The 57,671-nt window shown below is 72.1% G+C and carries 46 protein-coding genes (1 of these 46 cut by a window edge); 18 read left to right on the plus strand and 28 right to left on the minus strand.

What is annotated here, in order from left to right:
* Positions 1-205: 205 nt before the first annotated feature.
* The 5 genes from ACTWPW_RS25295 to ACTWPW_RS25315 form a co-directional block, all read right to left on the minus strand.
* Complete coding sequence (locus ACTWPW_RS25295) at positions 206-517, minus strand: EthD family reductase (protein WP_443170083.1); 312 nt, start codon at positions 515-517, stop codon at positions 206-208.
* A 132-nt stretch (positions 518-649) separates the two neighbouring features.
* The gene (locus tag ACTWPW_RS25300) at positions 650-787 is read right to left on the minus strand and encodes a hypothetical protein (protein WP_443170084.1); all 138 of its coding nucleotides are present in this window, start codon (positions 785-787) and stop codon (positions 650-652) included.
* Between the two features lie 98 nt (positions 788-885).
* On the minus strand, positions 886-2,217 hold the full coding sequence (locus tag ACTWPW_RS25305) for an SLC13 family permease (protein WP_375111571.1): 1,332 nt from the start codon (positions 2,215-2,217) through the stop codon (positions 886-888).
* A gap of 25 nt (positions 2,218-2,242) precedes the next feature.
* The gene (locus tag ACTWPW_RS25310) at positions 2,243-5,125 is read right to left on the minus strand and encodes an FAD-binding and (Fe-S)-binding domain-containing protein (RefSeq protein WP_443170085.1); all 2,883 of its coding nucleotides are present in this window, start codon (positions 5,123-5,125) and stop codon (positions 2,243-2,245) included.
* Positions 5,122-6,261: a pyridoxal-phosphate-dependent aminotransferase family protein gene (locus ACTWPW_RS25315; protein WP_443170086.1), complete on the minus strand. Its 1,140-nt coding sequence runs from the start codon at positions 6,259-6,261 to the stop codon at positions 5,122-5,124. Before ACTWPW_RS25315 ends, ACTWPW_RS25310 begins: the two co-directional genes overlap by 4 nt.
* An 88-nt stretch (positions 6,262-6,349) precedes the next feature.
* On the opposite strand from ACTWPW_RS25315, the gene ACTWPW_RS25320 reads away from it, so the two are divergent.
* Positions 6,350-7,060, plus strand: coding sequence for an IclR family transcriptional regulator (locus ACTWPW_RS25320; RefSeq protein ID WP_443170087.1), 711 nt, complete (start codon positions 6,350-6,352; stop codon positions 7,058-7,060).
* Positions 7,061-7,135: 75 nt separating this feature from the next.
* On the opposite strand, the gene ACTWPW_RS25325 is transcribed toward ACTWPW_RS25320, so the two are convergent.
* Positions 7,136-7,681 (minus strand): hypothetical protein, encoded by a 546-nt coding sequence (locus tag ACTWPW_RS25325; RefSeq protein ID WP_443170088.1) that lies wholly within the window; start codon positions 7,679-7,681, stop codon positions 7,136-7,138.
* A 181-nt stretch (positions 7,682-7,862) separates the two neighbouring features.
* Here ACTWPW_RS25325 and ACTWPW_RS25330 point away from each other — a divergent pair, with 181 nt between their 5' ends.
* Positions 7,863-9,197: an MFS transporter gene (locus tag ACTWPW_RS25330; RefSeq protein WP_375111566.1), complete on the plus strand. Its 1,335-nt coding sequence runs from the start codon at positions 7,863-7,865 to the stop codon at positions 9,195-9,197.
* On the opposite strand, the gene ACTWPW_RS25335 is transcribed toward ACTWPW_RS25330, so the two are convergent.
* From ACTWPW_RS25335 to ACTWPW_RS25365, 7 genes are all read right to left on the minus strand, one after another.
* A complete protein-coding gene (locus tag ACTWPW_RS25335; protein WP_375111565.1) occupies positions 9,194-9,853 on the minus strand; it encodes a GntR family transcriptional regulator in 660 nt (219 codons plus the stop codon). The genes ACTWPW_RS25330 and ACTWPW_RS25335 overlap by 4 nt on opposite strands.
* Before the next feature lie 43 nt (positions 9,854-9,896).
* Positions 9,897-10,664, minus strand: a complete 768-nt coding sequence (locus tag ACTWPW_RS25340) for a fumarylacetoacetate hydrolase family protein (protein WP_375111564.1) — start codon at positions 10,662-10,664, stop codon at positions 9,897-9,899.
* Between the two features lie 8 nt (positions 10,665-10,672).
* Entirely contained in the window at positions 10,673-11,686 is a 1,014-nt protein-coding gene (locus ACTWPW_RS25345; RefSeq protein WP_443170089.1) for an ABC transporter substrate-binding protein, read from the minus strand.
* 31 nt (positions 11,687-11,717) lie between these two features.
* Positions 11,718-12,575 carry an ABC transporter permease gene (locus tag ACTWPW_RS25350; protein ID WP_443170090.1) on the minus strand — a complete coding sequence of 286 codons (858 nt, stop codon included), beginning with the start codon at positions 12,573-12,575 and terminating at the stop codon, positions 11,718-11,720.
* Complete coding sequence (locus tag ACTWPW_RS25355; protein ID WP_443170091.1) at positions 12,572-13,426, minus strand: ABC transporter permease; 855 nt, start codon at positions 13,424-13,426, stop codon at positions 12,572-12,574. The genes ACTWPW_RS25350 and ACTWPW_RS25355 overlap by 4 nt, the downstream gene beginning before the upstream one ends.
* On the minus strand, positions 13,423-14,214 hold the full coding sequence (locus ACTWPW_RS25360; protein ID WP_443170092.1) for an ABC transporter ATP-binding protein: 792 nt from the start codon (positions 14,212-14,214) through the stop codon (positions 13,423-13,425). Before ACTWPW_RS25360 ends, ACTWPW_RS25355 begins: the two co-directional genes overlap by 4 nt.
* A gap of 65 nt (positions 14,215-14,279) precedes the next feature.
* The gene (locus tag ACTWPW_RS25365; RefSeq protein WP_443170093.1) at positions 14,280-15,167 is read right to left on the minus strand and encodes an alpha/beta fold hydrolase; all 888 of its coding nucleotides are present in this window, start codon (positions 15,165-15,167) and stop codon (positions 14,280-14,282) included.
* Positions 15,168-15,249: 82 nt separating this feature from the next.
* Between ACTWPW_RS25365 and ACTWPW_RS25370 the strand changes: the two genes are divergently transcribed.
* The 7 genes from ACTWPW_RS25370 (at position 15,250) to ACTWPW_RS25400 (ending at position 27,167) form a co-directional block, all read left to right on the plus strand.
* Positions 15,250-18,612: a BTAD domain-containing putative transcriptional regulator gene (locus tag ACTWPW_RS25370; RefSeq protein WP_443170094.1), complete on the plus strand. Its 3,363-nt coding sequence runs from the start codon at positions 15,250-15,252 to the stop codon at positions 18,610-18,612.
* A 330-nt stretch (positions 18,613-18,942) separates the two neighbouring features.
* Entirely contained in the window at positions 18,943-21,306 is a 2,364-nt protein-coding gene (locus ACTWPW_RS25375; protein ID WP_443170095.1) for a beta-xylosidase/alpha-l-arabinosidase, read from the plus strand.
* Positions 21,303-22,289, plus strand: a complete 987-nt coding sequence (locus tag ACTWPW_RS25380) for an ABC transporter permease (protein WP_375111557.1) — start codon at positions 21,303-21,305, stop codon at positions 22,287-22,289. The genes ACTWPW_RS25375 and ACTWPW_RS25380 overlap by 4 nt, the downstream gene beginning before the upstream one ends.
* Positions 22,286-23,164, plus strand: a complete 879-nt coding sequence (locus ACTWPW_RS25385; protein ID WP_364123694.1) for a carbohydrate ABC transporter permease — start codon at positions 22,286-22,288, stop codon at positions 23,162-23,164. The genes ACTWPW_RS25380 and ACTWPW_RS25385 overlap by 4 nt, the downstream gene beginning before the upstream one ends.
* Before the next feature lie 51 nt (positions 23,165-23,215).
* On the plus strand, positions 23,216-24,859 hold the full coding sequence (locus tag ACTWPW_RS25390; RefSeq protein ID WP_375111556.1) for an ABC transporter substrate-binding protein: 1,644 nt from the start codon (positions 23,216-23,218) through the stop codon (positions 24,857-24,859).
* A 66-nt stretch (positions 24,860-24,925) separates the two neighbouring features.
* A complete protein-coding gene (locus ACTWPW_RS25395; protein ID WP_443170096.1) occupies positions 24,926-26,440 on the plus strand; it encodes a GH39 family glycosyl hydrolase in 1,515 nt (504 codons plus the stop codon).
* Between the two features lie 37 nt (positions 26,441-26,477).
* Positions 26,478-27,167, plus strand: a complete 690-nt coding sequence (locus ACTWPW_RS25400) for a DUF624 domain-containing protein (RefSeq protein WP_443170097.1) — start codon at positions 26,478-26,480, stop codon at positions 27,165-27,167.
* Here ACTWPW_RS25400 and ACTWPW_RS25405 read toward each other — a convergent pair.
* The 3 genes from ACTWPW_RS25405 to ACTWPW_RS25415 all read right to left on the minus strand — a co-directional run bounded on the left by ACTWPW_RS25405 (position 27,161) and on the right by ACTWPW_RS25415 (position 30,728).
* Positions 27,161-29,203 carry an alpha-glucuronidase gene (locus tag ACTWPW_RS25405; protein ID WP_443170098.1) on the minus strand — a complete coding sequence of 681 codons (2,043 nt, stop codon included), beginning with the start codon at positions 29,201-29,203 and terminating at the stop codon, positions 27,161-27,163. The genes ACTWPW_RS25400 and ACTWPW_RS25405 overlap by 7 nt on opposite strands.
* 185 nt (positions 29,204-29,388) lie before the next feature.
* On the minus strand, positions 29,389-30,003 hold the full coding sequence (locus tag ACTWPW_RS25410) for a hypothetical protein (protein WP_375111552.1): 615 nt from the start codon (positions 30,001-30,003) through the stop codon (positions 29,389-29,391).
* Positions 30,004-30,095: 92 nt separating this feature from the next.
* Positions 30,096-30,728, minus strand: a complete 633-nt coding sequence (locus ACTWPW_RS25415) for a VC0807 family protein (protein ID WP_443170099.1) — start codon at positions 30,726-30,728, stop codon at positions 30,096-30,098.
* A 268-nt stretch (positions 30,729-30,996) separates the two neighbouring features.
* Between ACTWPW_RS25415 and ACTWPW_RS25420 the strand changes: the two genes are divergently transcribed.
* Positions 30,997-32,016 (plus strand): LacI family DNA-binding transcriptional regulator, encoded by a 1,020-nt coding sequence (locus ACTWPW_RS25420; RefSeq protein WP_443170100.1) that lies wholly within the window; start codon positions 30,997-30,999, stop codon positions 32,014-32,016.
* A 157-nt stretch (positions 32,017-32,173) separates the two neighbouring features.
* On the opposite strand, the gene ACTWPW_RS25425 is transcribed toward ACTWPW_RS25420, so the two are convergent.
* Complete coding sequence (locus ACTWPW_RS25425; RefSeq protein WP_443170101.1) at positions 32,174-34,090, minus strand: primary-amine oxidase; 1,917 nt, start codon at positions 34,088-34,090, stop codon at positions 32,174-32,176.
* A 186-nt stretch (positions 34,091-34,276) separates the two neighbouring features.
* Between ACTWPW_RS25425 and ACTWPW_RS25430 the strand changes: the two genes are divergently transcribed.
* Complete coding sequence (locus ACTWPW_RS25430; protein ID WP_443170102.1) at positions 34,277-38,827, plus strand: glycoside hydrolase family 2 TIM barrel-domain containing protein; 4,551 nt, start codon at positions 34,277-34,279, stop codon at positions 38,825-38,827.
* Between the two features lie 54 nt (positions 38,828-38,881).
* On the opposite strand, the gene ACTWPW_RS25435 is transcribed toward ACTWPW_RS25430, so the two are convergent.
* From ACTWPW_RS25435 to ACTWPW_RS25445, 3 genes are read right to left on the minus strand one after another with little or no spacing between them, the layout of a single operon-like run.
* Positions 38,882-40,156 carry a cytochrome P450 gene (locus ACTWPW_RS25435; RefSeq protein ID WP_375111547.1) on the minus strand — a complete coding sequence of 425 codons (1,275 nt, stop codon included), beginning with the start codon at positions 40,154-40,156 and terminating at the stop codon, positions 38,882-38,884.
* A 1-nt stretch (position 40,157) separates the two neighbouring features.
* The gene (locus tag ACTWPW_RS25440) at positions 40,158-40,358 is read right to left on the minus strand and encodes a ferredoxin (RefSeq protein WP_375111546.1); all 201 of its coding nucleotides are present in this window, start codon (positions 40,356-40,358) and stop codon (positions 40,158-40,160) included.
* Entirely contained in the window at positions 40,355-40,972 is a 618-nt protein-coding gene (locus ACTWPW_RS25445; RefSeq protein WP_443170103.1) for a TetR family transcriptional regulator, read from the minus strand. The genes ACTWPW_RS25440 and ACTWPW_RS25445 overlap by 4 nt, the downstream gene beginning before the upstream one ends.
* Before the next feature lie 158 nt (positions 40,973-41,130).
* Here ACTWPW_RS25445 and ACTWPW_RS25450 point away from each other — a divergent pair, with 158 nt between their 5' ends.
* Together ACTWPW_RS25450 and ACTWPW_RS25455 are read left to right on the plus strand one after the other, a co-directional pair.
* Positions 41,131-42,024 (plus strand): hypothetical protein, encoded by an 894-nt coding sequence (locus ACTWPW_RS25450; RefSeq protein ID WP_375111545.1) that lies wholly within the window; start codon positions 41,131-41,133, stop codon positions 42,022-42,024.
* Positions 42,025-42,256: 232 nt separating this feature from the next.
* Entirely contained in the window at positions 42,257-43,021 is a 765-nt protein-coding gene (locus tag ACTWPW_RS25455) for a class I SAM-dependent methyltransferase (protein ID WP_443170104.1), read from the plus strand.
* Between the two features lie 165 nt (positions 43,022-43,186).
* Here ACTWPW_RS25455 and ACTWPW_RS25460 read toward each other — a convergent pair whose 3' ends face one another.
* Entirely contained in the window at positions 43,187-45,919 is a 2,733-nt protein-coding gene (locus tag ACTWPW_RS25460) for an AAA family ATPase (RefSeq protein WP_443170105.1), read from the minus strand.
* 109 nt (positions 45,920-46,028) lie between these two features.
* On the opposite strand from ACTWPW_RS25460, the gene ACTWPW_RS25465 reads away from it, so the two are divergent.
* Together ACTWPW_RS25465 and ACTWPW_RS25470 are read left to right on the plus strand one after the other, a co-directional pair.
* Positions 46,029-46,448, plus strand: a complete 420-nt coding sequence (locus tag ACTWPW_RS25465) for a hypothetical protein (RefSeq protein ID WP_443170106.1) — start codon at positions 46,029-46,031, stop codon at positions 46,446-46,448.
* A 64-nt stretch (positions 46,449-46,512) separates the two neighbouring features.
* Positions 46,513-47,007 (plus strand): hypothetical protein, encoded by a 495-nt coding sequence (locus ACTWPW_RS25470; RefSeq protein WP_443170107.1) that lies wholly within the window; start codon positions 46,513-46,515, stop codon positions 47,005-47,007.
* A 139-nt stretch (positions 47,008-47,146) separates the two neighbouring features.
* Here ACTWPW_RS25470 and ACTWPW_RS25475 read toward each other — a convergent pair whose 3' ends face one another.
* From ACTWPW_RS25475 to ACTWPW_RS25505, 7 genes are all read right to left on the minus strand, one after another.
* Positions 47,147-48,418 carry an ABC transporter permease gene (locus tag ACTWPW_RS25475; RefSeq protein ID WP_443170108.1) on the minus strand — a complete coding sequence of 424 codons (1,272 nt, stop codon included), beginning with the start codon at positions 48,416-48,418 and terminating at the stop codon, positions 47,147-47,149.
* A 1-nt stretch (position 48,419) separates the two neighbouring features.
* Positions 48,420-49,124, minus strand: a complete 705-nt coding sequence (locus tag ACTWPW_RS25480; RefSeq protein ID WP_443170109.1) for an ABC transporter ATP-binding protein — start codon at positions 49,122-49,124, stop codon at positions 48,420-48,422.
* A complete protein-coding gene (locus tag ACTWPW_RS25485; RefSeq protein WP_443170110.1) occupies positions 49,121-50,173 on the minus strand; it encodes a peptidoglycan-binding protein in 1,053 nt (350 codons plus the stop codon). The genes ACTWPW_RS25480 and ACTWPW_RS25485 overlap by 4 nt, the downstream gene beginning before the upstream one ends.
* The gene (locus ACTWPW_RS25490) at positions 50,173-50,709 is read right to left on the minus strand and encodes a hypothetical protein (protein ID WP_375111539.1); all 537 of its coding nucleotides are present in this window, start codon (positions 50,707-50,709) and stop codon (positions 50,173-50,175) included. Before ACTWPW_RS25490 ends, ACTWPW_RS25485 begins: the two co-directional genes overlap by 1 nt.
* Positions 50,710-50,818: 109 nt before the next feature.
* Positions 50,819-52,036 (minus strand): sensor histidine kinase, encoded by a 1,218-nt coding sequence (locus tag ACTWPW_RS25495; RefSeq protein ID WP_443170111.1) that lies wholly within the window; start codon positions 52,034-52,036, stop codon positions 50,819-50,821.
* 16 nt (positions 52,037-52,052) lie between these two features.
* On the minus strand, positions 52,053-52,706 hold the full coding sequence (locus tag ACTWPW_RS25500; protein ID WP_443170112.1) for a response regulator transcription factor: 654 nt from the start codon (positions 52,704-52,706) through the stop codon (positions 52,053-52,055).
* Positions 52,707-52,804: 98 nt separating this feature from the next.
* A complete protein-coding gene (locus ACTWPW_RS25505; RefSeq protein ID WP_443170113.1) occupies positions 52,805-53,797 on the minus strand; it encodes a serine hydrolase domain-containing protein in 993 nt (330 codons plus the stop codon).
* A gap of 216 nt (positions 53,798-54,013) precedes the next feature.
* On the opposite strand from ACTWPW_RS25505, the gene ACTWPW_RS25510 reads away from it, so the two are divergent.
* The 3 genes from ACTWPW_RS25510 to ACTWPW_RS25520 all read left to right on the plus strand — a co-directional run.
* On the plus strand, positions 54,014-54,799 hold the full coding sequence (locus tag ACTWPW_RS25510) for an ABC transporter ATP-binding protein (RefSeq protein ID WP_375111535.1): 786 nt from the start codon (positions 54,014-54,016) through the stop codon (positions 54,797-54,799).
* 3 nt (positions 54,800-54,802) lie between these two features.
* Positions 54,803-57,373, plus strand: a complete 2,571-nt coding sequence (locus tag ACTWPW_RS25515) for an FtsX-like permease family protein (protein WP_443170114.1) — start codon at positions 54,803-54,805, stop codon at positions 57,371-57,373.
* 102 nt (positions 57,374-57,475) lie between these two features.
* Positions 57,476-57,671: the 5' portion of an MFS transporter gene (locus ACTWPW_RS25520; RefSeq protein WP_443170115.1), read on the plus strand. Its footprint extends 1,286 nt past the window's final position; the window shows 196 of its 1,482 coding nt (coding positions 1-196); the start codon lies at positions 57,476-57,478; its stop codon lies off the right edge, out of view.

A 57,671-nucleotide genomic window follows, 5' to 3' on the forward strand; every position in this document is an offset into this window, starting at 1 on the left:
GTGCCAAGCAATTGCCGTCCGACAATTGTCCGAGCATTTTCCATCGGCCTTTGGACAATCGAATGCCCAGGTCAGCGGCGGGGGGAAATGGTGGCCGTGGTGCCGGAATTCAGTGACGGCCGGGCCGTGGCCGATGAAAGCCTCGCGTACACCGTGGGCGGATCGCGGCGCGTATGGAATGAGCCGTGCGACCCGCCCCGCGTCGTCAGAGGACCGCGCCGGCCGGCCCGGTGAGCATGGTGACGCCGGCTCCGGCGAAGTTCGCCAGGTCGGCGACGGCGGCCTTGCCTTCCTCGCCGGCCATGGCCGTGTTGAACGCCTGCTGATCGTCGAAGGTCAGCACGGCGACGAGGTGGTACGCCGGCTGCGCGCCCTGCGCCGGAGCGGGCCGCATGACCGTGTACGCCCGCAGCCCGGGCAGCCGGGCCGCGAGCGGCGCGTGCGTCTCGTCGTAGTGCTTGTCGAAGGCCGCGGTGCTCTCGGGGTGGTGGTAGAGCACGATGAGCTGGAAAGCCACTGTCCGCCTCCATGGTCGGGGATGTGCCCTTCGATGAAACCCCCGCCGGCGCCCGCGCGAAAGGGCCCTGGTGGCGGCCGTTTCAGAGCACGATCTTCACCTTCGTGCCCCAGCCGGTGTAGCGGGTGTCGGTCACGGGGCGGAACGTCTCCTCGACCTTCTTGCCGTCCTGGTCGACCCCGCGGTGGCGGTGGCGTGGGCCTGGGCGCCGCCGGTGAGCGCGGCGGCCAGGACCACCGGGACGGTGGCGGCGACGAGACGTTTCCTCAAGGGGGTTCCTCCGCGATCGGCGAATGCAGGGGAATCCTGGCGGTTCGCGATCACGGAATGATCTCGGGGGCCGAGCGCTCCCGCGCCACCGTCCCCGGTCAGCCGAGCCAGCCGGGCACCACCAGGACGGCCCAGGCCGCCAGCGGCCCCACCAGCACGATCACACCCCCGTACGCCAGCAGCCTGCGGTAGAAGTCGTCCCGCGGCATGCCCCGGACGTTGGCCACCAGCAGCGCGCCCGTCGTGGAGAACGGGCTGACGTCCACGATCGCCGACGACACCGACAGCGCCGCGATCATCGCGATCGGCCCCAGCGTGCCCTGCGACAGCAGCGGCACGGCCAGCGGCACCAGCGCGCCCAGGATGCCCACGGTGGAGGCGAAGGCCGACACGACGCCGCCGACGTAACAGATGAGCAGCGCCACCAGCAGCGGGATGCCGATCGCGGCCACCGCCGAGCCGACGTAGTCGACGGTGCCGATCTCCTGCAGGACGCCCACGTACGTGACGACGCCGCAGATCAGCAGCACGGTCGGCCAGGCCACCTTCTCCACGGCGCCCTTGTTGGTCTTGGGGGAGGTGAGGGAGAGGATGACCGCGACGGTGACGGCCGTCAGGCCCACGTCCAGCTTGAACACCAGCACGGCCAGGCAGAGCGCGACGATGCCGGTCAGCGTCAGCGCCTGGTGCGCGGTGAGCCGCAGGCTCCCGCCGGTCACGGTGTCGCGGGCGACGGCGGTGCCCACCCCGCCACCGGTCCCGCCCTCGGACGGGCCGGGCTCCTCATCGAGGGGGTCGGGGGTGGCGGAGCCGATGGCGCCCCGGCGCACGAGGCCGAGGCCGCCGAAGACGAAGAAGACGGCCACGGCCGCGGCGGCGTTGAAGGCGAAGCTCGACAGGAACAGCACCAGGTTGTCGCTCGGCAGGTTCGAGTCCCTGGTGACGCCGTTCACGATCCCGCCGAGCACGCTGATCGGCGAGAACGCGCCCGCCTGCGTCCCGTGCGCCACCATGAGCCCGATCAGCATCGGATGGATCCGGTAGTCGGCCGCGAACCCGAACGCGATCGGCGCCAGGATCGCCGCCACCGCCGGCGCGGGCGCGCCCACGGCCGTCAGCAGCGCCGAGATGACGAACACGACCGGCGGGATGGCGGCCAGCCGGCCTCGTACGAGATGCACGGCGGCCCGTACGAGCCAGTCCACCGTGCCGTTGTTGGTGGCGATCGCGAACAGGAGCGTCACCCCGACGAGGATCACGAACAGGCTGCCGGGGAAGGCGCCGAGGATGTCGTCGGTGCTCATGCCGGCGGCCAGCGTGCCGACCAGGAAGGCGCCGACGAGGGCCAGCGCCCCGAGGTTCACGGGGAAGATGGTGGCCACGACGAACATGGCGATGAGGGCGAGAATGGACAGGAGCTCTGCGGACACTGCTTACTCCGATCTCCCCCGAACGTCAGTGCAGGCCGGCCGCCCGATGGACGAGCTCGACCGGGTGGCGGGCGCGGCGTCCCGCGCCGTGGGCGATCTGCTGGCGGCACGAGACCCCCGTGGCCGCGAGCAGCGTGTCGGGTGAGGACGCGGCGATCGCCGGGAAGAGCCGGAGGCCGCCGATCTTCATGGACAGGTCGTAGTGCTCGGCCTCGAAGCCGAACGATCCGGCCATGCCGCAGCAGCCGGCGTCGATCTCCGTCACCTCCGCTCCCGGGATCCTGGACAGCAGCGCCCGCGTGGCGGCGGTGCCGGTGACGGCCTTCTCGTGGCAGTGGCCGTGCAGGAGGATCTCGCGCCCGCGCAGCGCGTCGCCCAGCACGAGCGAGCCGTCGTCGATCGCCTCCGCCAGCAGTTCGGGGATGAGCCGGGCGCGGGCCGCCACCGCCGCCACGCGCGGATCGCCGGGGAGCAGGGCGGCGTACTCGTCCTTGAGGGTCAGCAGGCAGGACGGCTCCAGGCCGACGATCGGCGCGTCGGAGGCGGCCAGGCGGGTGACCATCGCCTCGGCCATCGTCCGGGCCCGATCGAGCAGGCCCTTGGAGATGCTGGAGCGGCCGCAGCAGCCCTCGGCCGCCAGGCGTACCCGGTAGCCGGCGCGCTCCAGCAGCTCGACGGCGGCGCGGCCGATGGCCGGCTCGCTGTAGGTGGTGAAGGAGTCGGCCAGCAGGATGACCTCTTTGCCCGAAGTGCCCGAAGTGCCGGAGGTGTCGGCGGTGCCGGCGGGTTGGGGGCGGCGGGCGTGCCAGCGGAGCAGGTGGTCGCGGTGGAAGCGGGGGAGCGGGCGGCGCCGGCTCAGGCCGAGCGGGCCGCGCAGGGCGCCGGCCAGCCAGTTCGACAGCGGCGCGGTGGCCGAGCCGAGCCGGTTGAGCGTCCTGATCGCCCCGAACAGCCGCGCGCGCACCGGCACGCCGTGGAGCTCCTGGTACTGGTGGAGGAACTCGCTCTTCAGCGCCGCCATGTCCACCCCGAGCGGGCACTCGGACTGGCACGCCTTGCACTCCAGGCAGAGGTCCAGGATGCCGTGCAGCCGCTCGTCGCCCAGCGCCCGCCGGGGGTCGGGCGAGGACAGCGCCTTGACCAGGGCGTTGGCCCGGCCGCGGGTGGAGTGCTCCTCCTCGCGGGTGGCCATGTACGACGGGCACATGACGCCCGTGTCGTCCTTGCGGCACACGCCCACGTTCATGCACCGGTCGGCCGCGGCGTGCATGCCGCCGTCGAACGTCAAGGCCGTGGCCAGCGGGCGCGGCTCGGGCATCGCCGGGTCGCGCAGGTGGTCGGTCATCGGCGGCGCGTCCACGATCTTGCCCGGGTTCAGCCGGCCGTGCGGGTCGAAGACCTGCTTGACCTGCCGCATCGCCTCGTAGACGGCGTCGCCGAACAGCTGCCGGTTGAACTCGGAGCGGGCCAGCCCGTCGCCGTGCTCGCTGGAGTTCACGCCGCCGTGCCGGGCGGCCAGCTGGGCGATCTCCTCGGCCACTGCCCGCATGGTGCCGATCTCGCCGGGCGCGCGCAGGTCCACGAACGGGCGGATGTGCAGGCAGCCGACCGAGCAGTGGCCGTAGAAGCCGGCGCTCAGCCCGTGGCGCTCGAGGATCCCCGCGAACTCCTCGACGTACGGCAGCAGCCGCTCCGGCGGCACGGCCGTGTCCTCGACGAACGCCAGCGGCCTGCGGCTGCCCACGCTGGAGGCCATCAGCAGCCCGAGCCCCGCCTTGCGGACCTTGAGCACGGCCGCCTGCTGCTGCGCGGTGACCGCCCTGAGCGTGTGGTAGCCGTGGCCGTTGGACTTCCAGGTGGCGGCCAGCTTGTCCACGCGGTCGGCGACCTCGGCCGGGGTGTCGCCGAAGAACTCCACGAACAGCAGCGCCGCCGGATCGCCCTCCAGGATGTCGCCGAGCCCCGCGTAGTCCACTCGCCGCCTGGACAGGTCGAGGATGGCCTTGTCCAGGAGCTCGACCGAGGCGGCGTCGAAGGAGAGGGCGTCGGCGGTGGCGGCGATGGCCGCCGGGGTGGAGGTGAAGTGCCCGACGGCGATGGCTTTCGCCCGCGGCAGGTCCACCAGGCCCACCGTGGCCTCGGTCACCACGGCCAGGGTGCCTTCCGAGCCGACGATCAGCTTGGTCAGGTCCGGCCTGGTCAAGTCCGGCCTGGTCAGTTCCGGCCTGGTCGAGGCAGCCTCGGTCAAGGCGGACTCGGTCCAGGCAGGCTCGGTCAGGCCGGCGGCGGCGTCGAGGCGGTAGCCGCCCGAGTGGCGCCAGAAGCGCGGGAAGCCCGACAGGTCGAGCCCGCTCAGGATGCCGGCGACCGCCTCGGTCAGGCGGGCGTCGGTGGCCAGGTCGGGCATGGTGGCGTCGGCGAGCACCACCCGCAGTGCCTGGACATGGTCGATCGTGGAGCCGTACAGGACGGAGTGGCTGCCGGCCGAGTTGTTGCCGATCATGCCGCCGATCGTGGCCCGGTTGCTGGTGGAGGTGTCGGGCCCGAACATCAGCCCGTGCTTGCGGGCCGCGCGGTTGAGCTGGTCCTGCACCACGCCGGGCTGCACCCGGGCGGTCCGGCCGTCGATCTCCAGGATGCGGTTCATGTGCCGGGAGAAGTCCACGATCACGGCCGCGCCCACCGTCTGCCCGGCCAGGCTGGTGCCCGCCCCGCGCGGCAGCACCGGCACGCCCAGCTCGCCGCAGGCCGCCACCAGGGCCTGCACGTCGTCGGCGTGGCGGGGGAAGGCGACGGCGAGCGGCTCGATGGCGTACATGCTGGCGTCGGAGGAGTAGAGGTGCCTGGTGTAGGGGTCGTCCCGGACGTCGCCGGCGAGGAGCGGGGCCAGCGTGCGGGCCAGGCTCATCGACCGCCCTCCAGATAGGCCAGCGCCGCCCGCGTGCCGCCCTCCTTGATCGGCACCCCGGCCGCGCTCAGCCCCATCTCGACCCCGCTCAGCGTGCCCGCGAGCATCAGATCGTTGAAATGGCCGAGATGCCCGATCCGGAAGATTTTGCCCGCGAGCCGCCCGAGCCCGGTGCCGAGCGACATGTCGTAGCGCTCCAGGATCAGCCGCCTGACCGCGTCGGCGTCGTGCCCGTCGGGCATCATCACGGCCGTGAGCGAGCTGGAGTGCTCGCGCTCGTCGGCGCAGAGCACCTCCAGCCCCCAGCCGCGCACGGCCCGCCGGGTCGCCTCGGCGTGCCGGTCGTGCCGGGCGAAGACCGCGTCCAGGCCCTCCTCCTCCAGTATGAGGAGCGCCTCGCGCAGGCCGTACAGCAGGTTGGTGGGCGGCGTGTACGGGAAGAAGCCCTGCCGGTTGGCCGCGATGATCGGCTCCCAGTCCCAGTACGACCGGGGCAGCCGCCCCCGGTGCGCCAGCGCCTTCTCGCTGACCGCGTTGAACCCCATGCCGGGCGGCAGCATCAGCCCCTTCTGCGAGCACCCGACGGTCACGTCCACGCCCCACTCGTCGTGGCGGTAGTCCATCGAGCCCAGCGACGAGATCGTGTCGACCAGCAGCAGCGCCGGATGCCGGGCCCGGTCGATGACCGCCCGGAGCTCGGGGATCCGGCTGCGCACGCCGGTCGAGGTCTCGTTGTGCACCACCATGACGGCGGCGACGCCGGGGGTGAGGTGCTCGGCCAGCACGTCGGGGTCGGCGCCGTGCCGCCAGTCGCCCGGGATCAGGTCCACGACCAGCCCCAGCCGGGCGGCCATCTCGCACCACAGCGAGGAGAAGTGCCCGGTCTCGAACACCACCACCCGTTCTCCCGGCGACAGCGTGTTGACCAGCGCCGCCTCCCAGGCTCCCGTGCCCGACGACGGGTAGACGACCACCGGGCCGGTCGTCCTGAAGACGGTCTTCAGCCGTTCGAGCAGCTCGCCCGCCAGCCGGGCGAACTCCGGCCCCCGGTGGTCGATCGTGGGCTGCGCGATGGCGCGCAGCACCCGGTCGGGGACGTTGGTCGGCCCGGGGATCTGCAGGAAGTGCCGGCCCACTCTCTCTCCACCTCCGTGCCATCACACGGCACGGCGTGCCGCTGTGCGGTTCATTAACATTAAAATCGGCCCGCAGAGGAGTCAATGCATGCAGAACGTGATCACCGCTCTCCGAGTGCTCGAAGAGGTCGCCGCCCGCCAGCCCATCGGCGTCGGCGAGCTGGCCCGCGGGCTCGGTCTGCCGAAGAGCACGGTGCAGCGCTCGCTGAGGACGCTGCACGAGGCGGGCTGGATCAGGCCGGCCGGGGGCGAGGTCACGCGCTGGCAGGTGACCAGCAAGGCGTTACAGGTCGCGCGCGGGACCGAGCTGGGGCTGCGCGACGCGGCCATGCCGGTCATGGAGGAGCTGCGCCAGCGCACCGGGGAGACGATCCACCTGATGGTGCCCGAGGGCGACGCGGTCGTGCTGATCGAGCGGCTGGAGACCGACAAGCCGCTGCGCATCGTGCTGCCGCTGGGCATCCGGCTGCCGCTGCACGCCTCGGCCAACGGCAAGGCCGTGCTCGCCCACCTGCACCGCCCCGCCGGTGAGCTGCCGGGTTACACCGACACCACGATCACCGACCCGGGCGCCCTGCGGGCCGAGCTGGAGGCGGTGCTCGCCCGCGGGTACGCCGACAACCGGGGCGAGTGGCGCTCCGACATCGCCGCCGTCGCCGCCGCCGTCCTGGGCCCCGACGGGCCGGTCGCCAGCCTCAGCGTCTCCACCCCGGCCAGCCGCATGCCGGAGGAGCTCCGCGCCGAATACGGCAAGCTCGTCACCCAGGCGGCCAGGGCCCTGGGCGAGTCGCTCGGCTGAGGCAGGCATTTCGGCTGCGGCGACGGGAAGTGGTCGAGGCCGTCGCGCGGTCCCCGGCCAAGGCCCGGCGTCACCTCAACCGGTGGGGGACGGGCTCGGCGGCGGGCTGATCGGCCTGGTGGGCGACGGCGGCGCGGGCGCCGGCGTAACGGGGCCCGCCGGGGCGGACGGCAGGTTGGCGAAATGGTCGGTCCGCGTCTTGACCGGCACCGACACGCGAATGGCGTCGGCGTCCTTGAAGATGAACGTCATGGGCACCGTGTTGGCGCGCACGCCGCTGACCGTGCCGATGGGCTGGTTGCCGGTGCCGACCGGCTGGTTCGGCGGCAGCGTGACCGGGCCGGCGAGCTGCACCGAGCCGCCGCCGTCGACGGTGATCCGCTCCAGCTGGACGGGCCGGGCGGAGTCGTTGACCAGCACCGCGAAGAGCGCCTCGGGAGTGCCGGCGGCGGGCGGGTCCGCGTTGCCGCGCAGGAGGAAGGCGTTGCGCAGGCTCACGCCCGCCACGTCGGCGTTGGCCCCGTCGTTCTGCGGGACCCGGTTGGCCTTGTCGAAGCCGTAGTTCGTGCAGCCGGTGGCGGCCAGGGCCACGACGATCGCGGCGGTGACGATGGGACGCATCGCGGTCCTCCTCTCGGACAGTAGTCCTCCCGCTACCCCCGAACCGCGCCCGCAACCAGGCAGGATCGCAACCTCCGGCAGGTGCGGGAAAGCCGGGATCCCCGCCATTTCCGGCTGGTGACCATCGATGATGCATCATGTACCGTCACCGTTAACGCGTGACCTACCCCAGGAGCGGTAGATGGTTGAGCAGCAAGGACTCGACGCGACAGGTCAGCAGAAGAGACGGCAACTGGTCCGGGCGGTGATCGCCTCCGCCGTAGGGACCTCGATCGAGTGGTACGACTTCTTCCTCTACGGCTTCGCCGCCAGCACCATCTTCGCGGAGCTGTTCTTCCCGACCAACGACCCGACGACCGGACTCCTGCTCGCCCTCGGCACCTATTTCGGCGGCTTCGCCGCCCGCCCCATCGGCGCGGCGATCTTCGGCCACTACGGCGACCGCATCGGACGCAAGGCCACCCTGATCATCACCCTCCTGACCATGGGCATCGCGACCGCTCTCGTGGGCCTGGTGCCCACCTACGAGCAGATCGGGATCTGGGGCGGCATCCTGCTCACCCTCCTGCGCCTGCTGCAGGGCATCAGCGTCGGCGGCGAATGGGGCGGCTCCGTCCTGCTGGCCACCGAGTGGGGCAAGACGCGCGGCGGCAAGCGCGGCTTCCTCGGCAGCTGGCCGCAGTTCGGCGTCCCCGTCGGGCTCGTGCTCGGCTACCTGGCGCTGCAGATCTTCCAGCCGCTCGACCCCTACTGGGGCTGGCGCATCCCGTTCCTGCTCAGCATCGTGATGGCGGCCGTGGGCCTGTACATCAGGCTCGGCATCCTGGAGACGCCGGTCTTCGCCAAGGTCGTCAGGGAGAACAGGGTCGAGCGCGTGCCCGTGCGCCAGGTGCTGGCCATGAACTGGCGGGAGATCGTGCTGAGCGCGCTGCTGCGCACCGGCCAGCAGGCGCCGTTCTACATCTTCACCGTCTTCATCCTCACCTACGCCACGAAGACGCTGGGCTTCCAGGCGAGCGACGTCTACACGTACGTCATCGCCGCCGGCGTCGTCTCGCTGTTCACCGTGCCGTTCTGGGGCTACATGTCCGACCTCGTGGGCCGCCGGCGGCTGTACATGATCGGCGCCGCGCTCATGGTGGTCTGGTCGTTCATCTACTGGCCGCTGCTCGACACCCGCGTCCCCGCGCTGGTCTTCCTGGCCATCGTGCTGGCCGCGCCCATCCACGACATCCAGTACGGCCCGCAGGCCACGTTCATCGCCGAGAGCTTCACCGGGCGGCTGCGCTACAGCGGCGCCTCGCTCGGCTACCAGCTCGCCTCGCTGACGGCCGGCGGCCCCGCGCCGCTGATCGCGGTCTGGTTGTACGCCACCTACCAGAGCTCGTTGTCCATCGCCATCTACATGGCGATCTGCGCCGCGATCAGCGTCGTGGCCGCGTACGCGCTGAAGGACCGCTCGCAGCAGGACTACGCCGTCGAGTACGACGAGCCGCAGCCCACGAGCAGCGGTTAGGCCAGCCGCCCGATGGCCGCCATGGTGGCGTCGAGATGGCGCAGCACGATCTCCACGGCGGCCTCGGCGCGCCGCTGCCTGAAGGCCGCCAGCAGCTCGCGATGATCGCGGTCGGCCTGCTCCCTGCGCGCCCGTTCCTGACCGCGCAGGGAGAGGCCGACGTAGACGGCGGCGCCGTCGCGCAGGCCCTTGAGGATCGCGCACAGCCGGGGCGAGCGCGCCGCGTCGCCGAAGACGGCGTGAAACTGGCGGTTGAGCTCCACCCACTGCCCCGGGTCGCGCTCCTCCTCCATGAGCTCCAGCAGCGCGGCCGCCCGGTCGAGCTCGTCGTCGGTGATGCGCTCGACGGCCTTGCGGATCGAGACCGGCTCCAGCATGCGGCGCAGCTCGTAGATCTCCCTGACCTCGGCCATGTCGAGCTCGCGGATCATCGCCCCCTTGTGGGCGTCGATCCTGATCAGGCCCTCGCCGGCCAGGTCGCGCAGGGCCTCGCGCACGGGCGTGATGCTGACCTTGAGCTGGGCGGCGACGTCGGCCTGCACGAGCCGGTAGCCGAGCGGCAGGTCGCCGCCGAGGATCGCCCGCCGGAGCGTTTCGTAGACGAAGGCGTGCGCGGTGCGCGCGGGCGGGCCGGGCTTCAGCACGACGGTCGTCACGCAAGCCACTATAAGGCGCACCTCGCCGGCGCCACCCGGCAGCTCACGGGGCCTCCGCCACCACCGGGTTGCTCAGCTCGCCCAGCCCCTCCACCGCGATGGTCATCGTGTCACCGGCCTGGACCGGGCGCACTCCGGGCGGGGTCCCGGTCATGATCACGTCGCCGGGCTCCAGGGTGGAGAACGCCGACACGTACGCGATCAGCGTGGGGATGTCGAAGATGAAGTCCCGCGTACGCCCGTCCTGGCGCACCTCACCGCTCACCGTGCAGGTGACGCGGACGTCCGACGGGTCGAAGTCGGTGTCCACCCACGGCCCCAGCGGGCAGAAGGTGTCGAAGCCCTTGCCGCGCGTCCACTGGGGGTCGCTCTTCTGGATGTCGCGGGCCGTGACGTCGTTGCCGATCGTGTAGCCGAACACCAGCGACATCGCGTCCTCGGCGGCGACCCGCCGTCCCGCGCGGCCGATCACGACGACCAGCTCCGCCTCCGGGTCGAGCCGCCCGGACAGCGACGGGTAGACGACCTCGTCCCCGGGGCCGACGATCGAGGACGGCGGCTTCAGGAAGATCAGCGGCTCCTTGGGCACCGGGTTGCCGAACTCGGCCGCGTGGTCGGCGTAGTTCCGGCCGACGCAGACGATCTTGCTCGGAGTGACGGGGGCGCGCAGGCGTAGGTCCTCGACGTTGCCCACGACCGCGCCGGGGACCAGCTCCGTGAAGGGGTCACCCTGGGCGGCGCGTACCGTTCCGTCGGGGTCGAGCACCCCCCACCGCACCGTGCCCGCGTCGTCGTACCTGATGATGCGCATCTCGCTCCTCAGCAACCGTTGTACTTGTTCGTCCAGAGGCGGCCCTCGGCCGCGTCCGCCTTCTCCTCGAGGATTTTCAGCCTGAGCATGACATCGAGCGTGCGCTGGACGACCGCCGGGTCGAAACACCCCTTGTCGGACAGCGCGGAGGACATCGCCCGCACCGTGCGCAGCACCGTCGCCCGGTCGCTGCTGCCCAGGTCGTCCATGATCTGGCCGGCCACCGCCTCCGGCTGCTGCTTGACCTTCGTGGTGGCCCGCGCCAGCACGCGGCTGAAGGCGGTGGCGGTCGCGGCGTTCTCCTCGGCCCACTGCCGCGAGGTGGCCCACGCGGTGTAGTCGAACTTGTCCAGCTCCGGCACCTCGCCCTTGGGCCCGTCGATGAGGACCACGCCGAAGCCCTTCTCGGCGGCCACGTACGGCGTCGGCGGCGACAGGTGGTAGGCGTCGATCTGGCCCTTCTCCAGGGCGGCCAGCAGCGCCGACCCGCCGCCGAGCGGCACGAGCTCCACGTCGCGCTCCGGGTCGAGGCCGACCGAGCCCAGGTAGTAGCGCATGTACGTGTCGGTGGGGGAGCCCGGCGAGGTGATGCCGATCTTGAGCCCCTTGAGCGCGCCCAGCCGGTCGCGCAGCGGCGAGGCCGCGGTGACGTTCTTGCGCTCGGCGACCTCCTTGCGCATGACGAGCGTGAGCGTGACCCGATCGAGGATGTCGTGCGCCATGACCACCGAGTCGTCGCCCGCCTTGCTCAGCTCGGCCAGGTCCTCGAACCCGACGTCGGCGTACTGGGCCTGGCCCGAGGCGAGCGCGGCGATGCTGTCGTTGCCGCTCTCCACCTCCACGATCTCGACCGTGAGCCCTTCCTTGGCGAACAGGCCGTCGTCCTGGGCGACGTACAGGGCGGAGAGGAACACGTTCGGCGCCGACGCGATCGTGATCCGCTTCGCCTCCTGGGCCGGCTCGCCGCCACCGCCGCATCCGGCGGTCACCAGGACGAGCACCGCGATCGCCGCCAACCTCATCCGAACCGACCTCCTCGACTCGCAGGGCCCTCTACACGACGTCGTCGCCGCGCAGCCTGACCTCGGGCCGCCAGCGCAGCACGCGGGACAGGGGACGCAGGGACATGGACAGGAGCAGGACGATCGCGGCCAGCACGATCGTCCCCGCGATGACCCCCGCGGTCTGGTAGCGCCCGGCCGCCGCCCTGGTCAGGTAGCCGATGCCGCGGTTGGAGGCGATGAACTCCCCGACCACCGCGCCGATCATGGCCGCCGGCAGGGTGACGCGCAGGGCCGCCAGCACGTACGGCAGGGCGCCCGGCAGCAGCACCGACCGCATCGTGGCCCACCGGGTGCCGCCCATCACCCGGGTGACGTCGAGCAACCCCTGCGGCACCTGCCGGATGCCCTCGACGGTGTTGATGAAGACCACGAAGAACACGAAGTACGCGGCCAGCACGATCTTGGGCGCCAGCCCGATGCCGAACCAGAGGATGAAGACCGGCCCGAGCGCCACCGCCGGGATCGAGTACGCGATCAGGAAGTAGGGCTCCACGACCCGGTAGGCCACCCGGCGCAGCGCCAGCGGCCAGGCCAGCAGCACGGCCAGCGCCGCCCCGGAGAGGAAGCCCAGCGCGGTCGAGGTGAGCGTGAACCGCGCGTGGAACCAGAAGTCGGCCGAACCGAACCAGTCGAGCAGCCGCGCGGCCACGGCCTGCGGACTGCTGATGAAGAACGGCCGGACCAGGGTGCCGGAGACGAGGTCCCACACCACCACGGCCCCGGCCGCCACCCCGATCCGCCCCGCCCACACGAGCGCCCGCCGCGCCCGGCGCCGCCGCGCGTGCCGCCGCCGCACCCCGTCGAGCACCTGCTCGCTCGTCGCTCCTTCGGCCGTCCGCCCGCTCATCCGTGCGGCCTGTCCGCGCACCACGGCAGCGCCCGCGCCTCCACCGCCCGGATGGCCGCGTTGACCAGCATGACCAGGGCGGCCACGACCACGATCCCGGCGAAGACGGTCGCGGTCTCGAACTGGCGCGACGAGCGCACGATCAGGAAGCCCAGCCCCTGGGTCGCCGCGATGAACTCGCCGAGGATCGCGCCGACCATGGCGCGCGAGAAGGTCAGCCGGATGCTCGCCACCACGGCGGGCGCGGCGCCGGGCAGGACGACCGTACGCACGAGCGTCGCGCCCCGGGCCCCCATCACCCGCGACACCTCGACCAGGCCGGGACTGATGCCCCGCACCCCCGCCATGGTGTTGGCCAGCACGATCAGGAACACCATCAGCGCGGCCAGCAGGATCTTCGGCAGCAGGCCGAGCCCGAACCACATGATGAACATCGGCGCGAGCGCGATCTTCGGGATGGAGTAGAACGCGGCCAGGAACGGCCCAGCTATCTCGTCCAGCACCGGCACGGCCACCAGGACCAGCGCCGCCGCCAGCCCCACCGCGATGCCGATCAGGTAGCCGGCGCCCGCCTCGCCCAGCGTCACCCCGATGTGCCCCCACAACTGCCCGTCGACGACGAGCTCCACCAGGCGGGCCGCGACCTCCGAGGGGCTGCTGACGTACCGGCGCTCGACGACCAGTGGCACGCCGAACTCCCAGATCAGCAGCAGCGCCGCGCCCAGCAGCACGATCCCGGACCGCACGAGCAGCCGTTCCCGGGCCGCGGCGGCGCGGGAGCGGGCGGCGGCCCGGCCGAGCACCCCCGCGGTGGCGGGCACCGTGGCCACGCGGGCGTCGGGGAGCGTCATGTCGCCGCGATCTCCATGCGGATGTCGTCCCACAACGCGTCGTACAGTTCCCTGAACTGCGGGAGACCGTGGATGTGGAACACGTCGCGCGGCCGGGGGAGGCCCACCTCGTACTCGCGCTTGATGCGGCCGGGGCGGCAGGTGAACGTGATGATCCGGTCACTGAGCGCGATGGCCTCGACGAGGTCGTGCGTGACGAACAGGACGGTCGGCCGCCGCAGCTCCCACAGCTTGAGCAGCTCGTCCTGGAGGATCACCCGGGTCTGCGCGTCGAGCGGGCCGAACGGCTCGTCCATGAGGACGACGTCGCTGTCGTACGCGAGCGTGCGCACGATCCCGGCCCGCTTGCGCATGCCGCCGGACAGCTCGTGCGGGTAGTGGTTCTCGAAGCCGGTCAGCCCGACCAGCTCGATGAACTCGCGGGCCCGGCGGCGCCGCTCCTCCTTGGGCACGCGGCGCAGCTCCAGGCCGTACTCGACGTTGCGTGACATCGAGCGCCACGGGAGCAGGTTGTCGTCCTGGGTGATGTAGCCGACCTCGGTGTTCACCCCGGTGACGGGCCGGCCGTGGTGCACGACCTGCCCCGCGGACGGCTGGATGAGCCCGGCCAGCAGGTTGAGCACCGTGGACTTGCCGCAGCCCGACGGGCCGACCAGGCTGATGAACTCGCCGGGGCGCGCCGCGAAGCTCACGTCCTCCAGGGCGAGCAGCGGCTGCGCGGAACGGCCTCGCGGAACGAACGCCTTGTAGACCGCCTCCAGGCGGATGGCCTCTTCGAGTGGTGCCATTCGATCAGCTCCATACCGGATACCGAAGATGGTAGACGGTCTACCGCTTAGATCAAGAGGTCAGTTCACCTCTTGAGCAGGTCGCGCAGCGCCTTGACCACCTCGGCCGGGGCCTCCTCGGCCATGAAGTGGCCGCAGGTGACCGTACGGTGGTCCAGGTTCCCGGCCCAGGCCCGCCACCGGCCGGCGGCGTCGAACCCGAGCGCCGCGCCCCAGTCCTGCTGCAGCACCGTGACGGGCATCCGCAACTTGGCGCCGGCCGCCCGGTCGGCCTCGTCGTGCTCGACGTCGACCGTGGCGGTGGCCCGGTAGTCGGCCACGATCGAGGGGACGGCCTCGCGGGACGCCTTCAGGTACGCCGCGCGCACGTCCGGGGGGATGGCGTTCGGGTCGGAGGTCCAGAGGTCGAGGAAGTGGCCGAAGAACGCGTCCGCCGACGCGCCGATCATGGCCTCGGGCAGGCCCGGCGGCTGCGCCATCAGGTACAGGTGGAAGCCGACGGCGGCCGACCGGCCGTGCATGACCTCCCAGGAGTCGAGGGTCGGCAGGACGTCCAGCGCGGCCAGGTGGGTGACGACGTCCGGGTGGTCGAGCCCCGCGCGGACGGCGACCAGCGCGCCCCGGTCGTGCCCGGCCAGCGAGAACCGGTCGTGCCCCAGGGCGCGGGCCAGGGCGACGACGTCCCGGGCCATCGTGCGCTTGGAGTAGGCGTGCCCGTCGTCGGCGGGCTTGTCGCTGTCGCCGTACCCGCGCAGGTCGGGGCAGATCACGGTGTGGTCGGCGGCCAGGTCGGCGGCGACGTGCCGCCACATCAGGTGGGTCTGGGGGAAGCCGTGCAGCAGCACGACGGGGCTGCCGGTGCCGCCGACGGCGACGTTGAGCGCCACGCCGTCGGTGATGGTGACGCGGCGGCGGCTGAATCCGCTGATCCGAGGTGTCGTGTCCTTGTCCATGCGGCCAGCCTGCCGCCCGCCGATCAGCACCCGATCAGCGCCGGGTCAGCTCTGCTCACCTGGGCGGATAGGTTGGACGGCGATGGTGACATTTGGTGTGCTGGGCCCCCTGACGGCCGAGAACGAGCGCGGCCCGGTCCACCTCAAGGGGCCTCGGCACCGGGCCGTCCTGGCGCGGCTCCTGGTGGCCAAGGGGCGGGTCGTGCCGGTGTCGTGGCTGATCGGCGACCTCTGGGAGGATCCGCCTGAGGGGGCGCTGGGGGCCGTACAGACGTTCGTCGGGGCGCTCAGGAAGGCGCTCGAGCCGTCGCGCCCGCCCCGCACACCCTCCCGGCTCCTGGTCACCTCGCCCCCGGGTTACGCGCTGCGCGCCGAGGCGGTGGACGCCGCGCGGTTCGAGTCCGCCGTCGCCGACTCGGCGCGCCTGCTGGCCGGCGGTGCCGCCGACGAGGCCCGCGCGGTGCTCGACGAGGCGCTGGGGTGGTGGCGGGGGCCGGCGTACGCGGAGTTCGCCGAGCAGGACTGGGCCAGGGGGGAGGCCGCCCGGCTGGACGAGCTGCGGCTGCTGGCCGTGGAACGCCGCGCCGAGGCGGCCTTGGCCTCGGGGCTGGCCGCCGAGTCCGTACCGGACCTGGAGGCGCACGTCTCCGGGCATCCGTTGCGGGAGGACGGGTGGCGGCTGCTGGCCCTGGCGCTGTACCGGACGGGGCGTCAGGGGGATGCGCTGGCGACGTTGCGGCGGGCCAGGCAGACGCTGCAGGCCGAGCTCGGGGTGGATCCGGGGGAGGGGTTGCGGCGGCTCGAGTCCGACATCCTCACCCACGCGCCCCACCTGTTCGAGCGTCCTGGTGAGGGGACCGAGGAGCCGGGCACGGGGCGCGGCGGCGATTCCGGGCCGGGCGTGCGCGGTGGCGAGTCCGGCGGGCCGGACGCGGATGAGGGTGGGCTGGGGTGGGCCGGGCATCCGTTCGTCGGGCGGGTCGCGGAGCTGGCCGAGCTGGAGGGCGTCGCGGCGGAGGTCACGGCGGCGGGGCGGGCGCGGCTCGCGCTGCTGTCCGGCGCGGCGGGCGCGGGCAAGACCGCGCTGGCCGGGGCGCTGGCGCGGCGCCTGGAGGCCAAGGGCTGGAGCACGGCCTGGGGCGCCAGCCCCGAGCTCGGCGGCGCGCCGCCGGCCTGGCCCTGGACCCAGATGCGTGAACACCTCACCCCCTCCGCCGGCGCCACCCCACCCGCACCGGCGGACGGGCCCGCGCGCACCGACGCGACAGCCGGCCCGGGGGACGATCGCCTGGCCGCCCGCTTCAGGAGGCATCGCGCGATCGCCTCCTACCTGGCCGCCACCGCGGCCGGGCAGGGCCCGATCCTCCTCGTCCTCGACGACCTGCACTGGGCGGACGAGGAGACCTTGGCCCTGCTCACCACGCTGGCCACCGGCCTCGGCGCCGCACCCGTGCTCATCGTCGCGACCTACCGCTCGACCGAGATCTCCGCCGGGCTGGGGGAAGCGCTGGGCCGGGCCGCACGGGCCGAACCGGCGCGGATCTACCTGGGCGGCCTGACCGAAGCGCAGGTGGGCGAGCTGGTCCGGGCCATCACCGGCCGCGGGATGCCCGACGCCGGCGCGCGCACGATCCACGCGCGCAGCGCGGGCAACCCGTTCTTCGTCCGGGAGCTCACCCGCGTGTGGGAGAGCGAGGGCGACGCGGCGCTGCACACCGTCCCGGCCGGGGTTCGCGACGTCATCCGGCACCGCCTGGCCGCGCTCACCGACGCGGCCCGTACGCACCTCCGCCAGGCCGCGGTCCTCGGGCAGGAGGTCGATCTCGACGTGCTGATCTCCCTGTCCGGGGATTCGAACGGGGGCGAGGAGCGGGTGCTGGAGTCCGTCGAGTCCGCGCTGATCGCCGGCTTCCTGGTGGAGCAGGATGCCGACCGGCTGCGGTTCGCCCACGCGCTGGTGCACGAGACGCTGTACGACGACATCCCGCGTGCCCGCCGCGCCCGCTGGCACGCACGCGTCGCCGGGATCCTCGAACGCGCCCGGCCCGGCGACGTGGAGACCATCGCCCACCACTGCCTGCGCGCGGAGGGACGGGCGGGCGCCGCCCGCACCGCCCACTACACGCGTGCCGCGGCCGAGCGGGCGGAGCGGAGGTTCGCCCCGCACGAGGCGGCCCGGCTGTGGCGCGAGACGCTCACCGCCCTGGACCGCGCGGACGACGGCCCCTTCGCGGGTGGCGGCGTGGACGGCGGCTCGGGGTGGGCCGGGGGTGGGCTGGAGCGGCTGGAGGCGGTCATGGGGCTGGTCAGGGCGCTGGCGGTGACCGGGGAGCTGGACGAGTCGCGGCGGTACCGCGCGGAGGCGGTCGGGGCGGCCGAGGCGCTCGGTGATCCGGTGCTGACCGCCGCCGTGATCGGCTCCTTCGACGTGCCCGCCATCTGGACCTCCAACGACGACCCGGCCCTGTCGGCCGGCCTCGTCGCCGCCGCCGAGCGTACGCTGGCCGCCCTGCCCCCCGGCCACGAGAGCGAGCGCGCCCGCCTGCTCATCACCATCGCGATGGAGCGGCGCGCCGACGCCGGACGGCGGGGTGACCAGGCCGCGTGCGAGGCCGAGGCGATCGCCCGCCGCCTGGGCGACCGCACCCTGCTGGCGTACGCGCTCAACGGCCGCTACATGCAGACCTTCCACCGCGCCGGGCTGGCGCCGGAGCGGGCCGCGATCGGCGAGGAACTGCTCGGCCTGGCCGCCCACGACAGCCTGGTGACGTTCGAGGTGCTCGGGCACCTGATCCTGCTCCAGGCCCGGGCCGCGCTCGCCGACCTGGAGGCCGCCGACCGGCACGCCGCCGCGGCCGACCGGCTCGCCGCACGGTACGACCTCCCGCTGGTGGGGGTGTTCACCACCTGGTACGCCGCGCTCCGGCTGGCCGTGACGGGCGGCCCGGAGGGCGCGGCGCGCGCCGCGTACCGTGCGGCCGCCGCCCGGCTCAGCGGCACCGGCATGGCGGGGGTGGAGGAGGGCATGCTGCCGCTCGCCCTGCTCTGTCTCGACGGGGGAGACGCGGGGGCCGTGCCGGCGGAGGCGGACTGGGGGCCGTACGAGAGGTGGGCCCGTCCCCTGGTCCTGCTCGCCCGGGGCCGTCGCGAGGAGGCGCTGGCCGCCGCCCGCACCGTCCCCGACTCCCCGCGTGACCTGCTCTTCGAGGCCAGGACCTGCCTGCACGCGCTCGCCGCGATCGAGGCGGCCGACCGGCCGACGATGGAGCGCCTCTACGACCGGCTGCTGCCCGCCGAGGGGGAGCTCGCCGGCGCCGGTAGCGGGCTGGTCAGCCTCGGCCCGGTGGCGCTGTATCTCGGCCGGCTCGCCGCCGCGCTCGGATGGCGCAGCCGCGCTGCCGGACATTTCCGAAATGCGGAGGCCATGAGAGCCGGTGTCCGGTGACCGGTAACCTGCTTGTCAACGCGGGACGTCAAGACGGCCCCACGCGGGCCGCCGGCAGCGGTGTCTGTCATCGCGAGTCCCACTCCGAGTTTTCCGAAACTTTCGGGCAACTTGTCGCCCATTCCACCCCGGCAAGCTCCGGACCTGGAGCGGCTCGGCCGGCGGTGGGACCTGCAACATAGCAGTTGGCAGCACTCTTGACACGCCACAGCGGTCCCCTTATGTTGCCGCAATATTAAAGAGAACTGCTTGAAAGTTTCGGCGTCACCCCCGCGTTACACCCCCCCGCTCTCGCCGCGGGCCGGCGCCGTCATAGCCCGAAGGGATGGCATGAGGGGCCAGGTACCAATCGACACAAGCTCGGCGTCCGGCGAGAGCGAGCAATGGCGGGACACGCGGCTGCCGCCCGCCGAGCGGGCCGACGCGCTCATCCCGCTCATGACCCTTGAGGAGAAGGTCGCCCAGCTCGTGGGGGTGTGGGTCGGCGCCGACGCATCGGGGGGAGGCGTCGCCCCACACCAGACCGACATGGGTGACGGGCCCGAGTGGGAGGACGCCGTCCGGCAGGGGCTGGGCCAGCTCACGCGGCCCTTCGGGACGGCTCCGGTCGATCCCGTCGCCGGCGCCCGCTCACTGGCGGCCTCCCAGGCCGAGATCGTCCGGGCCAGCCGGTTCGGGATCCCGGCCCAGGTGCACGAGGAGTGCCTGACGGGCTTCGCCGCCTGGCGGGCGACCGTGTACCCGGCGCCGCTGAGCTGGGGCGCCTCCTTCGACCCCGGGCTGATCGAGGAGGTGGCCGGCCGGATCGGCCGATCCATGCGCGCCGCGGGCATCCACCAGGGCCTGGCCCCGGTGGTGGACGTGACCAGGGACTACCGCTGGGGGCGTACCGAGGAGACGATCGGCGAGGACCCGTACCTCGTCGGCACGCTCGGCGCCGCCTACGTGCGCGGTCTGGAGGCCGCCGGGATCGTCGCCACCCTCAAGCACTTCGCCGGCTACTCCGCCTCCCGCGGCGGCCGCAACCTCGCCCCCGTCCCGATGGGGCCCAGGGAGCTGGCGGACGTCGTGCTGCCGCCGTTCGAGATGGCCCTGCGCCTGGGCGGCGCCCGGTCGGTCATGCACTCGTACGCCGAGATCGACGGCGTCCCCGTGGCGGCCGACGAGAGCCTGCTCACCGGGCTGCTGCGCGACGAGTGGGGCTTCGAGGGCACCCTCGTCGCCGACTACTTCGCGGTCCGGTTCCTGGAGCGGCTGCACCGCGTCGCCGCGGACGCCGGGGAAGCGGCCGGGCTCGCGCTCAAGGCCGGGATCGACGTCGAGCTGCCCACGGTGGACACGTTCGGCGCCCCGCTCATCGAGGCGCTCAAGGCCGGGACGGTGGACGAGGCGCTGGTCGACCGGGCCCTGCGCCGCGTGCTGACGCAGAAGGCCGAGCAGGGCCTGCTCGACGAGGGCTGGCAGCCGCTGCCCGGGCCGGCCGAGGAGGTGCGGCTCGACGACGAGGAGAGCCGGGAGCTCGCCCTGCGGCTGGCCCGCGAGGCCATCGTGCTGCTGCGCAACGACGACGCCGTCCTGCCGCTGAACCCCGCGGGGAAGGTGGCGCTCATCGGTCCCGTCGCCGACGACCCGATGGCGATGCTCGGTTGCTACGCCTTCCCCAACCACGTCGGCCCGCACCCCGAGCAGGGCCTCGGGCTGGACCTGCCGACGCTGCGCGAGTCGCTCGGCCGGCTGGTCCCCGACCTCGCCTACGCCCCGGGCTGCGCCGTCACCGGCGACGACACCTCCGGCTTCGCCGAGGCGGTCGCGCTCGCCGGGCGGAGCGACGTGTGCGTGCTCGCCGTCGGCGACCGGGCCGGGCTGTTCGGGCGCGGCACCTCCGGCGAGGGCTGCGACGCCACCGACCTGCGCCTGCCGGGCGTGCAGGCCGAGCTGGTCCGGGCGGTGCTCGCGACCGGCACCCCGGTGGTGCTGGTGCTGCTGGCCGGCCGCCCGTACGCGCTGGGGTCCGAGGTCGACGCGGCCAAGGCCGTCCTGTTCGGCTTCTTCCCCGGCCAGCGCGGCGGCCAGGCGCTGGCGGAGGTGCTGACCGGCGCGGTGAACCCGTCGGGCCGGCTGCCCGTCAGCGTGCCGCGCGACGCGGGCGGCCTGCCGGCGACGTACCTGGCGCCGCCGCTCGGCCGCCGCTCCGACGTGTCGTCGGTGGACCCGACGCCCGCGTACCCGTTCGGGCACGGCCTGAGCTACACCACGTTCGAGTGGAGCCAGGCCCGGGTCCGGGGCGACGTCGCGGAGTGGGCGGTGGACGGCGAGGTGGCCGTCGAGGTCACGGTCCGCAACACCGGGTCGCGCTCCGGCGCGGAGGTCGTCCAGCTCTACCTGCACGACCCGGTCGCGCAGACGACCAGGCCGGAGGTCCGCCTGATCGGTTACGCCCGCGTGCCGCTGGAGGCGGGGGAGGCGGCCCGGGTGACCTTCACGGTCCCGGCCGACGTCACGTCGTTCACCGGGGTCCACGGGCGCCGCATCGTCGAGCCGGGCGAGGTGGAGCTGCGGCTCGGCCGCTCCTGCGCGGCGGCCGCGGCGACGCTGCCGCTGCGCCTGACCGGTCCGGAGCGCGAGGTCGGCCACCGGCGGCACCTCCAGGCGCCGGCGCACATCGACCGCAACCCACCGGAGGGCCGAGGATGAGCACACCCGAGACGCTGGAGGTCAGCAGGCCGGCGGAGCAGGAGGCGCCACCCGCGCCCGGGCGCCGCCGGCGGCAGAGCGCCGGCTCCTGGCGCAGCGCTCTGCGCCGCGACTGGCAGCTCTACACGCTGGCGATCCTGCCGCTGCTGTTCTTCCTGATCTTCCGGTACGCCCCCATGCTGGGCAACATCATCGCCTTCCGGAAGTTCGAGCCGGGCGGCAGCATCTTCGGCGAGGAGTGGGTGGGCCTGCGCTACGTGAAGATGTTCCTGAACGACCCGACGTTCTGGAACGTGTTCACCAACACCCTGGTCCTGGGCGCGCTGACCCTGATCTTCTGCTTCCCGCTGCCGATCGTGCTGGCCCTGCTGCTCAACGAGGTCCGGCGGCGCACGCTGAAGCGGTTCCTGCAGTCGGTGTCGTACCTGCCGCACTTCCTGTCGATGGTGATCGTGGCCGGTCTCGTCATGCAGATGACGTCGATCGACGGGCCGATCAACTCGTTACTGGCCTTCGTCGGCAGCGAGAAGATCTCGTTCATGCAGGACCCGGGCTGGTTCCGGACGATCTACGTCAGCTCGGAGATCTGGCAGACGGTCGGCTGGGGCACCATCCTCTACCTCGCCGCGCTGACCACCATCGACGACCAGCTCTACGAGGCCGCCCGGATGGACGGCGCGAGCCGGTGGCGGCAGATCTGGCACGTGACGCTGCCGGGCATCCGGCCGACGGCGGTCACGCTGCTGATCCTCAACATCGGCACGTTCATGGCGGTGGGCTTCGAGAAGGTCTTCCTGCTGTACAACCCGCTGACGTACCCGACCGCCGACGTGATCTCCACGTACCTGTACCGGATGGGCCTGGAGGCCAGCAACTTCAGCTACGCCGCGGCCATCGGCCTGTTCGAGGCGCTGGTCGGCCTGGTCCTGATCCTCTCGGCCAATGTGATCTCCCGCCGCACAGTTGGGACGAGCCTGTGGTGACAACGCACGAGATGACCCGCGGCTACCGCGTCTTCCAGTGGTTCAACGGGGTCGCCCTGACCCTCGTCGTGGTGGTGACGCTCTATCCGTTCGTCAACATCCTGGCCCGCTCGTTCAGCTCCCAGACCGCCATCAGCGCGGGCGAGGTGAACCTCCTTCCCAAGGGGTTCAACCTGACGACGTACAAGATCGTGGCGTCGGACCCGATGTTCTGGACGAACTACCGCAACACGGTCGTGTACACCGTCGTCGCGACGCTCATCGCGATGGTGATGACGACGTGTTACGCGTACGTGCTGTCCAAGAAGCAGCTCAAGGGCCGCAAGTTCCTCGTCGGCGTCGCGGTCTTCACCATGTTCTTCTCCGGCGGCCTGATCCCGAACTACGTGCTGATCAGCGGCCTGGGCCTGAAGAACTCGATCTGGGCCATCGTCCTGCCCAACGCCATCAGCGTGTTCAACCTCCTGGTCATGAAGGCCTTCTTCGAGAGCCTGCCGCAGGACCTGGAGGAGGCCGCCGCCATCGACGGCCTGAACACCTACGGCATCCTGTGGCGGATCGTGCTGCCGCTGTCGAAGGCGGTCATCGCCACGATGATCCTCTTCTACGCGGTCTCGTTCTGGAACTCCTGGTTCGCGGCGTTCCTGTACATGAACGAGTCGGACATGTTCCCGGTGACGGTCTATTTGCGCAACCTCATCGCCGGAGCCACCGGTGCCGACTCCTTCGGCGCGGCGGCCGCGGAAGTGACGCAGGTGGGGGCCAACATCCAGGCGGTGACGATCGTCCTCACCGTCCTGCCGATCCTGGTCATCTACCCGTTCGTCCAGCGGTACTTCGTCTCCGGCGTCATGCTCGGCGCGGTCAAGGGCTGACCTCCCGGCGCCTCACAAACCCCAGCAGAATCACGGGAAAGGATTCCCCCCATGCGCGAAATCTCGCGGCGTCAGGCGATCATCGGTCTCGGTGCCTTCGCCTCCCTCGCCCTGACCGCCTGCGGCAGCGAGAGCGAGACCCCGGCGAAGGCCACGGACGCGGCCAACAAGGCGGGCTCGATGGCGGGCTACGGCGTCGGCCAGCAGTTCAAGGCCACCGAGCCGCTGTCGTTCGACGTGCTCTACAACAACCACTCGTTCTACCCGAACAAGGCCGACTGGCTGTTCTGGCAGGAGCTGACCAAGCGGACCAACGTCACGATCAAGCCGATCGAGGTGCCGCTCAGCGACTACGAGAAGAAGCGCAGCCTGCTCATCGCGTCCGGCGACGCCCCGCTGATCATTCCGAAGACCTACCACCCGCAGGAGGAGGCGTTCGTCTCCTCCGGGGCCATCCTGCCGGTCAGCGACTACTTCCACCTGATGCCCAACTTCCAGGAGAAGGTCGCCAAGTGGCAGCTCCAGCCCGAGCTTAACTCGATCATGCAGACCGACGGCAAGATCTACCTGCTGCCCGGCCTGCACGAGGCCGCCTGGGCCGACTACTCCTTCGCGGTGCGCACCGACATCCTGGAGAAGCTCAAGCTGGAAGTCCCCAAGACGCTGGACGACTTCTACAACATGCTCAAGGCGATGAAGGCCGAGTACCCGGACCTCTACCCGATGACCGACCGGTGGGGCGTGCCCACGCCGGGCGGCAACCTGATCAAGCTCATCGCCCAGGCGTTCGGCAGCAAGGGCGGCTGGGAGTACCAGCACGCGATGTTCGACGCCGCCCAGGGCAAGTTCGTCTACACAGGCGCCATGCCGGGATACAAGCAGGCGATCGAGTACCTCAACAAGCTGGTGAAGGAGAAGCTGCTCGACCCCGAGAGCTTCACCCAGCAGGACGAGGCCGCCAAGCAGAAGTTCATCTCGGGCAAGTCCTTCGTGATCAGCACCAACGCGCAGGTCCTGATCAACGACTACCGGGCGGCGCTGACCGAGAACGACAAGGACGCCAAGATCGTCAAGATCCCGGTGCCGCTCGGCCCGGCGGGCGAGTTCAAGTTCGCCACCCGCCTGGAGAACGGCATCATGATCTCCAAGAAGGCCACGGAGAACAAGAACTTCGTCGCCATGATGCAGTTCATCGACTGGCTCTGGTACTCCGAGGCCGGCATGGAGTTCGCCAAGTGGGGCGTCGAGGGCACCACGTTCACCAAGGACTCCTCCGGCAAGTACAAGCTGGCCGATGACGTCGACTACGTCGGCCTCAACCCCGGCGCCCCCAAGCACCTGCAGAAGGACTTCGGCTTCGGCAACGGCGTGTTCGCCTACGGCGGCCCCACCAAACTGCTCCAGTCCACGTTCTCGGACGAGGAGATGGAGTTCCAGAACGTGATGAACACCAGGAAGCAGTGGCCGGTCGAGCCGGCCGCCCCGCTCAGCGAGGAGGAGCGCGAGCAGGCCTCCATGTGGGAGACGCCGCTGAAGGACCACGTCACCCAGAACACGCTCAAGTTCATCCTCGGCGAGCGCGACCTCGGCGAGTGGGACGCCTACGTCAAGGAGCTCGAGGCCAAGAGCTCGACCCAGTACGTCAACCTGATCAACACCGCCTACGAGCGGTTCAAGAAGGCACACGGCAGCTGATTTCCCGCAGGCCGGGCCGTCCCCTCCTGCCGGGGCGGCCCGGCCGTCTCTTTCAAGGATCGATCCATGCGCAACCTCGTACCCGGCGAGCCCTCCGGGCGGCTGTCCGACGCCTGGCGCTTCTGCGTCGGCACGGGACGCTTCGAGCTCGCGCTGCGGCGCGACTACCAGGACTCGCTGGCGCTGGTCCAGCGGGACATCGGCTTCCGGCACATCCGCGGCCACGGCCTGCTGAGCGACGGCGTGGGCGTCCACCGGCCCTACGAGTACGGGGGCGCCCGCCACGTCCGGCACTCTTTCACGTACGTGGACCAGGTGGTCGACGCCTACCTGGAGCTCGGCATCCAGCCCTTCGTGGAGCTGGGCTTCATGCCCTCGGGGCTGGCCTCCGGCGAGCAGACCGTGTTCTGGTGGCGCGGCAACGTCACCCCGCCGAGCTCGTGGCAGGAGTGGGCCGAGCTGGTCCGGGCCACCGTGACCCACCTCATCGACCGGTACGGCCTCGACCAGGTGCGCCGCTGGCCGATCGAGGTCTGGAACGAGCCCAACCTCAAGGAGTTCTGGCAGGGCGCCGACGAGGCCGCCTACCACCGCCTGTACGAGGTCACCGCCCGCACGATCAAGGACGTGGACGCGTCGCTGCAGGTCGGCGGCCCGTCCATCTCGCCCGGCTCCGACGAGTGGATGCCGCGCTTCGCCGACTTCGTCACCGCCCGCGACGTGCCGGTCGACTTCGTCAGCAGGCACGCCTACACCTCGGGCCCGGCCCAGCACGTGCCGTTCGGCGTGCACCAGACCATGAGGCCCGCCGCCGAGCTGCTGGAGCAGTTCGCCACCCCGCGCCGCCAGCTCCGCGGCGGCCCGCTGGCGGACCTGCCCGTGCACATCACGGAGTTCAACTCCTCCTACCGCCCCGACAACCCCGTCCACGACACGGCCTTCAACGCCGCCTACCTCGCGCCCGTCCTGGCCGCCGGGGGCGAGCTGGTGGACTCCTTCTCGTACTGGACCTTCAGCGACATGTTCGAGGAGGTCGGGATCCCGACCTCGATCTTCCACGGCGGCTTCGGCCTGCTCACCCACCGCCAGATCAAGAAGCCCACCTACCACCTGTACGCCTTCATGGCCCGCATGGGCGACCAGCTCCTGACCAGGGGCGAGGACCACCTGGTCACCCGGGACGACACCGGCCGGGTCACCGTGCTGGCCTGGGCGCCGGTGGACGTCACCGGCGGGCCCGCCGTCGCCGGTCACAGCGTGCGCCTGTCGATCCCGATGGCGGCGGACTCGGCCTTCATGCTGCGCTCGTCGGTGAGCGAGGAGATGGGCAACGCCTGGGCGGCCTGGTGCGAGATGGGACGTCCCCGGTCACCACACTCCAGACAGCTCGATATCCTCCGGGAAGCGGCGGAACCGGTCCGCCGCCACCGGAACCTGCCCGTCGCCGGCGGGCCGCTCGATCTCGACCTGTCGCTCGACCGCCACGAGGTGACGCTGGTCGAGCTGACGCCGGTGGCGGACGAGACCCCGCCGTGGTGGGACGACAGCCGGATACTCGGCCTGGGAGAGGGCGCGCGATGAGCGGCGGGCGGCTGCCCGGCCCGGAGGAGGACGCGGGATGAGCGACGTCGGAGCGGCACGGCAGTTCGGCACGGGGCCGCTCTCACGGGCCTCCGCGCTGATCTACACCCTGCTGACCGTGGAGCTGCTGGTCCTGCTCACGGCCGTGCCCGGCCTGGTGGGGCTCGTCCTGCTCGACCGGCACGCCAGCAACGTCCCCCTGATGGCCGCGTGCCTGCTCCCGGCCGGCCCGGCGATCTCCGCCGCCCTCTACGCGCTGCGCCACCGCCGCCGCGAGCTGACGGAGCTGCGCCCGGCGGCGGCGTTCTGGCGCGGTTACCGGGCCAACTTCGGCGGGGTCATGAAGATCTGGGTGCCCTGGCTGCTGTTGCTGACCGTGCTCGGGACCAGCCTGGGCAACTTCTCCGCCGCCGGCGTCCCCGGCTGGTGGGCGGTGCTGCAGGTCGTCATCGCGGCCGGCTCGACGCTCTGGGTGGCCAACGCGCTGGTCGTCACGTCGCTGTTCGCGTTCAGGGCGGTGGACGTGGCCCGGCTGGCCGCCTGGTCGCTCGGCCGCTTCCCCGCCGCCACCCTTGCCAACGCCTGCCTGCTCGTCGTGGCGGGCGGCGTCACGCTGATCGCCTCCGAGGCGGTGCTGTCCCTGCTGGCCTCGGTGCTCGTGGCGACGCTCCTGTGGAACAGCCGCTCGATGATCACCGAGGTCCAGCAGAGGTTCACGCGTCAGTAGATGCGCCGCCCGCGGGCGTCGGGCACCCCCGACTTGCGCAGGAAATAGCTGTTGACCTGGTCGCGCCACTCCTCCGCGGAGCGGACCTGCTCGTCGAGCCGCTCCCGCACCCGCTCGTGCAGCGCCGGGTCCACCTCGCCCGCCAGCTTCTCCCACAGCAGCCGGATCCCGGCCGCCTCCTCGGCCCCCGCGAAGTGGGTGTCGTAGATGTGCTGGACGACGGTCGTGCCGCTGCGCAGCACGTGCTCGTACGGCACGTGGTGGAAGAACAGCAGCAGCTCGTCCGGGCAGTCGGCGAGCGACTCGTAGACCTCCGACCACGGCGTCGGGTACTGCCCCGTGAAGCCGGTGCCCGAGGCGCGGGTGCGGTCCACGCCGATGCCGTCGCGGTCGGCGAAGTGGTAGGTGCCCCACGGCGTGTACTCGTATCCGTCCACGTCGGGGCCGTAGTGGTGGCCGGGGCGGACCATGAAGCCGACGCCGAGCGGGGCCGTGTAGCGCTCGTACGTCCGCCAGGAGCCGTCCATCATCCGGTGCAGCGTGCTCCGCACCGCCCTGCCCGTCTTCTCTGGGCCCGTCTCTGGGCCTACCTCTGGGAACGTCAGGCCGATCCACTCGTCGAGGATCGCGGCCGGGTCGAGCCGCGGCGCCCAGGCGAGCCGGCCGAACGCGTACAGGTTCGCCTGGGCCAGCGGGTGCCCGGTCCAGTACGGGTCGTCGCCCACGTTGGACACCGCGACCAGGCCGCCATCGCCGGCCACCTCCGCCACCGTGCGGCCCTCGGGCCCCCAGAAGCGGAACCCGAGCACCTCGCTCCACATCGGGGCCAGGTAGCACACGTGCCGCTGCTGGCCGGTGTATTCCTGCGTCACCTGCAGCTCCACCGCCAGGCGGGTGCCCGGCATCGCCGCGATCACCGGTGACACCGGCTCGCGCACCTGGAAGTCCATGGGGCCGTACTTGACCTGGAGGATCGCGTTGTCCCTGAACTGCCCGTCGAGCGGGGCGAAGTGGTCGTGGGCCGCGCGGGCCCGGTCGGTGGAGCGGTCGCGCCAGTCCTGCCGGTGGTTGTAGACGAAAGCGCGCCAGTGCACGACCCCGCCGTGCGGCGCCAGGGCGTCGGCGAGCATGTTGGCGCCGTCGGCGTGGCTGCGCGCGTACGCGAACGGGCCCGGCTGCCCCTCCGAGTCGGCCTTCACCACGTAACCGCCGAAGTCGGGGATCGTCGCGTACACCCGCTCGGTCGTCCGCGCCCACCACTCCCGCACGCCCTCGTCCAGCGGGTCGGCGCTGTCCAGCCCGCCGAGCGCGATGGGGGAGGCGAAGTTGACCGACAGGTGCACGCGGATGCCGTACGGGCGCAGCTCCGCCGCGATCGCGGCCACCTCGCCGAGCCGGTCGGTCAGCAGGCGGGCCTCGGCGGCGTGCACGTTGACGTTGTTCACCGCGACCGCGTTGATCCCGGTCGCGGCCAGCAGGCGCCCGTAGGCCCGCACCCGGGTCAGGTCCGCCCGCAGCACACCGTCGTGCCAGAAGATCGACCCGCCCGAGTAACCGCGCTCGACCTGGCCCATCACCGGATGCACGTCGATGTTGTCCCAGTGGTCCAGCATGCGCCGCCGCAACGCCGGCCGGTACGCCTCGGCCGGCCGCTCCGCGCCGAACGCCGCCTCGCCGAGCCGGACCACCTCGAACCACCCGTACAGCAGCCCGGCCGGGTCGTCGGCGAGCACCACCGTGACACCGTCCAGGCGGCCCAGCACGAAGCCCTCAGGACCGGCCGCCGGCCCCCTGACCGCCGCCACGGCGGGCGGCAACGGGCCGGCCGACGACAGCGCGAGCACGAGGTCGCACGCCTCTCCCGGCGCGGCCACCCCGCCGCCGTACCGCTCGCAGGCGTCCGCCACCTCGGCCCGCACGGTCGCGGCGAGCGCGGAGTCGACGCCGAGCACGAGAGTGCGGCGCGAACCGATCGCGCGGAACGCCTCGGGGGGCAGCCAGGCCGGATGGACGCCGGTCAGATGGGGAATGGTCACGGGGGCTCCTTAAATCTCTCCGGAGCGAATCTACCGGTGCCCGCCGAGCAGCCCTTATGGGGTCGCGCTGCGGGGAGGACGTCGCCGCAGGAGCGTCGGAGGAGCCGGTCCGGGCGCCTCCCGCGGCAGCGCATCCACCGGTCGCCTCGCCGTGGCGGCCGGGAAGGCGGGCTGCCCGGCGGGCGCTACTTGCGGGCCTGGCCCGGCGGGGTGGCCGGCGGCTGGGCGGCGTGCTCGTCGGCGTGCTCGTTCACGGGCTCGTTCACGGGCCCGTCGGTCCTGCCCCCGAGCCCCGGCGGCTCGCGCGTCTGGCCGGGCGGGGTGTGCTCGGAGGTGGGGCCCGGCTCCGGCGCCGTGGTCCTGGTGGGGCGGGGCGTCGGTCTCCTGGTCGGAGGCGGGGTCTTGGGGGCGGCCTTCGACACCACCCGCGGCGGCGACGTGCGGCCGGCGACGGGCGGCACGTCCCGCGTACCCCGCAGGGGCGCGGGGGTGGGGGTCGGGGTGGGCTCGGGGGTGGCCGGCGGGGCCGAGGTCCCCGGGACGGTGGCGCGGCGAGGAGGGGCCGGATGCTCGACCGGCGAGGTGGCCGGGCGCGGGCTGAGGGCCGCCACCGGCCGCCGCGCGCGCTCCTTGTCACCTTCCGGGACAGGCAGCGCGTCGAGGGTGGGGGAGCTGCCGGGGATGGCGATCAGCAGGCCGGCGAGAACCAGGTGGAGGAGGCCGGCCAGCACCGTGGAGATCCGTAACGCCTGACCCCTGCGCTCACTGGACTGCGACGTACGCATTCCTGCCGGTCCCATGCGGGGGTCCTCCTGGGGGGTGAGGAAGGGGCGAACCTTTTTGATCTAGACATGGATGCCCACGACGGTCAACCCCGTAAACGTCCGGCACGTCACCGCGAGGCGGCCTCCCGGCGGGCACGAAGGCGGGCGCGATACCAGAGCAGGATCCCCACCCCGCCCGCCAGCAGCGCCCAGCCGATCGGCCGGGCGACCGCGAGATACGTGCCCGTGGGCAGCCGCACCGCCAGGACGAGCATGACCAGCGCGTGGATCGCCAGCGTGCCGCCGAGGATCGTGGTCAGCACGGCCGCGACGCGGCGGATGTCGGGCCGCCGCAGCATGGCCGCCGCCGCGGGGTTCCGCCGCGCCACCCGGCGCAGCACCACCAGGTACAGCGGCCGGCCCACGACCACGGAGACCAGCCCGGCCACGCCCAGCGGCCCGGTCAGCACCGCCTCGTGCAGCTTCAGCACCAGCGGGTTCCCGCCGCTGAGCAGCAGCGCCAGCAGGGCCACGCCGTACCCGAGCAAGGCGACCACGCCGATCGGGTCGATCCGCCGCCGTGCGGCGAACACGGCGGCGGTGCAGGCCACGGGGATGCCCGCCGCGATGGCCAGCGCCGTGGCGTCGGACCCCGCGTACGGGCGGACCAGCGCGTACGCGGCCAGCGGCACCAGCCCGTTCAGCACCCCGCTCGCCACCATCCGCCACACCCGTGCTCCGGCGCGCTTCCCGTGCGACATCGACGACGCTCCCTCGGTCAGGACTCATGCGAACCCCTCCAAGGTGGCGCGGCCGGGCCCGCCGGACCTCGGACCCGGGGTGGATCTTCCCCGTTCTCCACCCGCGGGTGGAGAACGCCTCCCGGCCGGAAGCGGGTGGAGAGCGCCTCCCGGCGGGAAGCGAATCGTGCCGGACCGGCCGGAACCGCCTGCGCTATGATCACACCGACGACGACCTGGAACGATCCCCACCCCGCCCGTCGTCGCCGCTCACGGGACACGAGGAACGATGTCGAGCATCAAAGAGGTCGCCCGGCTCGCCGGGGTCTCCGTCGGCACCGTGAGCAACGTGCTCAACCGGCCCGAGATGGTGGCCCCCGACACCCTGCGCCGCGTGCGGGAGGCGATCGAGCGGCTCGGCTACGTGCGCAACGGCTCCGCCCGGCAGCTGCGCGCCGGCCGGAGCCGCACCATCGGGGTGGTCGCGCTCGACCTGGCCAACCCGTTCTTCATCGACGTCCTGCGCGGCGTCGAGACCGTCGCCCAGCGCTCGGAGCTGACCGTGATGGTCTTCAACAGCAACAAGGACGCCACCCGCGAGGCGGGGCTGCTGGAGACGTTCGAGGAGCAGCGCCCGCTCGGCGTGCTGATCACGCCGGTCAACGACAGCGGTGAGGAGGAGCGGCTGAGCCGGCTCATCGCGCGCGGCATCCCGGTGGTGCGGTTCGACAGCTCGGCCCGCCACAGCCACGGCTGCGCCGTCGCGGTGGACGACGTGCTCGGCGGGCGGCTGGCCGGCCTGCACTTACGCGAGCGGGGACACCGCCACATCGCCTTCGCGGGCGGCCCGTTCACCGTCCGCCAGGTGCGCGAGCGGCACGACGGCCTGGCCGCCGTGCTCGGCCCCGACGACACCATGACCGTCATCCGCCTGCCCGACCTCACCGTCGCCACCGGCCGCGCCGTCGGCAAGGAGATCGCCGACCTGCCCCCCGCCGAGCGGCCCACCGCGGTCTTCTGCGCCAACGACCTGGTCGCGATCGGGGTGCTGCAGGAGATGACCCTGCGCGGCCTGCGGGTTCCGGCCGACCTGGCCATCCTCGGCTACGACGACATCGACTTCGCCGCGGCGGCCGCGGTGCCGCTGTCGTCGATCCGGCAGCCGCGCGAGCAGCTCGGCCACACCGCCGCCACGCTCCTGCTGGAGGAGGCCAACCAGCCCGCCGGGCACGAGCACCGCCAGGTCATCTTCCAGCCCGACCTGATGGCCCGCACCTCGACCGCAGCGCCCGTGCCCGCGGCGCCCTGACCGTCACCCTCCCACCGTCACCCTCCGGCCGTCACCCTCCGGCCGTCACCCTCCGGCCGTCACCCTCCGGCCGTCACCCTCCGGCCGTCACCCTCCGGCCGTCACCCTCCGGCCGTCACCCTCCGGCCGTCACCCTCCGGCCGTCACCCTCTGGCCGTCACCCGCATTCGTGCCCGTGGTGCGCGGGGACGTCCAGCGTCGGGTTGCGGTCGAAGAAGCCGACCGGCTTGAGCCGGAAACCCGCGTGGTCCACCGGCATGATCGGCCACTCCTCGGGCCGGGGCGCGTGGGTGAACCCGAAGACGTGCCAGACGACCAGCGGGCGGCCGTCGAGGTCGCGGTCGGCGGCGGCGAACGCGGGCAGCCCCGCGCCGCCCGGGTGCTGGTTGACGAAGTCGCCGGCCGGGTAGCGCTCGGCCGGGTCGTACGCGGTGACCCACAGGTGCCGGGTGGCGAACGCGGCCCGCGCGGCGATGGAGGAGCCCGGGTCGGCCAGCAGCAGCGGCTTGCCCTCGGGGTGGAGCGCGTACGCCACCGGGTCGCCGAGCGCGTTGCGCGAGCCCGGGTTCGTGATGTGCCAGGCCCGGTTGACGCTCCCGTCGGCCACCCGCTGCGCCTGGCTCTCCCTGGTCAGCGGCGTCCTACGGTAGGTGAAGGCGTTCCCGCGCGGGTTGCCGTCGCCCATGGGGACGCGGGCGACGTCGACCTCCTCCACCCGGTTGGCCGGCCCGTCCACCGCCATGTCCAGGCGCGCGCAGAACAGGTGCTGGTGGTACGGCGCCGCCAGGCCCGGCGCGACCTGCGCCGCGTACGCGGACCCGCCGTCGGGGTAGGCCGCGGTGAACAGCACGCCGGTGGCCTTGACCTCGAACTCGATGACGCCGTCGAGGTAGAGGTACCAGTAGAAGCCGTAGTCGTAGTTGCCGACGGTGGTGAAGAAGGACAGCACCATGCGGCGCTGCCGCCGGACCTCCGACGAGTGCGCCCACAGGTCCGTGTGCTTCCACAGGATGCCGTGGTCCTCCTCGTGCAGGCAGATCGCGTTCGGCAGCGTGCGCGGGGCGCCGTGCGCGTCGGCGACCACGGCGTCGAGGTAGGTGATCTCGCCCACGCAGTCGCAGCCGCGCTCCAGGGAGTTGGCGTACTGGCCGATCAGGTACTCACCGGTGTCGAAGTAGTTCTGCCAGGAGCGCACCGGGGACGGGTCGGCGTACGGGACCACCATCTCGGCGATCGAGGCGCGGTCGACGATCGGGCGGCGGCGGCCCGTGTCCCTGTCGTCGAAGGCGATCTGGTGCAGGATCAGCCCCTCGCGGGCGTCGAAGCCGATGCGCAACGACCAGTTCTCCCAGCGCAGCAGGTTCCCCTCCAGGGTGAAGCTGGGGCCCTCCGGCTGGGTGATCTCGATGGGCCGCTGCGTGGTGCGCGGGGGGCCGGTGACGGCGGGGTCGTCGAAGTTGCCCGACACGGCCGGCACCGGGACCGGGCCGTGGTCGATGACCTGGTCCACGGAGCGGTTGAGGACGTCCACGTACGCGAGGAGTCCGTCCACCGGGTGCGCCCAGACGTGGTCCTTCTCGTGCTCCTGCACGAAGGCGAGCCCGCGCAGGATGCGGCGGCCGGCCTCGCCCGGGTACTCGTCCGCGTACACGCCCGCCGACAGCGGGCACACCCGGACCCGGGAGACGTCCAGGCCCCGGCTCTTCAGCGCGGCGATCCACCGCTCGTCGGTGGACAGGATCTCCTCGACCACCGCGAACTCCGCGTCCAGCACGGGAGGCTGGCCGTCGGTCGCCGGGTCCAGCGCGCGGTCGGAGTCGACCGCCTCCCGGGTGATGGAGACGATCACGTCGCGGGGGGCGGCCCCGCCGACGTCGAGCAGCAGGACCCGGGCCCGGCGGTCGACCGGGTCCCCGGGCGTGTGGGCGCGCAGCGCGTCCTTGGCCGGCTCCTCCAGGCCGGCGTACGCGACGCGGGTGGTCTCCTTGACCAGCCCGGAGGCGGTCAGCACGGCATGGGCGGCGGTGAGCTCGGCGGGCGCCAGCGGGTCGAGCGGGTGCGGGGTGGCGGTCATGGCTTCTCCCTCGGACGGGGGGGGTACGCCCGCCAGCGAACACCACGGGGATCCCGATTTCCAGGGCCCGGCCGCGTACGAGATCGGCAACCGATTGTCTTCGCCGCCGTTCGGTGTTACACATGCGGGAGTCAACCCTCTTGTCAGCACCAAGCACCCTCAGCGCGCCTCTTTCCAGGAGTGGCGATGTCGCACGGTCCCGGGCGGGTAGCAAGGCTCAGCGGGTTCGTGGTCGCGGTCGCGGCCGTGCTCGTTCCGTTCCTGACGGCGGTGCCGGCGGGCGCCGCGCGGGCCGAGGTGGACGTCCACCGCTACCTCGAGGATCCCGGGATGGTCGCGGAGGGGCAGCAGGCCCCGCACACCGTGCTGCGGCCGTACGCCGACGCCCGCTCGGCCGCCCGCTCGGTCGGCGCCGACATCACCGAGCACGACGCCCGCTCGCCCTGGATCGCCACCCTCAACGGCGACTGGCGGCTGCACCTCGCCCAGCGGCCCGAGGAGGTGCCGGAGGGCTTCCACGCCGCCGGCCACGACGTGTCGCGCTGGCCGACGGCCAAGGTGCCGCACACCTGGCAGTCCGACTTCACCGACCACCCGATGTTCCGCAACATCACCGAGGAGGTCTGGCCGGACGACCCGCCCAGGGTGCCCCGCGACGTGAACCCGACCGGCGCGTACGTCCGCCAGATCGACGTCCCCGGCACCTGGTCCGGGCGGCGGGTGTTCCTCCGGTTCGAGGGCGTCACCAGCGGCTACTTCGTCTGGGTCAACGGCGAGTACGTCGGCTACGACCAGGGCGGCTACACCCCGGCCGAGTTCGAGGTGACCGAGGCCCTGCGGCCGGGGGCGAACCGGGTGGCCGTGCAGGTGCACCGGTGGGGGGCGGGGTCGTACCTGGAGGACTACGACCAGTGGCGCTACAGCGGCATCTTCCGCGACGTCTGGATGTACGCCACCCCGCGGACATTCCTGCGCGACGCCTACGTCACCACCGACCTGGACGACCGCTACCGCGACGCCACGCTCACCGCGCGCGTCCAGGTGGCGGGCGCGGCCGTGGGCCACAGCGTGCGCGGCACGCTGACCGACCCGCGCGGCAGGCAGGTCGCCACGGTCACGCAGCCGGTGGACGGCTCCGGCGGCGCCACCCTCACCGCGCAGGTGAGCGACCCGGCCAAGTGGAGCGCCGACTCACCCACGCTGTACGCCCTCGCTCTGGAGCTGCTCGGCCCCGACGGCAGGCCGCTGCACGCCACCGCCCAGGCGGTCGGCTTCCGCGAGGTGGAGGTGCGCGACCGCCAGGTGCTCGTCAACGGCGAGCGCATCCTCATCAAGGGCACCAACCGCGCCGAGACCGACCCCGACACCGGCCGCCACGTCACCCGCGCGGCCCAGCGGCGCGACGTGGAGCTCATGAAGAGCCTGCACATCAACGCCGTCCGCACCTCCCACTACCCCTCCGACCCCTACCTGTACGACCTCGCCGACCGGTACGGCCTGTGGATCGCCGACGAGGTCGACATCGAGACCCACTCGCGCGAGTCGTGCCCGCGCAACTGCCTGGCCGACCGGCCCGAGTGGCAGGCCGCCTTCGCCGACCGCTTCCGCGCGATGGTCGTCAGGGACAGGAACCACCCCAGCGTCATCATCTGGGACACCGGCAACGAGGCCGGGCTCGGGGCCGCGCATTACGCGATGGCCGAGTGGGCCGACGCCAACGAGCCCACCCGGCTGCTCTACCACCAGTCCAACAGCCCCAACGGCGACGCCCCGTACGCCGACGTGTGGGGCCCGCGCTACCCCACTCCCGGCTACGTGGACTCCATCGGCAGGACCACCACGCGCCCGGTCGTGTTCGGCGAGTACGCCCACGCGATGGGCAACAGCCTGGGCAACTTCGACCGGTTCTGGGAGCTGATCCGCCGCTACCCGTCCCTGCAGGGCGGCTTCATCTGGGACTGGGCCGAGGCCAACCTGCGCCAGCCGCTGGTGTTCACGCCCGACTCCTCCCGCAACCGGATCCAGACCTTCCTCGTCGGCAAGCCCCGCGCCGTCCAGGGCCGGCGCGGCCAGGCCGTCGAGCTGTCCAGCTTGGACGACTTCGTCGACGTCTTCAGGGACCGCCGGCTGGACCTCACCGGCGAGGCCGTCACCCTGGACGCCTGGGTCAAGCCCGGCCAGTGGGCGGGCAGCTTCCCCATCGTGACCAAGGGGCGGGCGTACGCGCTGCAGATGCGCGACTCGGAGATGCTGGAGTTCGGAGTCACGACCGGCGCGGGATGGAAGGCCGTCGCCGCCGCTGTGCCCGCCGGCTGGTACGGCGCCTGGCACCGCGTCACCGGCTCCTACGACGGCACGCAGCTGCGCCTGTCCGTCGACGGGCAGCAGGTCGCGACCGCCGCGCAGACGGGCGCCCTCGCCCCCGGCCTGTACGAGGTCAACGTCGGCCGCAACGCCGAGACCCAGCAGGACAACACGCCCACGAGGCTGGCCCGCGGCGTCATCGACGACGTCCGCGTGTACGCCGCCGCGGCGCCGTCCGGCGACCCGGTCCTGGCCCTCGACTTCGACCGGTACGAGCGGCGCGGCGACTTCCTCAGCCTCGGCCTGAGCCTGTCCGGCACGGACGGCCTGGTCGGCTCCGACCGCTACCTCCAGCCGGAGACGACCGAGATGGCCTGGGCGCATGCCCCCGTGCGGTTCACCTCCGCCGACCCGGCGACCGGCAAGGTACGCGTGCACAACGAGCAGCCGGCCGGCGCGCTCCACGTCAAGGTGCGCTGGTCGCTGGAGGAGGTCGACCGCACGCTCCGGTCGGGCACCCGCGACCTGCGGCTGGACCCGGGCGGCAGCGCCGACCTCGACCTCGGTGCCGCGCCGGCCAACCCCCGGGACCGGCAGCGCTGGCTGAACGTCGAGGCCGTGGCCGCCGACCCGCCCCGATGGGCGCCCAAGGGCTGGCGGCACGGCTGGCAGCAGTTCGCCGCCGGCGGGCGCGTGGTGCCCGGCATCGCCCAGCCGCCCGCCGGGACGCCCGAGCTGCGCCGCGACGGCGACACGGTCACCGTCTCCGGCCAGGGCTGGCGCTATCGGTTCGAGGGTGGCGCCCTGACCTCGATGAGCTCCGGGGGCCGCGAGCTGCTGCGCGCCGGTCCCCGGCTGGACGTCTACCGCCCGCCCACCAGCAACGAGACCTACGACTGGGGCACCGCCGACCGCGACGTGTGGCACCGGGCGGGGCTCGACCGGCTGCGTACGCGGGTCACCGCCGTGCGGGCGGACCTGGACGGTGACGCCGCGGTCGTGGAGGTCACCGGGACGGCCGCCGCGCCCGGCATGGAGAGCCTGCTGTCGTTCGAGGAGAGCCTGACGTACCGGGTCGACGGCCGGGGCACCATCACCCTGCGGCACCGGGTGGTCCCGAGCGGCTCCCGCCTGACCACGCTGCCGTACCTGCCCCGGGTCGGCGTACAGGTCCGGGTGCCGGACTCGATGCGCGAGCTCGCCTACTACGGCAAGGGCCCGCACGAGACGTACAACGACCGCGCCGGCGGCGCCTTCACCGGCGTCTGGCGGGGTGACGTCGACGACGAGTACGTGCGCTACTCCCGTCCCCAGGCCCACGGCAACCACACCGGGTCCCGCTGGATCACGCTCAACGACGGCCGCGCCGGGCTGCTCGTCGGCCGCTCGGACGGCGGCATCGACGTCAGCGCCACCCGGTACGACGAGCTGGACCGCGCCGAGTACGACTTCCAGCTCCCCCTCGTCCGCAACGACGGCTGGATCACCCTGCACGCCGCGATCGGCGAGACCGGCATGGGGGAGACCCCCAACTCGGTGCTGGACGAGTACCGCGTGCCCGCCACCAAGACCCAGGACTACACGCTGACGCTGCGCCCCCTCACCGCCAAGGAGGTACGGGCCGGCGGCGTGGTCGACTCCGACGCCATCGCGCCCTGCCCGCCCGGCGTCACCGCGACCGGCGACGGGAACGCGGAGCCCGGCGCGCCCGAGCGGATCACCGTGACCGTCGAGGCCACCTGCGCCGACGGGCTGACCGGCGCGCGCGCCACCCTGGCCGCGCCGCGGGGCTGGACGGTGACGCCCGCCACGGCCGACCTCGGCCGGGTCGCCCAGGGCACGCCCGCCGAGGCCGCCTTCACGGTCACCCCGCCGGCGGACGCCGACTTCGGCGAGCACGAGCTGACCGCCACGGTCACGGCCACCTCCGCGGGCTTCCCGGTCACCGCCCGCGCCACGACGCCCCTGCGCACCCCGCTGCCCCCGGGCGGCGTCTGGGTCAGCGACCTGCCGTTCACGGCGGCGGAGAACGGCTGGGGGCCGGTGGAGCGCGACCGGAGCAACGGCGAGCAGCCGGCCGGCGACGGCCGGACGTTGTCCATCGGCGGCCGGACGTACGAGAAGGGCATCGGCGCCCACGCCCCCTCACGCATCGCCGTCGACCTCGGCGGGCGGTGCACGACCTTCCGGGCCGACGTCGGGGTGGACGACGAGATGGGCGGGAGCGGGTCCGTCGCCTTCGAGGTGTGGGTGGACGGGCAGCGGCGGGCCGCCTCCGGCGTACTGACGGGGGCGGGCGGGGCGGAACCGCTGTCGGCCGACGTCGCGGGCGGCGCGCTGCTGGAGCTGCGTGTCACGGACGGCGGCGACGGCAACGGCGCCGACCACGCCGACTGGGCCGCCGCCCGCCTCAGCTGCCCCCCAGCCCCCTGACCCGCCCCCCTCCAGCTTCCGGACCTCCCTGCCGGAACGGGATGGGGCGACGGTTCAGGACCCGATGCGGACGGGGAGGGTGCGCGGGCCGCGCACCTGGCCGGTGGACCAGGTCACCGCCCCCGGGTCGGCCAGGCCGAACACCGGGACCCGCTCCAGCCAAACCTCCAGCGCGATCCGCAGCTCCATCCGCGCCAGGTGCGACCCCAGGCACCGGTGGATCCCCAGCCCGAACGCCGCGTGCCGGTTCACCTCCCGGTCGATGACCACCTCACCGGCCCGGTCGAACTGCTCCGGGTCCCGGTTGCCCGCCGGGAACGACAGCAGCACCCAGTCGTCCGCCTTCATGTCCACGCCGTTCCACCGCATGTCCTCCTTGACCAGCCGGGCCATCGTGACCGGCGCATAGGCCCGCAGGAACTCCTCCATCGCCGTCGGCAGCAGCCCCGGCTCGGCCACCAGCCGCTCCCGGTCGGCCGGAGTCCTGGCCAGGTGCCAGAGCGAGGCGCCGATCGCGCTCCACGTCGTGTCGATGCCCGCGATGAGCAGCAGCGCCATCGTGCCCGCCACGTGGGCCGCCTCGAGCTTGCGGCCGCCCAGCTCGGCGTCCACGAGATAGGTGGTCAGGTCGTCGCGCGGATGGTCCACGTGGTCGCGGATCTGGGCGAGCAGGTAGTCGAACAGCTCGTCCATGTTCGCCATCCGCTCCTCGGGCGGCAGGTTGACGCCTTCGAGCACGTGCTCGATGAACGTGCGGAACCGCGGGCCGTCCTCCGGCGGGAAGCCGAGGAGGTCGGCGATCACCCGCGTGGGGATGTGCTGGGCGTAGTCGCGGGCGGCGTCCACGACCTCCTGCCCCTCTAACGCGTCGATCAGCTCGTGGCAGAACGCCCGCGTCGCCGCCTCCCGCCTGGCCACCGCGGTCTTGGTGAAGGCCGGGAGCAGCAGCTTGCGCGCGTGGTGGTGGAACGGCGGGTCGGACGAGATCGGCGGCGAGCTGCCCATCGGCGCCAGCTCGACCGGCGGGCGGAAGTTGCTCATGATGATCGCCCGCGAGGAGAACCGCTCGGTGTCGTACGCGATCGCCGCCACGTCCTCGTAGCGGGTCGGCAGCCACCCGCCGCCGAACCGCCCGGTGTGCGCGATCGGGCAGCGCTCCCGCAGGTCGTCGATGATGGGGTACGGGTCGGCGGCCCACTCCGGCTCGAGATGGGAGAAGTCCATCGCCCAGTCCGAGACCGGGCCGGTGACGATCGGGCTGCGGATGCCGGCGAGCTCGTCGTCCCCGGGCTCGCGGGAGCGCTCGATGAAGCGGTCGTCCACCGTCATGTCAGACCCCCTCGCCCGTGTCGATCGCGTGCTCGGGGCAGTTGGCCACCGCCAGGCGCGCCGCCCGCTCCTGGCCCGGCGCCACGAGGCCGTCCCCGAGCACCTGCCCGTAGCCCTCGTCGTCCTCGCCGAACAGCTCTGGCGCCAGGTCGTAACAGCGGCCGTGCCCTTGGCACCGCTCGGAGTTGATCTGGAGTTTCACGGTGTTGCCTCCGTTTGTGCGGTGGTGTCGGCAGGGGCGAGAGCGGTGATGACCCGGGAGAGCAGCGCGGCCCACTCCTCGTCGTCCACCGGATGCAGGTCCGGGGTGACGAGGGCGCTGCCCATCGCGAGCAGAAGACAGAAGTGCGCGAGCGCGTCCGGCGACAGCCCGGTGTCGACCTCGCCATCGCCCTGGGCGACGCGTACGAGGCCGGCGATCCATCCGGCCCGCTCACCGATGTAGTCCCGCATCGGCCCGGCCACGTCCTCGTCCCGGCGGGCCGCGATCAGCGCCTCGACGATGAGGTACCCCTGCGCCTCGCGGCGCCGCGGCAACCCGCGGCCGAGGGCGAGCAGCAACTCGGTGGCCGACCGGTCGGGGTCGGCGGCGAACAGGCTGGCCAGCAGGCGCCGCCCGTGCGCCCGCAGCGCGGCCACGAGCAGGTCAGCCTTGGAGCCGAAGTGCGCGTACAGGGCGCCGTTGCTCACCCCGGCCGCCGCGGCGATGTCCGCCACGCGCGTGCCGTCGTACCCCCGCTCCGCGAACGCGTCGGCGGCGGCGCGCAGCAACCGCTCGCGGGTCTCGGCTGCGGTGACTCCGGCGATGCGTCCCATGAACGAATTTAAAAAGTCATTCATTTGAATCGTCAAGATGCCTGGCCCAAGCCAATGGACTCCATGCTCAGCCGTGACACGTTGGAACCTGGCCACGGTTGTCGGCACGCCCGGGGACGGACCCGTTCGGGTCACTCCCCCCCGGCGACAATAGGCAGATGCAGGATTTATCGACCAAAGCTGTCCTGGGGCGTGCGGCCCTCGTCGGGTTGGTGACGGGCATCCCCACGGCCACCATCTGGGCGGACATGCACGGGGAAGACCTCGACGGGGCCAACCTCCAGCCGGCCCTGTTCCTCCTGGCGATAGTCCTGGGTACGGTGGGCGCTCGGCTGGCCGGGCTGCCGCACTGGGGCGGGGTCGGTCTGGTCGGGGGCTCTGCGACCTGGTTGCTCATTGATGCCCTCGCGGTGCTGGTGCCGGTGCCGGAACTGTTCGGCCCTCTACCGGCCCTTGTCATCCCGGTCTACGTGGTCGGTGGTGCTGTCGGCCTCGCCCTGTCGGCGTGGTCGTTCATGGCGCCCCATCGCTGGTGGGCGGTAGCCCTGACCGGAGTCGTGCCCCTCGGATCCTGGGGCGCGGCGCAGTACAAGCCGCAGATCCTGGCTTGGTCGGAGATCCGCGACTTCGAAAAGGCCGGCGTGCCGCTGATCGCTCCGACGATCGAGGGTTACCGGCTGGTCCACGTGGGTCTCCATCCAGCCGGGAAGAAGGAGCCGGAACCGTCCACCTGGCTGGAGTACTGGCGGGACGCCACGCCGAATCGGGCATTCTCCGAGATCCAGGTCACGGTCTGGCCCGCCGCGGCCGGAAACCCGCGGGATTCCTGCTTGGCGGTCACCGAGGACTTCGGAGTTCCGCTGCGCTGCAAATCGCTCCCGGGAGACCGATGGGTCCGGACCGGTGCCGAGTCCTCCTGGGTCACCGTCTTCGCCAGGTCGGGCGATGCGCTGGTCATGCTCAACGGTTCGAGTATCGCTGAGGCTGACCTGGTGGCGGTGCTGTCCACCTTCCGTCCCGTCTCGGCCGTCGAACTTGCCATGGTCACGTGACCGGCAGGAGTACGGCGGCGCCTGGCTCGGCATTGTGCCTTCACCGCGGAGTTGGCGGACTGCGCTTGAGTCGGCGAGCTTCGCGCGTTCCACGGGCGGGGACGGGCTGCTTCGGCCGGCTCGATCTGCTGCGTCTTCGCTGGTGAGGGCAAGGCGGCGATGTCCGCCGGTTGAAGCGCTCAGTCACGGCAAACGGGCCATATGTCTGTGCCGCCGGAACTACTGGGCCACAATGGCCCGCATGCCCACCATGCCGGAAGATCACGTTGAGACTGCACATCCGTCCCGATTCAACGACTACGACAGCATCGCCGAGGGGTACACGGCCGAGAACGAGACCAGCCTCCTGAACGCGTACTACGAGCGTCCCGCGATGCTGGAACTCGCCGGGGACGTGACCGGCCGGCGCATCCTCGACGCCGGCTGCGGCTCGGGCCCCCTGTTCGCCGAGCTGCGCGATCGAGGCGCCAACGTCACCGGCATCGACGCGAGCGCCGGGATGCTGGAGATGGCCCGACAGCGGCTGGGCACCGACGCAGACCTGCGGGTCGCCGACCTGGCCAGCCCGCTGCCCTTCCCCGACGACACCTTCGACGACGTCATCGCGTCGCTGGTGCTGCACTACCTGGAAGACTGGGAACCGACACTGGCCGAGCTTCGACGCGTGCTGAAGCCTGGCGGCCGACTCCTCGTCTCGGTCGAGCATCCTTTCTGCATCACCCTCTGGCAGCACATGGCCGGGAAAAAGCCCAAGTACTTCGAGACCCGTATCCGGACCGATGAATGGACCATGGGTGGGCAGACCGCCCAGATGCGCTTCTGGGACCGGCCGCTGCACGCGATGACCGAGGCCTTCACCGCGGCTGGCTTTCGCATCAGCGTCATCAGCGAACCGCCGTTTGTGCCGGAGGCCCGCGAACTGTTCCCCGAGGAGTTCCGCGAGATCACCGGCACGAGGTTCCTGAGCTTCCTGTTCTTCGTTCTAGAAGCCGGCTGACGGCGCCTCGCGGACCCGGTGGTACCCGGGCGGGTACCACCGGGCCTGCCGCATGAGCCATATCGGTGGCCGTTCGGTACGCTCTCCGACCCGGTCAGCAGGCTCGGACCCCTGGCCAGGAGCCGTTGCCATTCATCAGCGCACTTCCGGACGACCTCACCGCACTCAGGTGATGCCGCGTCTGGCCAGGTCAAGACGGCCGCGCACACCGAGTTTGCGATAGATCCGGGTGAGGTTCGCCTCGACCGTCTTGACGCTGATCATCATCGTGGCGGCGATCTCCGCGTTGGTGCCGCCGAGGATGACCAGTTCGGCGACTCGCTTCTCGGCCGGAGTGAGGACGCCGTCGCCGGCGTGGGTGAGACGAGCCTGCTGGGTGGCCGCCAGGTCCGCCCAGCATCGGGCTCCGAGGCCGACGAAGAGCGCGGTGGCCTCGTTCAGGGTGCGGGCCGCCGCGCGGCGCAGGCGGCCGCGGCGTTGCGCCGTGCCGAGCACCAGCAGGCACCGGCCGAGCTCCAATGGCAGGCCGCGGTCGCGGGCTTCGGCCGCCGCGTCCGTGGCCGCCTCGGCCGCCGGCACCGGGTCACGTCGCGCCAGGTGCAGCACCGCGGCGGCGCGCCCGCCGGTGATCCGGGCCCACGGGTGGTCCAGATGGGCGGCGGTGCCCTGGAGGAGGCGCAGCTCCGCCTCGGCCTCGTCGAGCCGCCCCACCCTGGCGTACGCCTCGATCACATCCCCGAAGATCGGGAACGCGCCGGGATCGACGATGCCCATCCCGCGCAGCCGCTCCACCAGCGGGTGCAGCCATCCGAGAGCCGCAGCGGGCTCGTCAAGCGACAGTTCCAGGAATCCGAGCACGGAGCGGCACAGCAGCGAGTACGCCAGGTCGTTCTGCTCCTCCGCCTGCACGATGCCTTCCGCGGCGACGGCCCGCGCTCGGTCCACCTCACCGTACGAGGCCGCCACGAGCGACACCTCGTACGCTGTCACGCCCGGCTGGAGGTTGCCGGTCTCGCGCTCATGCCGCTCCACCGCCGTCGCGTGCTCCCGGGCCTCCCGCCACATGCCCGCGCGCCACTGGGCCTCCACCAGATGGGTCCATACGCCGGCCACGCTCTCGCGTGCCCCGCGGTGCTCGGCGACCTGGATCACCGTCCGCATCAGCTTCATGGCGGGTTCGATCTCGCCCCTGCTGACGTGCCACAGCGCCAGCTTCAGCTCGGGCGCCTGGTAGGGGATGCGCATGTCCGCGAGCCCCGGTACGTCGGCGGCGGCGCGCAGCAGCTTGCCGGCCTCGGGATCGCCGGACAAGAAGGACAGCCACCCGTGATAGCCCAGCGCCTTGCGCAACACCACCGGATCTCCGGCGGACGGCGCCTGCCGGACGGCCTTCTCCGCGTGCGCCCGCCCTTCGGACAGCCGCAGGAGCAGCACGCCCACGGTGACGGCCAGGTCACTGTTGACCTCTGCCGCCCGGCCTGGACGGTCGCGGAAATCGTCGGCGGCGATTGTGAACAGCCGGACGGACTCCTCCACGTCGGCCTCTAGCTTGGCGGCGCGTGCCATGAACTCCCCACGCAGCTCCACCGGTACGTCCGCCAGCCATGAGCCGGCCAGCGACTGCGCCTCGTTCCACTCGGCCGCCACCACCAGACAGTCCAGCCAGAAGAGCTTGCGCCGCCACGCGGGCGCGCCACGCTGGTCCGGCGTGAGCGACACCGCCGCACCGGCCAGGCCCCCGGCACGGGTGGGCGCACCGCTGAAGAACATCCTCTCCGCCGCCGCGTGGACCGTCGCGGCCAGCTCCTCATCGGGCTCTTCCGCACCGGCTGCGAGGTGCCCGGCCGCCTCGTCGGGGTCCTCGGTGGCCGCCGCCAGCCGCCTGTGCAGCTTGCGCAGCGCGGGGCCGGTCAACGTCGCCTGGGCGACCTCGCTCAGCAGCGGATGCGTGAAGGTCAGTACGGGATCTGGCGGCCGGGCGGCGAGAATGTCCGCCTCCAGCGCCTCGTCCACGGCGGCGTCGGCTCGCTCTCCGAAGAGCACGCGCAGGAGACGCCTGGTGGGACGCCGGCACAGGGCGGCGACCTGGACCGCCGCATACGACGGCGGAGGCAGGCGTTCCAGACGGTCGCGCAGGGACTTGCTCAGGTCGGTGGGAACCCGGACGGATCCGCGCTTCGGCTCGCGCGCGGTCTCCCGCGCGAGTTCGAGTGCCGCGTACGGGTTGCCCGCGGCGAGGGTGACGATCCGCTGGATGAGCCCGGATGAGCGGAAGCCGGGGAATCGCCGGCCGATCAGCGTGGCCAGCGATTCCTCGTCCAGGCCCGCCAGGTCCAGCCTGAGCAGGTCGGGACCGAGCTCGTGCCGCAGCACCGGGCCCAGCCCCTGGTCGGAATGGGCGGTGCGGACCGTGACCAGCCAGCCCAGCCGGCTGTCGGTCAGCCAGGTGGCCGCCATGCCGAGCAACCGCCTGGTGTCGGGGTCGAGCCACTGCTCGTCGTCGACCACGATGAGCAGCCGCCCGGCGGCCAGCGCGCGAATGGCGGCGACCGCGGCCCGGGCGATCAACGCAGGCTCGGGCGGCCTGGAGGCGGGCGCGAGCCGTAACGCGGCGCGCAGCGCGGCCGCCTGCACCTCGGGCAGCAGGTCCAGGACGCCGAGGACGGCGGGGTCGAGCAGGTCGGCCAGATTCGCCAGCGGGACGCCGACCTCGGTACGCAGGCCGGTGGTGGCCAGCACATTCCAACCCGACGCCTTGGCCAGCTCCGCGACCGTACGGCAGAGCAGCGTCTTTCCCGCTCCCGGCTCCCCGCTGATCAACATCCCCAGCGGCGTCCTGCCGGCCTGCAGCGCGAGGCGGCACGCCGACAGCTCGGAATCTCGTCCGAGCACCCTCATGGCGTCAGGCTAACGCGGCGCTCACACATAGGGGATCCCCCGATGAAACCGGCTCGGGCCACACCGACAGTTGAGGAGTCACTGCACAACACCACAGACGGGAACGAACATGCAGGCCAACGACATTCAGCTCGCCAGGCTCTACACCACGAAGGCATCGGGCGGCACTCAGGACAGCACGCCGACCGAGCTGGGCGGCAACCGGCAGCCGGAGTTCTACCTGAGCATCGTCGTCGAGGCCGGGGACAACCTCGGCGACCTCGGCGCCGCCTACACCCTGTACCTGCGGGCGGTCTCCACCTCGGGCGGGGCGACGACGTTCGCCCGCGCCACACTCAACGAGACCGTCACCAGCGGCCTCTACGACTGGAAGGACCTGGGATCCAACAACGGCTACGCCAAGGCCTCCCAGCTCAAGGTCAACTCTGCCGACTTCCCGGCCGGTGACTCCTACGAGTTCGTCGCGACGCTGCTCACCAAGAGCGGGATCGTCTACAAGGCGGTCAGCAACGAGTTCGTCTCCTTCTAGAACCGACCTGCCCGGAGCGGCTACGGGCCGCTCCGGGCCATTCCGGCCGCGAAAGGAGCCGACTGTGACCGGAGAAAGGGGCAAAGCGGGGGTCATCGCGTTGCTCAGCGGGCTTGTAGGGCTGACAACCGCCGTCGTGGTCCTGGCGTCCACGCTGAAGGCCCAGCCCCGGAATGAGGATCCGCCGTACGCCTACACCAGCGGCCCCGTGCCCGCATTCACGCCCGCACAGCCCGTGAGCGTCGCGCCGAGCCGGACCCGGACGGTGACCGCCCGGATCTGCAACACCCTCTCCAGCGGCGCGGAGAGCGAGACCGTCGCCATCACGCTCGGCGCCGGAGGGGCGCGGAATGTGTTGCTGGTGAACAGGCAGAGGCCCACCCGCTGCCTGATATGGAGGCGCATCAGCCGGGGAGCGTACTCCTACACGCTTTCGGGCGTGGTCGAGTCCGGCTACAGGACCGAGACCTACGACGGAGAGGGCACCATCCGGGTGTTCGACGGCGCTCGCTACTTCGTCACCACCGACGGCACGACAGTCACGCTGGAGCTCAGCTAGGGACGAGTGAGTCCTGAGTCGGGTCGGTGGCACTTCGAGGTGGAGCCGGCCTTCGAGGGTGTCGTTGACGGACTCGATGGGTTTGTCCAGGCGACGAGGAGCCGCTTCGCCGGGCGGGGATCGCTTCATTGCCTGCGGGTCAGGTCGCCGCCAGCGCTTCCGTCGGGGCCAGCCGGGAGGCGCGGATCGCCGGGTACAAGCCCGCGACGGCGCCGATCAGCACGGTCGCGCCGACTCCGCCGGCGAGGACCCACAACGGTACGACCGTGGGCCACTGCTGGGTCGTGGCGTAGGTTCCGGTCACCAGGAAGCCCAGCAGCGCGCCGGCCGCCCCGCCGATCAGCGACAGCAGCAGCGACTCCGCGACGAACTGCGTTCGGACCTGGCCCTTCGTGGCGCCGAGCGCCCGGCGCAGGCCGATCTCCGAACGGCGTTCCAGCACCGAGATGACCATCGTGTTGGCGACCCCGATCCCGCCCACGAGCAGCGCGACCGACCCCAGCCCGAGCAGCAGCGAGGTGAACGTCGCGTTCGTGGCGCGGCGCAGGCTCAGCACGTCGGACGGCCTCGACACGTCCACCTCGTTCGGCGCCGACGGGTCGGCCGTGGCCGCGAGCACCTCGCGCACCGCCTCGACCTGCGATTCCGTCGACCGCGTGTAAACCGTCGTCGGGTGCCCGTCGAAGGCCAGGTACGTCGTGGCCGCCGGCCATCCCATGATCACCGACGTGTCGAGCTCCGGCGCGAGCGTCACCTTCCGCAGCACGCCGACCACGACCCACGACCGGCCGCCGATGTAGACGGTGGGACCGTCACCCAGCCGCTCGGCCGCTGTCGCGCCGAGCACCACCGCCGGGTACCGTTCGGTCGCCGCGTTGATCCAGACTCCCTGGCCGAGCTCGGCGCCGACCGTGGTGAGCAGATCGAGCTTGGCCGCGACCACGGACAGGCCGCCGGTCTGCGCCGCCGGGATGCGGTCGTTGCGGTAGGCGTGCACGTTGCCGACCACGCCGGTCGCCGTGGCCGATCGCACCGGGCCGATCCGCCTGATCATCGCTACCGACTCGTCGGGCAGTGTGGCCGGCCGGCCGAACATCGTCCTGCCGGGTGACACGGTCAACATGTCGGTGCCGAGCTTCGCGAGTTTCCGGTCGAGGTCGGCATGGCTGGAGGCGGAGATCCCCACCACCGCGATCATCGCCGCGATCCCGATCGCGATGCCCAGCGCCGAGAGCACGGCGCGCAGCGGACGCGAACGCAGACCGTACCCGCCCAGCCGGATCAGGTCCGACAGGCGCAGCCGGGCGGGCCGCAGGGCGTTCTCGGCCCGTTCGCGGTCGCCGGGGGGAACGCTCCGGCGGCGCTCGTCGACCGGCTCGGGGGAGCTGGGCAGGGCGGTCGGACGCGACATCTCAGACCACCTGCCCGTCGCGCATCCGCACCTGCCGCGGCAGGCTGTCGGCGATCTCCCGGTCGTGCGTGATGACCAGGATCGTCGTGCCCGCCTCGTGCAGCTCGTGCAGCAGCTCCATCACCCCGGCGCCGGAGACCGAGTCCAGGTTGCCGGTCGGCTCGTCGGCGAGCAGCAGCGGTGGATCGCCCGCGACGGCGCGGGCGATGGCGACCCGCTGCCGCTCGCCGCCGGAGAGCTGGTGCGGGCGGTGGGTCAGCCGCGCACCCAGTCCGACACGCGTCAGCGCGGCCTCGGCACGCTGCTCGCGATCCCGCCTGCCCGCGCCGGTGTAGAGCAGGCCGTCGGCGACGTTGCCCAGCGCGTCCCGTCCCGGCGCGAGATGGAACTGCTGGAACACGAAACCGACTCGCCGGGAGCGCAGCGCGGACAACTGCCGGTCGGACAGCGACGCCACGTCGTACCCGTCGATGCGCACGGTGCCCGACGACGGGCGGTCCAGCGTGCCGATCAGGTTCAGCATCGTGGACTTGCCGGACCCGGACGGTCCGACGATCACCAGCAGCTCGCCGTAGCCGACGACCATGTCCACCGAACGCAGCGCGGCGACCCCACCGGGATAGCTCTTGCTGACATGGGCGAGCTCGATCACGGGGTGACCGACCGCGCCGTCCGCGGTGGTCACGACGGCATCCGCGGTGGTCACGACGGCATCGCCACCTTCATGCCCGCCTCGAGTCCGGACCCGGTGATCTCCACCTTGCCGTCGGCGAACAGCCCGGTCTCCACCGCCACGAAACGCGTCCCGCCTGCCTCGACGAGCTGCACCCCGTACCCGCCCTCGGCGAGCGCGACCAGCGCGGCCACCGGAACCGCCAGCACGTTCGGACGCCGCCCGGCGGCGAAGGCGACGCTGACGGCCGCCATGCCCTGGCTCTTGACGTCGTCGTCGAAGCTGATCGTCGCCTGGAACTTCGTGGTGTTCGACTGGCCGTCGTCGGCCTTGGTCACGATCGTCGCCACCTTTTTGATCTTCCCCGGGACGACCTTCCCCTCCGAGAGTTCGATCCGCACCGCGGCTCCCTGCTTGGCCAGCCGCCCCGAGCTCGCGTCCAGTACGACCGTGGCCAGCGGCGAGGTGCCGGTGACCTGCTCGATCTCGGTGCCCGGCCCGACCACCGCTCCTCTCTGCAGGCTCAGCGAGTCCACCCGGACCCTGCCGTCGGCGTACACGATCTGGCCCGGCTCGACCATGCCCGTCTCCCTGATCCCGAGATCGTCCTGCCAGTCCTTGACCACGGAGGCGGTCGCCCAGCTGTAGGTGCTGTCCGGGGTGAAGCCCCGGTAGCCGAGCGCCCACAGGTTCTGCTCGAACTGCTTGACGTCGGCACCCTTGACGCCCGTCTTCAGCGTGCGGTACGGCGGCAGCGACCCGTACAGCAGGGTGACCGGCTTGTCGTCGAGGCGGAAGATCGCCTTCCCGCGGGAGATCGTCGTGCCCTCCGCGGGCAGCGCGGTGATCGTGCCGCTGCCCCGTGACGAGATCGTCGTGCTGTCGCCGCGAGCCAGGACGCCGTCATGGCTCTCCCGGTCGACCAGCGTCTGCTTGGTGATCTCGGCGGTGGCCGCCGGCGTGCCGCCGGTCGAACGGGGGCTGTCGTCCGGATCCGGCAGGTTGAAGGCCGTGACCGCGGCGGCGACCGTGCCGACCGCCAGCGCACCGGCCACCACGCCCACCGTGCGCCGTGTGCCCATCACCTGTCCTTACCGGTCGGGAAGTACTTCTGGCACTCCTGCTGCGCCTTCTTGACCGTCGGGTCCCCGGGCGAGATCCCGGACTTCTCGTCGATGCGCACGTTGCCGTTCGCGTCGGGGTCGGGGTAGTTCGTGACTCCGTGCTCCCGCATGCACTGCGACGCCCGCCGCATCTTGGCGATGCCCTCGGCGTCGGTGCGGCCCGGCTTGCCGCCGTGGGGGCTGTACTTCTTGCACGCCTCCTCGGCGGCCTCGACCTTCTTGCGGTCGGTGCCCTCGGGCTCGCTCACCACCAGACCGCCGTCCGGCTGCGGGTCGGGGAACCACGTGATGCCCTGCTCGCGCATGCACCGGGAGAACCTGATGGGCGAGGCCTCGCTGTCACCGCCCGCGCCCGCGGTGCTCCGGGCGCTGGGACCGGCCGTGGCGACCGTCGGCTCCGCATCCTGGGCGCAACCCGTCGCTCCCCATGCGAGCGCCAGTGTGACCGCGGAGATGGCCAACAGGGGACGCCGCCTTTTCGTCATCGTCGTCATGCGTCTTTTTCTACGCGCCGGCCGGTTACACCACGGGCACAAAAAGGGCGGCCAGCCGCTCGTACGAAAAAATGGCCGCCACCAGGGCGAATGTGAAAAGGGCCGGAAGCTACCCGGATATCGCCGGTGACTTTTCCGCCGGGAAATCCACCCGGATCGCGAGGCCGCCCTCCGGCCGGGCGCGCACGCTCAGGTCGGCCGAGTGCGCCACGGCGATCGACCGCACGATGGACAGCCCCAGGCCGTGGTGACCGTCGTCCGCCGTGCGGTCGAGCCGCTGGAACGGGTCGAGCAACCGGTCCACCATCTCCGGCGGGACCGGTGGCCCGGTGTTGGTCACCGACAGGAAGCTGTCCGCGCCCGCCACGCCGGTTTCGACCTCCATCCAGCCGTCCGGGACGTTGTGACTCATCGCGTTGTCCACCAGGTTGGCCACCAGCCGCTCGACGAGGGCGGGATCACCGGTGACCCGCGCCGGCCGGGCTCGTACCACGACGGCCAGGCCCTGCTCGCACGCCCTCGGCCGGGTGGCGCGCAGCACGCTGCCGGCGAGCTCTGACAGGTCCACGCTCTCCAGCCGGTCCAGGCCGCGTTCGCTGGTGGCCAGCACCAGCAGCGACTCCAGGAGCCGGGCCTGCTGCTCGCTGACGACCACCAGGTCCTCGAAGCGCGCCCGGTACGACTCCACCGTCGCGTCCGGATCGAGCACGGCCTCCTCCAGCAGGGCGTGCTCCAGCGTCAACGGCGTCCGCAGCTCGTGTGCGGCGTTGGCGACGAACCGCCTGTGCGAGTCGAGCGCCGTCTCCAGCCGGCCGAGCAACCCGTCCACGGTGTCCGCGAGGTCCTTGAGCTCGTCACGCGGCCCGGTGAAGGCCAGCCGCTCCTGCACGTTCCGCGCCGAGATGAGCTGGATGCTGTCGGTCATGGTCCGCAATGGCCGTAGCACCCGCCCGGCCACCAGCCAGCCCAGCGCTGCCGAGAGGACCGACATGATCGCCAGGGCGATGCCCGACTTCACGAGCAGCTGGTGCCCGAACTCCTCGTGTTGCTGCACGGCCTGCTGCTGGGCCGCCTCGACGAGGCCGCGTTCCGTTTCGGTCAGCGGGGGGCTCTCGGGCACGCCGTGGCCCACGATGACGTCGCTGACGCTCCGATCGCCGGAGGGGGACGAGCTGGAGGTGGACATCCGGACGCCCCACCCGCTCTGGGTGACGAGAAGATAGGTGATGGCCAGCAGGACGGCGCCGGAGAGCAGGAACAGCACGCTGTACAGCAGGGTGAGCCGCAGACGGACCCGTATGCCGGAGATCCTGGCCGTCAGGCTCATGAGAGATCCCATCCGTTCAGATGCGATAGCCCGCTCGGGGCACGGTCTCGATGACCGGTGGCTCACCGAGCTTCGACCTGAGGCGGTTCATCGTGGCCTTGACCGTCGTGGTGAACGGGTCGGCGGCCTCGTCCCACACCCGTTCCAGCAGCTCCTCGGCGGAGACGACCCGGCCTCGCTCGGTGAGCAGGTATTCCAGCACGGCCAGTTCCTTGGGGTTGAGCGGTAGCCGGGCTCCGGCCCGGGTCGCCAGCCGCCGGGCCGGATCGAGCATCAGGTCACCGTGGACGAGGACAGGCGGCACAGCGGTCCGGGACCGGCGGCCGAGCGCACGGATGCGCGCCACCAGCTCGGGGTAGGCGAACGGTTTCGGCAGATAGTCGTCGGCCCCGATGGTGAGCCCCGCCACCCGGTCGGCGAGGGTCCCGGCCGCGGTCAACATCAGCACCCGGGTACGCCGCGGCTCGCGCATCAGCTGCCGGCACACATCGTCGCCGTGCAGGCCCGGCAGGTCGCGGTCGAGGACCATCACGTCGTAGTCCACCTCGGTGGTGCGGTCGAGCGCCGCCGTCCCGTCGTACACGACGTCCACCGCCATGCCCTCGCGCCGCAACACCCGCGCCACCGAGTCGGCCAGCCGCACATGATCCTCGACCACCAGGACCCTCATCCGCCCTTTTCCCGTCTGTCCGACCGCGACACCGTTCCGGAGCGGAAGGCTACCGGCACGCCAGTCACACGGTCGTCACAGCGGCTCCGGCGTCGTCGTCAGGTGGCGCACATGAGCCGTTCGGCCGCGGCGATGGCGTCGGCCGGTCGGCCGGAAGCCAGCTGGACGACCACCTCCGTCTCACCGTCCGCGCTGCTCATCGCCATCCCGCTGTAGCCGAAGATCCACCCGGAATGGCTGAAGACGCGCCGTCCGCAGCCGAGCGTCCCGGCGAAGATTCCGAAGCCGCCGGACCGCAGCCGCCTGCCCACCTCCTGGCTGAACACCCAGTGGTAGAAGCTCGACACGTCGGCCGCGGTCGAGATCAGCCCGCCCGCGGTCCAGAAGATCGACGAGTCCAGCTCGGCGTTGTCCACTCCGTCGGTGTGCTTTCCGTGCGCGAGATCCTTGGGCAGGTCGTCGGCGGGCAGCTCGGTCGCGGTCAGGCCGTGCGGGCCCGTGATGCGCTCGCTCAGCAGCTCCCGGTACGGCTTGCGGGACACCTTCTCCAGGATCAGGCCGAGCAGGATGAAGTTGGTGTTGGAATAGCCCTGCGCCTCTTTATCCGCATATTTCAGCAGTTCTCGGGGTGGCCAGTGCCGGAGGTGGGCGCCGTCGCCCAGGTCCTTCAGGAAACGCTCGTCACGCAGGTAGTCGGAGATGCCGCTGGTGTGCCGGAGCAGGTCCGCCACGGTCGCCTTCGTCCTGATGACACCCGGCAGCAGTTCGTCCACCCGGTCGGTGAGGGCCAGCCGCCCCTCCTCCACCTGCTGCAGAACGAGCGTCGCGGTGAACGTCTTGGTGATGCTCGCGATCCTGAAGCGGTGATCCGTCCGCATCGGCACCCCCGTGTCCGCCTGCCCGGCCGCCGCCTGCCACGTCCGATCGCCCTTCCTGACGTGCACCACCGCGCCCGACGATCCGGCCTCGACCAGCCGCGTGGCCTCGGCCTGCACGCCTGGCGCCGGTGAGGGCCGTACGGACGGCAGCCCCGGGGCGGCGGAGCCGCACGCGACCGCGCAGAGCAGGGCCAACAGGGCTGTGATCCGCATGACTTGATAGTGCGGTCCGAACTCCTCGCGGGGAAGGGCCGGCGGGCGGCGGGGGCCGTTCAGGGGTGGCCTCAGGGTTGTCCCGGATGGCCGCGGGCCCCGGCTCAGTCGATCATGGGCGGAAGACGTCGATCATGGGCGGAGGACAAGGGCCGCGGGCGTCGCGCTGTACTTCCTGCTGCTGTTCGCGCATTTTCCTATCGACAGGATCAGTCTGTGACTCGCTCCGCCGAGCCTTCCCGTCCCGAGGTGCCGGATCCGGTGCCGCCCGCCGGGCCGGGGTTCCCCGTGGTCCTTCAGCATGTCTCCAAGTCGTTCGGCACGGGTCCCACCTCGGTGACCGCGCTGCGCGACGTCTCCATGGCCTTCCCGCACGCCACCTTCACCGCGCTGATGGGCCCTTCCGGGTCGGGAAAGAGCACGTTCATGCACTGTGCGGCCGGTCTGGAACGGCCGGATGCCGGAGCGGTTCTCCTCGCGGGGGTGGACATCGCGAAGCTGTCCGAGAACCGGCTGACCGTGTTCCGGCGGGAGAGCATCGGGTTCGTGTTCCAGTCGTTCAATCTCCTCCCGTCGCTCACCGCCCGGCAGAACATCACGCTCCCTTTCCTGCTCAACGGCGGACGGGCGGACGCGAAATGGGTCGACGAGATCGCTGAGCGGGTGGGTCTCGCGGAGCGGATGCATCATCTTCCCGCCGAGCTGTCCGGCGGACAGCAGCAGCGGGTGTCCATCGCCAGGGCGCTGGTCACCCGCCCGCAAGTGATCTTCGCCGACGAGCCGACCGGGGCACTCGACACCCGGGCGGGGCGCGACGTTCTCCGCCTGCTCAGGGAGGCCGTGGACGTGTTCGGCCGGACCCTGGTCATGGTCACGCACGATCCACGGGCCGCCGCGTACGCCGACCGGGTCGTCTTCCTCGTCGACGGCGGCATCGTGGACGAGATGACCGCTCCGACGGCCGAGCGGACCGCGGCGTGGTTGTCCCGGCTGGAGGCGTGAGCCGTGTTGCGTCTCGCGCTGAGAACCGCCCGCACCCGCAAGGCCGGCTTCGTGGGCTCGCTGCTGGCCGTCGTGCTCGCCGTGACCGTCATCACCACGGGAGGCTTCCTGCTGCAGGCCGCCGTGACCGGGGACGGGGGGACCGATCGGTTCCACGCCGCCGCCCTGGTCGTCGTCGGCGACCCGCACGTGTCCGTGGCGCCCGCGGACAGCCGGGCCTGGGACGTCGGAGCCGATCCCGTCGGTGACACGCTGCCGCCTCCGCCGCTTCCCCTCGAGGTCGCCCATCGGGTCGCACAGGTGACCGGCGCACGCGACGTCGTGACCGACGTCTCGTTCTACAGCCAGGTCGTCAAGGTGGGCGGGCCGTCGAGCGGCGTGCGGGCAGGCGGCGCCATTCGGGGGCACGGCTGGAGCAGTGCCCGGCTGACGCCGTACCGGCTGCGGGCGGGACACGCGCCCGCCGCGCCCGACGAGCTCGTCCTGGACGGCGGCGTCGCCGTCCGTACCGGCCTCGGCGTCGGGGACACGGCGGACGTCGTCACGGCGGCCGACGGCACGCGCCGCTACCGGGTGGCCGGTGTCGCGGATCCGGGAGTGCCCGGGTCGCTCCACCCCGCCGTCTTCTTCACCGACCAAACTGCTGCGCGCCTGTCCGGAGAGCCCGCCCGGGCCGCCGCGGTGGCCGTGCTCGCCCAGCCGGGAGCGGACGTCGCGCAGCTGGCCGCGCGCGTCCGGAAGGCCGCCGGGGACGGGACCCTGGTGCTCAGCGACACCTCCCGCGCGGAACCGTCCGTCGATTCCGGCGCGTACGTCACGGCGGCCGCGTTCCTCGGCATCATGAGCGCGGTGGCGGGATTCGTCGCGATCTTCGTGGTCGCCGGAACCTTCGCCCTCCTCATCACGCAGCGGCATCGGGAGATGGCGCTGCTGCGGGCGGTGGGTGCCACCGGCCGGCAGATCCGCCGCATGATCGCCGCGGAGGCTCTCGTGGTCTCCGTGGTGGCCGTGGCGGCGGGTGTGCCGGGCGGGCTGGCACTGTCCCGGCCGCTCGCCGGCCTGCTGGTGTCCTTGGGGGTGGCCCCCGCGGGCTTCCGCCCCGTCTACGGGATCGTCCCGGTGGTCGTGGCGGCGGTGGTGGGGATCGGCCTCACCCAGCTGGCCGCCCTCTCGGCGGGAGGACGCGCCGCGCGGGTACGCCCGACCGAGGCGCTGCGTGAGGCGGCGGTCCCGGTCAGGCGCCTGTCCCGGCCGCGGCTGCTCGCCGGTGCCGGCTTCCTGGTGCTGAGCGTGTTCGTCGTCCTCAACAGCATCGCGACCGGCGGGGCCAAGGGATCGGGCGATGCCTTCGTGGTCGTGTTCACCCTCATGATCACGGTTACGCTGCTCGGGCCGTTGATCATCGTGCCGGTGGTCCGCCTGATCGCACCGCTGATCCTCGCCCTGGGGCGAGGAGCCGGAGTCCTCGCCGCCCACAACGTCAGAGCCGACCCACGGCGGATCGCCTCGGCGAGCATTCCGATCACCCTGGCTGTGACGTTCACCTGCGTCATGATCTTCATGCCGCTGACCATGCAGATGATCAGCCTCCAGGAGAGCCGGCTGCGTGTCCGGGCCGATCACGTGCTCGCCTCGGCGGACGGGCAGGGCCTGCCTCCCGCCGTCACCCGGGACGCCGCCCGCCTCCCCGGTGTGACCGCCGTCGCGGCGACGACCCCCATCCCGGTGCGCCTCGGTATGGGAGCCGGTGGTCCAGTTCAGACCCGCACCCTCATGGCGCTCGCCGTCGCACCCGCCGGGCTGGCGGCGCTGCTGAATCTCGACGTGCGCCACGGCGACCTCGACGCGCTCGTCGGCGACAGCATCGCGGCGAGTTCGGACGCGGCCGGGGAGAACGGCTGGCAGGTGGGCGACACGTTGCCGGTGGCGCTGCCGGACGGCACCCGTAAGGACCTGCGGCTCGTGGCCACCTACGGTCGGAGCCTCGGCCTGAGCGACGTGCTCGTCCCGGCCGCCCTGGCCACCCACCACGCACCCGGAGCGCTCGCGGCGGCCGTCTACGTCGAGGGCGACGACTCGCTGACGCGAGACAGGCTCGGCGCGCTCGCGGAGCACCATCCCACGCTGGTCGCGTTCTCCCGGGAGGCCTACCTCGCGGAGGCCGGCAAGGGCGGTGACTCCCAGACCACCGCCGTCTACGTGTTCATCATGCTCATCGGCCTCTATACGGCGATATCCGTGGTGAACACGCTGGCCGCGGCGACCGCCGCCCGGAGCCGCGAGTTCGCGGCCCTGCGACTCGCCGGATCGACGCGGCGTCAGGTGCTGACGATGATCGGGACGGAGGCCGCGATCACCGTGGCCATCGCGGTCTTCCTCGGCACGCTCATCGCCGCGACCACGCTGGTGACCTCCAGCCTGGCGCTCACCGGAACCCCCGCGTTCGCCGCCCCGCCGCTCGTCTACCTGACCATCGTCGCGCTCGCGGCCGTCCTGGGCCTGGTCGCGACCCTCCTGCCGGCCCGGTCGGCATTGCGGCGGAGCGCCATCTCGGTCATCGTCGCCCGCGAGTGACCGCCGCCGCCACGGCCCGGCCGGCCGGGCCGTGGCGGCGCGGCCGGCATCGTGCCTGGGATAATTTGGACATCTACTTAGTTATGCGAATATAATCGTTATATGCATATAACCAGACGGGTGTCCGCCCCGCCCGCGTCGACCACCGGACTCGGCCCCCGCCGGCGGATGCTCGTCCTGGCCATCTGCTGCATGAGCCTGTTCATCGTCGGCCTGGACAACACGATCGTGAACATCGCGCTGCCCGCCATCCGCCGCGACCTGAACGCCTCCGTCTCCGGCCTGCAGTGGATCATCG

It is taken from the genome of Nonomuraea sp. KM90, assembly GCF_052246675.1.
GTDB lineage: Bacteria > Actinomycetota > Actinomycetes > Streptosporangiales > Streptosporangiaceae > Nonomuraea.

Coding starts and splice junctions, on each gene's coding strand:
- ACTWPW_RS25485 (WP_443170110.1), bottom strand. CDS start 50,173: ATGGGCACACGGCGCACGGTGGGCGTGGTGGCCGGTGCGCTGGCGGTC.
- ACTWPW_RS25500 (WP_443170112.1), bottom strand. CDS start 52,706: ATGAGGGTCCTGGTGGTCGAGGATCATGTGCGGCTGGCCGACTCGGTG.
- ACTWPW_RS25475 (WP_443170108.1), bottom strand. CDS start 48,418: ATGTCGCGTCCGACCGCCCTGCCCAGCTCCCCCGAGCCGGTCGACGAG.
- ACTWPW_RS25415 (WP_443170099.1), bottom strand. CDS start 30,728: ATGTCGCACGGGAAGCGCGCCGGAGCACGGGTGTGGCGGATGGTGGCG.
- ACTWPW_RS25450 (WP_375111545.1), top strand. CDS start 41,131: ATGCAGGATTTATCGACCAAAGCTGTCCTGGGGCGTGCGGCCCTCGTC.
- ACTWPW_RS25370 (WP_443170094.1), top strand. CDS start 15,250: ATGGTGACATTTGGTGTGCTGGGCCCCCTGACGGCCGAGAACGAGCGC.
- ACTWPW_RS25430 (WP_443170102.1), top strand. CDS start 34,277: ATGTCGCACGGTCCCGGGCGGGTAGCAAGGCTCAGCGGGTTCGTGGTC.
- ACTWPW_RS25445 (WP_443170103.1), bottom strand. CDS start 40,972: ATGGGACGCATCGCCGGAGTCACCGCAGCCGAGACCCGCGAGCGGTTG.
- ACTWPW_RS25425 (WP_443170101.1), bottom strand. CDS start 34,090: ATGACCGCCACCCCGCACCCGCTCGACCCGCTGGCGCCCGCCGAGCTC.
- ACTWPW_RS25395 (WP_443170096.1), top strand. CDS start 24,926: ATGCGCAACCTCGTACCCGGCGAGCCCTCCGGGCGGCTGTCCGACGCC.
- ACTWPW_RS25350 (WP_443170090.1), bottom strand. CDS start 12,575: ATGAGCGGGCGGACGGCCGAAGGAGCGACGAGCGAGCAGGTGCTCGAC.
- ACTWPW_RS25435 (WP_375111547.1), bottom strand. CDS start 40,156: ATGACGGTGGACGACCGCTTCATCGAGCGCTCCCGCGAGCCCGGGGAC.
- ACTWPW_RS25360 (WP_443170092.1), bottom strand. CDS start 14,214: ATGGCACCACTCGAAGAGGCCATCCGCCTGGAGGCGGTCTACAAGGCG.
- ACTWPW_RS25490 (WP_375111539.1), bottom strand. CDS start 50,709: ATGACGACGATGACGAAAAGGCGGCGTCCCCTGTTGGCCATCTCCGCG.
- ACTWPW_RS25355 (WP_443170091.1), bottom strand. CDS start 13,426: ATGACGCTCCCCGACGCCCGCGTGGCCACGGTGCCCGCCACCGCGGGG.
- ACTWPW_RS25320 (WP_443170087.1), top strand. CDS start 6,350: ATGCAGAACGTGATCACCGCTCTCCGAGTGCTCGAAGAGGTCGCCGCC.
- ACTWPW_RS25465 (WP_443170106.1), top strand. CDS start 46,029: ATGCAGGCCAACGACATTCAGCTCGCCAGGCTCTACACCACGAAGGCA.
- ACTWPW_RS25495 (WP_443170111.1), bottom strand. CDS start 52,036: ATGAGCCTGACGGCCAGGATCTCCGGCATACGGGTCCGTCTGCGGCTC.
- ACTWPW_RS25340 (WP_375111564.1), bottom strand. CDS start 10,664: ATGCGCATCATCAGGTACGACGACGCGGGCACGGTGCGGTGGGGGGTG.
- ACTWPW_RS25420 (WP_443170100.1), top strand. CDS start 30,997: ATGTCGAGCATCAAAGAGGTCGCCCGGCTCGCCGGGGTCTCCGTCGGC.
- ACTWPW_RS25390 (WP_375111556.1), top strand. CDS start 23,216: ATGCGCGAAATCTCGCGGCGTCAGGCGATCATCGGTCTCGGTGCCTTC.
- ACTWPW_RS25460 (WP_443170105.1), bottom strand. CDS start 45,919: ATGAGGGTGCTCGGACGAGATTCCGAGCTGTCGGCGTGCCGCCTCGCG.
- ACTWPW_RS25310 (WP_443170085.1), bottom strand. CDS start 5,125: ATGAGCCTGGCCCGCACGCTGGCCCCGCTCCTCGCCGGCGACGTCCGG.
- ACTWPW_RS25330 (WP_375111566.1), top strand. CDS start 7,863: ATGGTTGAGCAGCAAGGACTCGACGCGACAGGTCAGCAGAAGAGACGG.
- ACTWPW_RS25410 (WP_375111552.1), bottom strand. CDS start 30,003: ATGGGACCGGCAGGAATGCGTACGTCGCAGTCCAGTGAGCGCAGGGGT.
- ACTWPW_RS25400 (WP_443170097.1), top strand. CDS start 26,478: ATGAGCGACGTCGGAGCGGCACGGCAGTTCGGCACGGGGCCGCTCTCA.
- ACTWPW_RS25365 (WP_443170093.1), bottom strand. CDS start 15,167: ATGGACAAGGACACGACACCTCGGATCAGCGGATTCAGCCGCCGCCGC.
- ACTWPW_RS25375 (WP_443170095.1), top strand. CDS start 18,943: ATGAGGGGCCAGGTACCAATCGACACAAGCTCGGCGTCCGGCGAGAGC.
- ACTWPW_RS25455 (WP_443170104.1), top strand. CDS start 42,257: ATGGCCCGCATGCCCACCATGCCGGAAGATCACGTTGAGACTGCACAT.
- ACTWPW_RS25505 (WP_443170113.1), bottom strand. CDS start 53,797: ATGCGGATCACAGCCCTGTTGGCCCTGCTCTGCGCGGTCGCGTGCGGC.
- ACTWPW_RS25345 (WP_443170089.1), bottom strand. CDS start 11,686: ATGAGGTTGGCGGCGATCGCGGTGCTCGTCCTGGTGACCGCCGGATGC.
- ACTWPW_RS25325 (WP_443170088.1), bottom strand. CDS start 7,681: ATGCGTCCCATCGTCACCGCCGCGATCGTCGTGGCCCTGGCCGCCACC.
- ACTWPW_RS25380 (WP_375111557.1), top strand. CDS start 21,303: ATGAGCACACCCGAGACGCTGGAGGTCAGCAGGCCGGCGGAGCAGGAG.